Source organism: Acinetobacter sp. BHS4 (assembly GCF_018454425.1).
GTDB lineage: Bacteria > Pseudomonadota > Gammaproteobacteria > Pseudomonadales > Moraxellaceae > Acinetobacter > Acinetobacter pittii.
In genome coordinates this window covers 288,357-346,027 of sequence record NZ_CP075323.1, presented here as the reverse complement: position 1 = coordinate 346,027, position 57,671 = coordinate 288,357, and the positions used below count along the sequence as shown (strand labels likewise).

At 39.6% G+C, this 57,671-nt stretch carries 52 protein-coding genes and 6 tRNA genes (2 of these 58 cut by a window edge); 23 read left to right on the top strand and 35 right to left on the bottom strand.

The genetic code is table 11. The features are described 5' to 3' along the window. The 8 genes from KIP84_RS01625 to KIP84_RS01590 all read right to left on the bottom strand — a co-directional run. Positions 1 to 353, bottom strand: partial view of a hypothetical protein gene (locus KIP84_RS01625; RefSeq protein ID WP_060464990.1) — the 5' portion only. The gene continues 517 nt to the left of window position 1, outside the view; 353 of the gene's 870 nt are visible here — the first part of the coding sequence; its start codon is at positions 351 to 353; the stop codon falls past the left edge of the window. A gap of 16 nt (positions 354 to 369) precedes the next feature. Next, positions 370 to 1,452, bottom strand: coding sequence for a 3-dehydroquinate synthase (gene aroB / locus KIP84_RS01620; protein ID WP_005067096.1), 1,083 nt, complete (start codon positions 1,450 to 1,452; stop codon positions 370 to 372). A 28-nt stretch (positions 1,453 to 1,480) separates the two neighbouring features. Further along, a complete protein-coding gene (gene aroK, locus KIP84_RS01615; protein ID WP_002116987.1) occupies positions 1,481 to 2,050 on the bottom strand; it encodes a shikimate kinase AroK in 570 nt (189 codons plus the stop codon). 11 nt (positions 2,051 to 2,061) lie between these two features. Next, a complete protein-coding gene (pilQ, locus tag KIP84_RS01610; RefSeq protein ID WP_068563954.1) occupies positions 2,062 to 4,188 on the bottom strand; it encodes a type IV pilus secretin PilQ in 2,127 nt (708 codons plus the stop codon). Between the two features lie 62 nt (positions 4,189 to 4,250). Next, positions 4,251 to 4,778 (bottom strand): pilus assembly protein PilP, encoded by a 528-nt coding sequence (locus tag KIP84_RS01605; protein ID WP_068563956.1) that lies wholly within the window; start codon positions 4,776 to 4,778, stop codon positions 4,251 to 4,253. A 10-nt stretch (positions 4,779 to 4,788) separates the two neighbouring features. Then, on the bottom strand, positions 4,789 to 5,541 hold the full coding sequence (pilO, locus tag KIP84_RS01600; protein ID WP_213689205.1) for a type 4a pilus biogenesis protein PilO: 753 nt from the start codon (positions 5,539 to 5,541) through the stop codon (positions 4,789 to 4,791). Then, positions 5,538 to 6,179: a PilN domain-containing protein gene (locus KIP84_RS01595; RefSeq protein ID WP_199113502.1), complete on the bottom strand. Its 642-nt coding sequence runs from the start codon at positions 6,177 to 6,179 to the stop codon at positions 5,538 to 5,540. The genes pilO and KIP84_RS01595 overlap by 4 nt, the downstream gene beginning before the upstream one ends. After that, positions 6,179 to 7,237, bottom strand: a complete 1,059-nt coding sequence (locus tag KIP84_RS01590) for a pilus assembly protein PilM (RefSeq protein WP_199113500.1) — start codon at positions 7,235 to 7,237, stop codon at positions 6,179 to 6,181. Before KIP84_RS01590 ends, KIP84_RS01595 begins: the two co-directional genes overlap by 1 nt. A 161-nt stretch (positions 7,238 to 7,398) precedes the next feature. Here KIP84_RS01590 and ponA point away from each other — a divergent pair, with 161 nt between their 5' ends. Beyond that, positions 7,399 to 9,960 (top strand): penicillin-binding protein PBP1a, encoded by a 2,562-nt coding sequence (ponA, locus tag KIP84_RS01585; protein ID WP_213689204.1) that lies wholly within the window; start codon positions 7,399 to 7,401, stop codon positions 9,958 to 9,960. 54 nt (positions 9,961 to 10,014) lie between these two features. Here the strand turns inward: ponA and KIP84_RS01580 are convergent, their stop codons facing one another. From KIP84_RS01580 to KIP84_RS01540, 9 genes are all read right to left on the bottom strand, one after another. Next, positions 10,015 to 10,839 (bottom strand): putative RNA methyltransferase, encoded by an 825-nt coding sequence (locus tag KIP84_RS01580; protein ID WP_213689203.1) that lies wholly within the window; start codon positions 10,837 to 10,839, stop codon positions 10,015 to 10,017. 2 nt (positions 10,840 to 10,841) lie between these two features. After that, positions 10,842 to 11,174, bottom strand: coding sequence for a hypothetical protein (locus KIP84_RS01575; protein ID WP_002116981.1), 333 nt, complete (start codon positions 11,172 to 11,174; stop codon positions 10,842 to 10,844). A gap of 59 nt (positions 11,175 to 11,233) precedes the next feature. Continuing rightward, positions 11,234 to 12,352, bottom strand: coding sequence for a phospho-N-acetylmuramoyl-pentapeptide-transferase (gene mraY / locus KIP84_RS01570; RefSeq protein ID WP_002116751.1), 1,119 nt, complete (start codon positions 12,350 to 12,352; stop codon positions 11,234 to 11,236). Further along, positions 12,353 to 13,753: a UDP-N-acetylmuramoyl-tripeptide--D-alanyl-D-alanine ligase gene (gene murF, locus KIP84_RS01565; protein ID WP_213689202.1), complete on the bottom strand. Its 1,401-nt coding sequence runs from the start codon at positions 13,751 to 13,753 to the stop codon at positions 12,353 to 12,355. Between the two features lie 8 nt (positions 13,754 to 13,761). Further along, the gene (locus tag KIP84_RS01560) at positions 13,762 to 15,261 is read right to left on the bottom strand and encodes a UDP-N-acetylmuramoyl-L-alanyl-D-glutamate--2,6-diaminopimelate ligase (protein ID WP_213689201.1); all 1,500 of its coding nucleotides are present in this window, start codon (positions 15,259 to 15,261) and stop codon (positions 13,762 to 13,764) included. A gap of 3 nt (positions 15,262 to 15,264) precedes the next feature. Further along, a complete protein-coding gene (ftsI, locus tag KIP84_RS01555; RefSeq protein ID WP_130119891.1) occupies positions 15,265 to 17,097 on the bottom strand; it encodes a penicillin-binding protein PBP3 in 1,833 nt (610 codons plus the stop codon). Positions 17,098 to 17,108: 11 nt separating this feature from the next. Beyond that, entirely contained in the window at positions 17,109 to 17,441 is a 333-nt protein-coding gene (gene ftsL, locus KIP84_RS01550; protein WP_002116847.1) for a cell division protein FtsL, read from the bottom strand. Then, positions 17,441 to 18,364 carry a 16S rRNA (cytosine(1402)-N(4))-methyltransferase RsmH gene (gene rsmH / locus KIP84_RS01545; protein WP_002116998.1) on the bottom strand — a complete coding sequence of 308 codons (924 nt, stop codon included), beginning with the start codon at positions 18,362 to 18,364 and terminating at the stop codon, positions 17,441 to 17,443. The genes ftsL and rsmH overlap by 1 nt, the downstream gene beginning before the upstream one ends. 231 nt (positions 18,365 to 18,595) lie before the next feature. Continuing rightward, the gene (locus tag KIP84_RS01540; protein ID WP_213689200.1) at positions 18,596 to 19,597 is read right to left on the bottom strand and encodes a sulfate ABC transporter substrate-binding protein; all 1,002 of its coding nucleotides are present in this window, start codon (positions 19,595 to 19,597) and stop codon (positions 18,596 to 18,598) included. A 399-nt stretch (positions 19,598 to 19,996) separates the two neighbouring features. Between KIP84_RS01540 and KIP84_RS01535 the strand changes: the two genes are divergently transcribed. The 8 genes from KIP84_RS01535 to KIP84_RS01500 all read left to right on the top strand — a co-directional run bounded on the left by KIP84_RS01535 (position 19,997) and on the right by KIP84_RS01500 (position 25,026). Further along, positions 19,997 to 20,296: a hypothetical protein gene (locus KIP84_RS01535; protein ID WP_002116889.1), complete on the top strand. Its 300-nt coding sequence runs from the start codon at positions 19,997 to 19,999 to the stop codon at positions 20,294 to 20,296. Between the two features lie 116 nt (positions 20,297 to 20,412). After that, positions 20,413 to 21,921, top strand: a complete 1,509-nt coding sequence (gene gltX / locus KIP84_RS01530) for a glutamate--tRNA ligase (RefSeq protein ID WP_017387062.1) — start codon at positions 20,413 to 20,415, stop codon at positions 21,919 to 21,921. Positions 21,922 to 21,978: 57 nt separating this feature from the next. Further along, positions 21,979 to 22,054: transfer RNA gene (locus KIP84_RS01525), tRNA-Ala, on the top strand. 25 nt (positions 22,055 to 22,079) lie between these two features. Continuing rightward, positions 22,080 to 22,155 (top strand) — tRNA-Glu (locus tag KIP84_RS01520). A 128-nt stretch (positions 22,156 to 22,283) separates the two neighbouring features. After that, positions 22,284 to 23,705, top strand: coding sequence for an amino acid permease (locus KIP84_RS01515; RefSeq protein WP_213689199.1), 1,422 nt, complete (start codon positions 22,284 to 22,286; stop codon positions 23,703 to 23,705). A gap of 120 nt (positions 23,706 to 23,825) precedes the next feature. Next, complete coding sequence (locus KIP84_RS01510; protein WP_213689198.1) at positions 23,826 to 24,725, top strand: GPI inositol-deacylase; 900 nt, start codon at positions 23,826 to 23,828, stop codon at positions 24,723 to 24,725. A gap of 121 nt (positions 24,726 to 24,846) precedes the next feature. Continuing rightward, positions 24,847 to 24,922 (top strand) — tRNA-Glu (locus tag KIP84_RS01505). Positions 24,923 to 24,950: 28 nt separating this feature from the next. Further along, a tRNA-Glu gene (locus KIP84_RS01500) sits at positions 24,951 to 25,026 on the top strand. A gap of 91 nt (positions 25,027 to 25,117) precedes the next feature. On the opposite strand, the gene KIP84_RS01495 is transcribed toward KIP84_RS01500, so the two are convergent. Further along, on the bottom strand, positions 25,118 to 26,065 hold the full coding sequence (locus KIP84_RS01495; RefSeq protein ID WP_002116860.1) for a hypothetical protein: 948 nt from the start codon (positions 26,063 to 26,065) through the stop codon (positions 25,118 to 25,120). Between the two features lie 273 nt (positions 26,066 to 26,338). Here KIP84_RS01495 and KIP84_RS01490 point away from each other — a divergent pair, with 273 nt between their 5' ends. After that, complete coding sequence (locus tag KIP84_RS01490) at positions 26,339 to 26,677, top strand: hypothetical protein (protein WP_002117013.1); 339 nt, start codon at positions 26,339 to 26,341, stop codon at positions 26,675 to 26,677. 19 nt (positions 26,678 to 26,696) lie between these two features. On the opposite strand, the gene KIP84_RS01485 is transcribed toward KIP84_RS01490, so the two are convergent. The 9 genes from KIP84_RS01485 to KIP84_RS01450 all read right to left on the bottom strand — a co-directional run bounded on the left by KIP84_RS01485 (position 26,697) and on the right by KIP84_RS01450 (position 35,774). Then, entirely contained in the window at positions 26,697 to 27,653 is a 957-nt protein-coding gene (locus tag KIP84_RS01485) for a cation diffusion facilitator family transporter (protein ID WP_057085355.1), read from the bottom strand. A 131-nt stretch (positions 27,654 to 27,784) separates the two neighbouring features. Beyond that, positions 27,785 to 30,943: a CusA/CzcA family heavy metal efflux RND transporter gene (locus KIP84_RS01480; protein ID WP_213689197.1), complete on the bottom strand. Its 3,159-nt coding sequence runs from the start codon at positions 30,941 to 30,943 to the stop codon at positions 27,785 to 27,787. Beyond that, positions 30,933 to 32,138: an efflux RND transporter periplasmic adaptor subunit gene (locus tag KIP84_RS01475; RefSeq protein WP_086264782.1), complete on the bottom strand. Its 1,206-nt coding sequence runs from the start codon at positions 32,136 to 32,138 to the stop codon at positions 30,933 to 30,935. Before KIP84_RS01475 ends, KIP84_RS01480 begins: the two co-directional genes overlap by 11 nt. Next, positions 32,138 to 33,547: a TolC family protein gene (locus tag KIP84_RS01470; RefSeq protein WP_213689196.1), complete on the bottom strand. Its 1,410-nt coding sequence runs from the start codon at positions 33,545 to 33,547 to the stop codon at positions 32,138 to 32,140. The genes KIP84_RS01475 and KIP84_RS01470 overlap by 1 nt, the downstream gene beginning before the upstream one ends. Before the next feature lie 57 nt (positions 33,548 to 33,604). Beyond that, positions 33,605 to 34,000, bottom strand: a complete 396-nt coding sequence (locus KIP84_RS01465; RefSeq protein WP_328704248.1) for a cation efflux protein, CzcI-like — start codon at positions 33,998 to 34,000, stop codon at positions 33,605 to 33,607. A gap of 198 nt (positions 34,001 to 34,198) precedes the next feature. Continuing rightward, entirely contained in the window at positions 34,199 to 34,372 is a 174-nt protein-coding gene (locus tag KIP84_RS01460; RefSeq protein WP_213689195.1) for a hypothetical protein, read from the bottom strand. 144 nt (positions 34,373 to 34,516) lie between these two features. Further along, entirely contained in the window at positions 34,517 to 35,134 is a 618-nt protein-coding gene (locus tag KIP84_RS01455) for an isoprenylcysteine carboxylmethyltransferase family protein (RefSeq protein WP_213689194.1), read from the bottom strand. Then, positions 35,125 to 35,319, bottom strand: coding sequence for a hypothetical protein (locus KIP84_RS18725; RefSeq protein ID WP_228308301.1), 195 nt, complete (start codon positions 35,317 to 35,319; stop codon positions 35,125 to 35,127). Before KIP84_RS18725 ends, KIP84_RS01455 begins: the two co-directional genes overlap by 10 nt. 56 nt (positions 35,320 to 35,375) lie before the next feature. After that, entirely contained in the window at positions 35,376 to 35,774 is a 399-nt protein-coding gene (locus KIP84_RS01450) for a cation efflux protein, CzcI-like (RefSeq protein ID WP_032057229.1), read from the bottom strand. A gap of 147 nt (positions 35,775 to 35,921) precedes the next feature. Here KIP84_RS01450 and KIP84_RS01445 point away from each other — a divergent pair, with 147 nt between their 5' ends. Beyond that, a complete protein-coding gene (locus tag KIP84_RS01445) occupies positions 35,922 to 36,614 on the top strand; it encodes a hypothetical protein (protein WP_213689193.1) in 693 nt (230 codons plus the stop codon). 110 nt (positions 36,615 to 36,724) lie between these two features. Here KIP84_RS01445 and KIP84_RS01440 read toward each other — a convergent pair whose 3' ends face one another. Next, complete coding sequence (locus tag KIP84_RS01440; RefSeq protein WP_064785431.1) at positions 36,725 to 37,315, bottom strand: hypothetical protein; 591 nt, start codon at positions 37,313 to 37,315, stop codon at positions 36,725 to 36,727. 179 nt (positions 37,316 to 37,494) lie between these two features. After that, the gene (ettA, locus tag KIP84_RS01435; protein ID WP_005067029.1) at positions 37,495 to 39,156 is read right to left on the bottom strand and encodes an energy-dependent translational throttle protein EttA; all 1,662 of its coding nucleotides are present in this window, start codon (positions 39,154 to 39,156) and stop codon (positions 37,495 to 37,497) included. 295 nt (positions 39,157 to 39,451) lie between these two features. Between ettA and KIP84_RS01430 the strand changes: the two genes are divergently transcribed. Together KIP84_RS01430 and KIP84_RS01425 are read left to right on the top strand one after the other, a co-directional pair. Continuing rightward, positions 39,452 to 40,729: an aminotransferase class I/II-fold pyridoxal phosphate-dependent enzyme gene (locus KIP84_RS01430; RefSeq protein ID WP_017481748.1), complete on the top strand. Its 1,278-nt coding sequence runs from the start codon at positions 39,452 to 39,454 to the stop codon at positions 40,727 to 40,729. A gap of 273 nt (positions 40,730 to 41,002) precedes the next feature. Then, a complete protein-coding gene (locus KIP84_RS01425; protein WP_002116932.1) occupies positions 41,003 to 41,893 on the top strand; it encodes an SDR family NAD(P)-dependent oxidoreductase in 891 nt (296 codons plus the stop codon). Between the two features lie 67 nt (positions 41,894 to 41,960). Here the strand turns inward: KIP84_RS01425 and KIP84_RS01420 are convergent, their stop codons facing one another. Next, positions 41,961 to 44,147: a SulP family inorganic anion transporter gene (locus tag KIP84_RS01420; RefSeq protein WP_213689192.1), complete on the bottom strand. Its 2,187-nt coding sequence runs from the start codon at positions 44,145 to 44,147 to the stop codon at positions 41,961 to 41,963. 296 nt (positions 44,148 to 44,443) lie between these two features. Further along, positions 44,444 to 46,792 (bottom strand): Tex family protein, encoded by a 2,349-nt coding sequence (locus KIP84_RS01415; RefSeq protein WP_130173046.1) that lies wholly within the window; start codon positions 46,790 to 46,792, stop codon positions 44,444 to 44,446. Between the two features lie 657 nt (positions 46,793 to 47,449). Here KIP84_RS01415 and ompR point away from each other — a divergent pair. From ompR to KIP84_RS01390, 5 genes are all read left to right on the top strand, one after another. Next, complete coding sequence (gene ompR, locus KIP84_RS01410) at positions 47,450 to 48,214, top strand: two-component system response regulator OmpR (protein ID WP_000060753.1); 765 nt, start codon at positions 47,450 to 47,452, stop codon at positions 48,212 to 48,214. Between the two features lie 17 nt (positions 48,215 to 48,231). After that, complete coding sequence (locus KIP84_RS01405; RefSeq protein WP_060465016.1) at positions 48,232 to 49,689, top strand: ATP-binding protein; 1,458 nt, start codon at positions 48,232 to 48,234, stop codon at positions 49,687 to 49,689. Between the two features lie 33 nt (positions 49,690 to 49,722). After that, a complete protein-coding gene (locus KIP84_RS01400) occupies positions 49,723 to 49,845 on the top strand; it encodes a hypothetical protein (protein ID WP_081410534.1) in 123 nt (40 codons plus the stop codon). A 35-nt stretch (positions 49,846 to 49,880) separates the two neighbouring features. Next, complete coding sequence (locus KIP84_RS01395; RefSeq protein WP_002116671.1) at positions 49,881 to 51,395, top strand: acetyl-CoA hydrolase/transferase family protein; 1,515 nt, start codon at positions 49,881 to 49,883, stop codon at positions 51,393 to 51,395. A gap of 130 nt (positions 51,396 to 51,525) precedes the next feature. After that, a complete protein-coding gene (locus KIP84_RS01390) occupies positions 51,526 to 51,957 on the top strand; it encodes a GNAT family acetyltransferase (protein ID WP_199992314.1) in 432 nt (143 codons plus the stop codon). Between the two features lie 168 nt (positions 51,958 to 52,125). On the opposite strand, the gene KIP84_RS01385 is transcribed toward KIP84_RS01390, so the two are convergent. The 3 genes from KIP84_RS01385 to KIP84_RS01375 form a co-directional block, all read right to left on the bottom strand. Further along, positions 52,126 to 52,201, bottom strand: a tRNA-Phe gene (locus KIP84_RS01385). Positions 52,202 to 52,327: 126 nt separating this feature from the next. Further along, positions 52,328 to 52,403 (bottom strand) — tRNA-Phe (locus tag KIP84_RS01380). 106 nt (positions 52,404 to 52,509) lie between these two features. Continuing rightward, positions 52,510 to 52,893 carry a GNAT family N-acetyltransferase gene (locus KIP84_RS01375; RefSeq protein WP_002116928.1) on the bottom strand — a complete coding sequence of 128 codons (384 nt, stop codon included), beginning with the start codon at positions 52,891 to 52,893 and terminating at the stop codon, positions 52,510 to 52,512. A 102-nt stretch (positions 52,894 to 52,995) separates the two neighbouring features. On the opposite strand from KIP84_RS01375, the gene hisB reads away from it, so the two are divergent. The 5 genes from hisB (at position 52,996) to hisA (ending at position 56,459) form a co-directional block, all read left to right on the top strand. Beyond that, the gene (gene hisB, locus KIP84_RS01370) at positions 52,996 to 53,589 is read left to right on the top strand and encodes an imidazoleglycerol-phosphate dehydratase HisB (protein ID WP_002116767.1); all 594 of its coding nucleotides are present in this window, start codon (positions 52,996 to 52,998) and stop codon (positions 53,587 to 53,589) included. Then, on the top strand, positions 53,589 to 54,206 hold the full coding sequence (hisH, locus tag KIP84_RS01365; RefSeq protein ID WP_002116911.1) for an imidazole glycerol phosphate synthase subunit HisH: 618 nt from the start codon (positions 53,589 to 53,591) through the stop codon (positions 54,204 to 54,206). The genes hisB and hisH overlap by 1 nt, the downstream gene beginning before the upstream one ends. A 150-nt stretch (positions 54,207 to 54,356) precedes the next feature. Then, entirely contained in the window at positions 54,357 to 54,905 is a 549-nt protein-coding gene (locus KIP84_RS01360) for a DUF805 domain-containing protein (RefSeq protein WP_049837468.1), read from the top strand. An 86-nt stretch (positions 54,906 to 54,991) separates the two neighbouring features. Beyond that, the gene (locus tag KIP84_RS01355) at positions 54,992 to 55,633 is read left to right on the top strand and encodes a 3'-5' exonuclease (RefSeq protein ID WP_213689191.1); all 642 of its coding nucleotides are present in this window, start codon (positions 54,992 to 54,994) and stop codon (positions 55,631 to 55,633) included. A 94-nt stretch (positions 55,634 to 55,727) separates the two neighbouring features. Beyond that, positions 55,728 to 56,459, top strand: a complete 732-nt coding sequence (gene hisA / locus KIP84_RS01350) for a 1-(5-phosphoribosyl)-5-[(5-phosphoribosylamino)methylideneamino]imidazole-4-carboxamide isomerase (RefSeq protein ID WP_002052186.1) — start codon at positions 55,728 to 55,730, stop codon at positions 56,457 to 56,459. 56 nt (positions 56,460 to 56,515) lie between these two features. Here the strand turns inward: hisA and KIP84_RS01345 are convergent, their stop codons facing one another. Continuing rightward, positions 56,516 to 57,671: the 3' portion of an ABC transporter ATP-binding protein gene (locus tag KIP84_RS01345; RefSeq protein WP_213689190.1), read on the bottom strand. The gene runs 536 nt beyond the window's last position; only the last 1,156 of its 1,692 coding nucleotides appear in the window; the start codon falls outside the window, past its right edge; its stop codon occupies positions 56,516 to 56,518.

Genomic DNA, 57,671 nt, shown 5'->3' with positions numbered 1-57,671 from the left:
TTAATAATGTCTTCATCAGACGCACGGAAAAGCTCAAGCGTCCATTGTTTCTTGTTTTCATTAATAAATTTTGTACCGCGGAACTCTGCCTCATGCTGACCAGAAGCAACCGTACGGGTTGTTAAATCAAGAGGTCTAACTTCATCAGCTAAAGCCCCTAAATTAGCCGTTGTTGCTACCTTCTCTGGCTGAATTTGCACTGGGGCATCTGAATCAGCTGATTTTTCAACTTCAACCAGCTTTTTACTATCGGTCATTACCCAAAAAATAAAAGCGAGCAACAAGCAGACGATACCACCCACCAACCAGATATATTGTTGAACATTCTGCCAAAGTGTACGTGATACAGTCATGTGTTACCTTAATTTATTATCCGTGTTGATTTGCCAAAATAGCTTGTTTCATGAGTTCAACATCAAAGTCTTTAGTAATTACTGCTTGCCCAAGTTGCTTTAACAGCACTAAACGTAATTGACCATTGAGAACTTTTTTATCATGCGCCATATATCCAAGGAATTCATCCAATGGAATTTTTGGACATGATATCGGCAAATTAGCGCGTTGAATAATTTTTTTTGTACGCTCTACATCATCGCTTGAAATCCAACCTAAACGTTGTGATAAATCAGCCGCCATCACCATGCCTGTCGCTACTGCTTCACCATGCAACCAAGTGCCATAACCAAGGTAAGATTCAATCGCATGACCGAAAGTATGACCTAAGTTGAGTAAAGCTCGTTCGCCTTGCTCTTTTTCATCGTTAGCAACAATACGCGCTTTATGAGCACATGAACGATAGACAGCTTCTGCTAAAAGTTCAGCATCTCGCCCAATTAACCCATCCATATTCTGCTCTAACCAAACAAGAAAATCAGCGTCACCCAACAAGGCATATTTAATGACTTCTGATAATCCAGCAGATAACTCTCGATCCGGTAAAGTATCGAGTTGAGCCATATCAGCCAAAACAACTTGAGGTTGCTGAAATGCGCCCAACATGTTCTTACCAAGAGGATGATTAATCCCCGTTTTACCACCCACACTTGAGTCTACTTGTGAAAGAAGAGTAGTCGGAACCTGAATAAAATAAACACCACGTTGGAAACATGCTGACGCAAAACCAGCCATATCCCCAATAACACCACCACCCAAAGCTAAAACCGTACAATCGCGATTAAAACCAGCTTCAAGTAAAGCATCAAAAATTAAATTTAGATGTTGAATATCTTTATATTTCTCACCATCTGGCAAAATACAAGTCGCTACAGTTTTACCCAAACTTTTTAAAGCTTCTTGATAATGAGATAAATATAAAGGAGCGACCGTTTCATTACTCACGATCATGACCTGTTGACCATGAATATAAGGCTCAAGCAACTGCTTAGGATCAAGTTGACTGCCAATAAAAATAGGATAACGGCGTTCGCCTAATTCAACATGTAAAGTTTGCATGAGTTTATAAAACCACAAGTAAGTTTGGCTATTTTAGCGGGTTGGACAAAATAAGTTGCAAAATCTTTTGAGCAAGATCACGAGCAGCACCCTGATTGGTTTCAATCGTGTAATGCGCAACTTCACGATATAAAGGATCACGTATTTTCAACAAATCACGTAATTTTTGTTCAGGGTTTTCAACTTGTAATAGAGGTCTATTTTTATCGCGGTAAGTGCGTTGTAATTGTAGTTCTACAGGAGTGTAAAGATAAACAACAATACCACGTTGCTTTAGAAATTCGCGATTGGGTGCTTGAGTAATCGCACCTCCACCTGTCGCCAACACTAAGGCTTTACGAGAAGTCAACTCATTTAACACTACTGTTTCACGAGTACGAAATCCAAACTCCCCTTCTTTCTCAAAAATCCAGGGAATAGTGGCACCTGTTTTGCGTTCAATTTCATGATCACTATCTAAGAATTCACGCCCTAATAGTTCGGCTAAATGACGTCCAACGGTTGTTTTTCCTGCCCCCATGGGCCCTACCAAATAAATATTTGGCAGGGTTTCAAACGCTTTGCTTGGCAAGGCGCCACCTATTTCAATTGCTTTCATTAAAAAATATATTAATGATTTCTCACCAAAGTGTCATTAACAATTCGTGGCGTAACGAAAATCAGTAACTCTTGCTTATCATCAGATTTCACATCTTTTCTAAACAAACGCCCAACCACAGGAATGTCTCCAAAGAAAGGAACCTTGGTTTGTGAATTAGAAGTCGTCTGCTCAAACACCCCTCCTAAAATGACTGTCTCACCATTATTAACAAGTACATTGGTATTAATATTATTCTTATTTAAAATTAATTCACCATTAGGTGCTTCACCAGCTACAGAATCCTTTGAAATATCCAATTTCATTTGAATTTTACCATCAGGTGTAATGCTCGGAGTAACATCCAAGCTTAGGAGCGCATCTTTAAATGAAGTAGTTGCTGTGGAACCCGCACCAGAAGTAGTCGTCATCAGATAAGGAACTTGCTGACCAGTAGCGACTTTTGCAGATTGCTTATCTGCGGTCATGACTTTAGGTGTGGAAATAACTTCACCATAGCCATCGGCTTGCAATGCAGAAAGTTCGAGATCAAGCATAAAATCAGACATACTAATCAAGCCAAAGGCAATACTTCCAGCTGGATTAGAAACCCCTAAATCGACATTTAAATTATCTGGACGTTCAATCGTATATTTATAACCACCGGTAGTATCATCTTTTTTGGGCTCTCGTAAATTCCATAAGGTTGTTTCGCTACCACCAACTAATAAATTATTATTGTTGGTAATCCCTTGCGATAATATTCCCCATTTGACGCCAAGCTCTTTGGTAAAAGAAGTAGAGGCTCTTACAATACGCGCCTCAACCATAACCTGCTTCACTTGTACATCAAGTAAATCAATCATTTTACGGATTTTATCAATGTTTTGTGCTGTGTCATTAATAATTAAAGTATTAGTCCGTGTATCAGCCACAGCACTACCGCGTGAACTTAGCAAGCTCTCCAACGCAAGAGAATCCGAGTTTGCAGTACGATTCGCAACCGCCCCCTTCCCGTCACGAGAATCCTCAATTAACTTAAGTAAATCGATGGCTTTGGCATAACTCAAATGAATGTAATCGGTTTGGATCGGCGCTAACTTAATCGTTTGCGCTAAAGCTTTTGCTTCATCATCTTCAGCCTTGATCAGTTCAGCAACTGGAGCAATCCAAATTACATTTCCATTTCTACGTTTATCCAAATTTTTAGTTTTTAAAATAATATCAAGTGCCTGATCCCACGGAACATCTTTTAACCGCAACGTAATATTACCCTGAACACTATCGGCAGCCACCATATTAATACCAGTGAAATCTGCAAGTAACTGTAGAACCCTACGAACTTCAATATCCTGAAAATCAAGAGAAAGCTTATTACCAGAATAATTAGATGGTTTAGATGAAGTGTTTACACTTTTATCTTGAGGACGTTTTAGACTAATTGTTAATTTATTTTCCGCCTGATAAGCCATATATTCATAGCTACCAGTAGATTGAATCGTAATAATACCATTGCCTTTATCATTATATGATTCAATGGTCGAAACAGGCGTTGCAAAATCATTTACATTTAAGCGTTTAGCTAAATGAGTAGGAATTTTAGAACCTAAAGTTCTTACTACAACTTTGCTACCTTGTTGCTGCACATCAACAGGAGTGTTACTTCCCAATAGGTCAATAACGATAAGACCTTCCCCTTGACTACCGCGTTGGAAGCCGATATTTGAAACGCCTTGGGGTTGTGCCGCACTTATTGCTACAGGTTTAACTACAGCTTGCGCAGAATTAATCTTTAAAATAAAAGTGTTGCCTTCAATACGAGTTGTAAAAGCACCTGCCTCTTTCAAATTTACAGTTAAACGTGAACGCTGATCATCAGAGCTTACATCGACCGAACTCGCTTCATTCGTTCCAATCGCTACTTTTGATTGGGTTAAATTCAGCTGCGCTTTATTAAAATCTAAAACCAAACGTGAAGGATTTTCAAGTTGATATGCTTGCGGTTGTGGCGGCAAGCCATTAAATATCACTCGAATTTCTGTACCTTGGCCCGCTATTTGCGTCGGTACAATATTGGTCATGCTGACCTGTGCAGATGCAACTTGCGTAATTGCAATCGCTATAGCCCCCATCGAAAACTGACGGAATACGTGATTCATTGTCTAACCATCCCCAATAAATAATCTTTAAAAATAATTTTTTCTTTGTTATTCCCTAAATTTTAGGGCGCAGGTCCAATTAACACTAAGGTTCTTGGTCTCTCCACATAGCCTTCTCGCCCATCAGGGACAATCTCCACCAGATCAATCTGAGTAGGACCAATATGGGTAATTCGACCTTGATTCATCCCAATATAATTCCCTACCTGTACTCGCTCAATTTGATGATCAGGTGTTTGGATCAGAGCCATGACTTGCCCGCGGCTGTTACGCATACTTCCTTTCATATTTAAGGACTCTAATGCATAGCTTTCGAGTGGCTGTGGTGCACGTGAGAAATTCGGATATACTCGTTTCCCCGCCATAATTTTCAGCTCAGCAGCAAGTGAGCTTGGTAAAAATGGGCTCTTTAACTGATGGGCTGCATAATTAAATTGTGGCACAGGCGTAAAAACAGGCGCTGGTTCTATGGCTTGTGGTGGCTGATTACGTATATCGGCCATTTGCTGATTTACGGCGTCGATTCTAGAGTCGCATCCAGCTAAAGCTAAACATGCCAAAATAGAAAGAGAAAATTGTTTAAGTTTCATCGTAATTCTCCTATTTCGGCTGTGTGTTAGCAGTAGAAGAATCAGGTGCTACCGAGGAAGCCGAAGTATTTTTTTCCTGATGTTCAGGATTTTCTACAGCACCCATATAGCGATAAGTTTTTGCTTTGATAGAATAATTAAGCACAGGAATATCTGATTTACCATCCTTAACAGGAGCAGCTTCAACAATAAAATCATGCATCGTCACAATACGTGGTAATGCTGCAATACTGCTAACAAAAGCACCGAAAGCGTGATAATCCCCAGTTGCTTCGATAGTAATAGGCTGTTCAATAAAAATTTCCTGCTTCACTTCATCTTCTAAGCGGATATTTTTAAACTTCAGACCAGAATTCACCCCCGTTAAGTTAATATCTTCAACTAAACTTGGAATTTCGGTTTCTTTTGGCAATTGTTCTAACTGTTGATTGAAGTTGGCTTGCATCTCTTGAAGTTGAAGCTGGTATTGCTGCAAGTTGCGTAATTTTGAGTCTTTTTCTCGAAACTCATTTAATAAATTACTTTCTTGTGCTTGAGCATTATCAATTGCTTGTAGCTTTGGCTGAATAGCAACAAAATACCCCAAAGCCAATACAGCAAAGAAAATAAAAATCCAACACGTAATTTTCACAGATAATGGCCAGCTGCCATAACTGTTCATATCGAGCGTGTTAAATTGCTGAAGAAATTTTTCTAAGGAGATCTTTTTTTTCTTAGATGGAGCTTGTTCTAAAGATAGCTCATGAAGTTCATCAGGACTCATTTTACCACCTCCTTATCCGTACCAACAGAAGTATTGGCGGTATCATCTGTTGTAGTCACCCCCATTTCCCCTACATCAACAGTAACAACAAAACTGCCATAGCTATCTTCAACTCTAGGAAGCAAAGAACTGACAGCTTTATCTTTTTTCTCTTCGGTCGCCAAGAAAGAGCTCATAAAAGCGTTGCGATACCATGGTGATGCTTCGAGATTACGTAATAATTCTGCAACTGTATTTGGACTTTCCGCTTTACCTTCAATCGTAAATTTATCTCCGGTTCGGCTGAATTTAGTCAAATACATGGCTGCCGGAGTCACACGTACTAATTCATCCACCAAACGCACAACGACCGGACGTTGGCTTTGCAAACCTTGAATGAGCTTCATACGCTCAATAATTGCGTCCCGCTGTTCTTGCAAGCCATTTAAGGTTTTAAGTTGTTGATCTAGATTCTGGTTTGTACTGATGATGAGCTGATTTGCTTGTTCTTGATCATCTAATTTTTGATTCAAATAAAACCACCCTGCAAATACAGTGGTTATCCCAAAAACAACGACCCCAAAACATAAAATAATAAATTGTTTTTTACGCTGCTCCCTAAGCCCATCACGCCAAGGGAGTAAATTAATTGTTGCCATTAATCAAAACTCCTTAAAGCCAAGCCACATGCCACCATTAATGAAGAAGCATCATTTTCAATTTTTTGAACGTCGACTTGAGGAGAGAAACCCATTTGTAAAAATGGATTGGCAATAGTGACTCGGTAACCGAGTTTCTGCTGCAACAATTTAGCAAGCCCTGGAATGTTGGCATTGCCACCCGCTAGCAAAATATGGTCAATTTCATTGAATTGGGATGAAGAGAAGAAAAATTGTAGAGATCTAGCAGCTTGCTGAACCACAGCATCTAAAAATGGTTCCAAGATTTCGATGTCATAATCATCTGGCAAAGAACGTTCTTTTTTAGCGCGTCCCGCTTCTTCTAATGACAAACCATAACGGCTTTGAATTTCCAAAGTAAGCTGTTTACCGCCAAAGACTTGTTCACGGGTATAAATGATTTTGCCATTTTGCATAACCGACAATGTGGTCATGGTATGGCCAATATCTAAAATACCAATGGTATTTGCACCCATGGGCAAGCTATCAGCAAACACACTAAAAGCACGCTCAACAGCATAACTTTCAACATCGGCTAGCTTAGGCATTAAATCAACCAGTTCCAGTACTTCTACGCGTGTTTCAACATTTTCTGTTCGTGTTGCGACTAAAAGTACATTCACACGATTTGGATTTGGCAGTCGATCTGGTAAAACCTCAAAATCAAGGCTCACCTCATCTAAAGGGAACGGTATATATTGCTCCGCATCTAATCGAATCTGAACTTCACGTTCATCATCGTTCATATCTGCATCCATTTCGATGGTTTTATGAATAACCGTCGATGTTGGAACAGCAATTGCAGCGTTAGTGGTATGGGGATTTGCTAAATTCATCGCCCGTTCCAAAGCTTCTGCAACTGCTTCTGGATTCAAGATATTTTTTTCAACTACACTGTTCTCAGGTAAAGGCGTTAAAGCATAGCTTTCTACCCAATATTTACCGTTCTTAACAGAGAGCTCTAACAACTTAACAGAAGTCGAACTAATATCGACGCCCATTAACCCCTTATTTGGTTTACGATATAACCTGAGCACACTATTGTCCTATTATTTTTTTATCCCCAAAAAAAATTACAAACCAATAATCTAGGTCTTTATTTTTACACGGATACAATATCTCATCTAACAATCCGCATGTCTAAAGGCTATACTGACCACAATTAGTTTGTATTCGATCTTATTAAAGCTTACTTATCATGAAAAAGCTATCCAGTTTGGGCTTCGTGCGTCCAATTTTTTTGATCATTATTATTATCTTAGTCTCACTTCCGATGGGCTTTTATGGCATGTATCTCTATATCGCCCCATCGCTTCCAGAAATGAGTTCACTAAAAAAAGCTCCCCTTTTAAAACCATTACAGGTCTACACCTCAGACAATCAACTGATTGCTGAGTACGGTGGTAAGCTTTCTATTCCGGTTGAATACAAACAAATTCCCCCTGCTTTTATTCATGCATTTTTAGCAGCAGAAGACTCTTCTTTCTTTGAACATAGCGGGATCAGTTTTAAAGGTTTAGGTCGTGCTTTGAGCGAAAGTGTGACGGGTTCAGATGTGCAAACTGGTGGTTCAACGATCACCATGCAAGTTGCAAAGAACTATTATTTGAGTCCAGAAAGAACTCTAAAACGTAAAATAACCGAAATCTTTTTGGCTCGAAAAATTGAGCAAAATTTGTCTAAAGAAGAAATTCTCAGTCTCTATGTGAATAAAATCTTCTTAGGGAAAAATGCGTATGGTATCGCGGCAGCAGCTAAAATTTATTATAACAAAAGCATTAATGAGCTCAGCATTGCTCAAATGGCAATGATTGCAGGTTTGCCAAAAGCACCTTCTAAATATAACCCTGTAGTTAATCCTGAGCGCGCACTCGAACGACGCAACTGGATTTTAGGCCGTATGTTACAGCTGGGTTATATTTCTCAAGCAGAATATCAAAAAGCAGTTGCAGAGCCGATCAATTTAAATATGCCCAATCGGGATTTAAATAATATTCATCCCTATGCTGGGGAAATGGTTCGTTCAGAACTTGTAAAGCATTTTGGCGAACAAGCCATTGATTCTGGTTATAAAGTCTACACAACAATTAATGCTAAACGCCAAGCGATTGCAGAAAAAGCTGTGCAAGATGGCCTTGAAGCTTATGACCGTCGTCATGGCTGGCGTGGTGCTGAAGCACATGACGAACCATTAACTGAATTTAGAGCATATGCCAACACTTATCCTGCACAAGTCACTAAGGTAAATAGCAGCTCTTTTGAAGCATTAATGCAAGATGGCTCAACCGTTACGGTTCAATGGTCAGGCATGTCATGGGCACGCCCCTATCGCAATGCAAATAGTGTAGGCGGTGCTCCTTCACGTGCGTCCCAAATTGTTAAAGTTAAAGATATTGTTCGTTTACGCCCAAATGATAATAAAACAGCATGGTCTTTAGTTCAGGTTCCAAAAGTTCAAGGTCAACTCATTGCAATTAACCCGAATGATGGTTCAATTGAAGCAATTGTAGGTGGCTACAACTTCTACCAATCAAAATTTAACCGTGCCTTACAAGGGTGGCGTCAACCGGGTTCTACAATCAAGCCATTCCTCTATGCTTTAGCATTAGAAAGAGGTATGACACCTTATAGTATGGTGAATGATAGCCCAATTACGATTGGCAAATGGACACCGCGAAACTCTGATGGGCGTTACTTAGGTATGATCCCATTACGTCGTGCTTTATATTTGTCTCGTAATACCGTATCAGTAAGACTTCTACAAACAGTAGGGATTGAACGTACTCGCCAATTATTTATGGATTTCGGTTTACAAGAAGATCAAATTCCTCGCAACTACACCATTGCTTTAGGTACTCCTCAAGTATTACCAATTCAAATGGCAACTGGTTATGCAACGTTTGCAAACGGCGGTTACCGTGTTCAACCACATTTCATTCAACGTATTGAAGATGCTTACGGCAAAGTCATTTATGAAGCTAAACCAGAATACGCATGTATTCCATGTATTAACGCGCCTGACACAACAGATGATGAGCAAAAGGCTAAAACAACTGATGATGAAGTCATCGAAGTTACAAATAAAGACGTAGAGCAGAACGAAAAGGCCGCTAAGCAGCTTAATCTTAAACAGACTGATAAAAACAACAGTCAATATCGCCAAGCTCAACGTATTTTAAAATCAAGCTCTGCTTACGATATGGCGAACATCTTACGTGATGTAATTGAGCATGGTACAGGTCGTGCTGCGCTTAAAATTGGCCGTAGTGATTTAGGTGGTAAAACAGGTACTACGAATGATGCAAAAGATGCATGGTTTGCAGGTTTCAACGGCAAGTTAGTGACCGTAGCATGGGTTGGATTTGACCAACCGACTACGCTTGGTCGCCGTGAATATGGTGGTATTGCTGCATTACCAATCTGGATTAACTTTATGGGGCAAGCATTGCAAGGTACGCCAGCAGCTTGGGTTCGCTTAGATAAAGATGCTCAAGGCCCTATTTCCCGTGATAAACAACAAACCGTTACTGAAGTAGGCGATAAGAAAACTTATCGTGCGGCTCCACCACTTGCGCGCCCGCTCTATCGTCCAGCACCGCCACAACCAAAATTAAGCAATGACAATGACTTTTCCGATTTACCAGGTGAAGAAATTGTTATTCCATCTAAAGCTGCACCTCCTGCCATGAGACCTTCACAGGAGTCCGCTCCTAAGCGAGAAAAAGATGAATTAGAAAATCTGATTAATCAGATTGAATAGCAAAAAAGAAGCCATCATCAGATGGCTTCTTTTTTGCGCTCTTAAAATAGATCGTTAGATGGCTTTTTTATTGCGCTTCTGAAAGACATAAATTTGAAAAGATGCAGTTATTTCTAATTGTGACTGCTGCTCTAACTGCGAACGACGCTCGGGAGAAGCCTTATAGGCATAAGGCGTCATAGCAATCAGATTTTTTAAGGCCTGTTGATCAAGCACAAAAGGCGCATCAATAATTTGCTCTTGCTTTAGCTCAAACAAATCTTGCAGCTGCTCTACGAACTTTTCTGGTGTATGTGGGTTCACTTGCTCAAATAAAGCTTCACGCATTGCATACAAATGTTCAGAAGCAGGCGTGACAACAATTAAATAACCCTCATCTTTTAAAACACGCGCAATTTCTGCTTGCGGAATTGGGCTAAATAAACTGGTGCAAGCATCCATACTCTGATCTAACACAGGTAAAGTTGCTCCTGTTCCCACCACCCAAGTTACTTCAGTGTTGAGTTTTGCCGCACGTTGTACCGCGTTTTTTGCAATATCAACTCCAACACACTGCTCAACAACTTGCTGCATAGCACTTGTATAGTAGCCCTCACCACATCCGATATCGAGTATTGCTTTTACATCTAGTTGCTTTAATAAAGCGACTACAGCCTGTTGTAAAGGCTGATAATAACCACTTTGCAGAAAAGCTCGTCGCGCATCTACTGACTCGGGTGTATCCCCTGGGTTTTTACTATGTTTATGTTGTACCACATGTAAATTGACATAGCCTTGTTTAGCTACATCATAACTATGTCCTTGCTCACATCGCCAAGTTCGTTCAGTTAAATTCAGGGACTGACGACACACAGGACACATTAAAACTTGCTTAGCCACTTTTAATTATTCTCTTGTTCTTTTTGTTGTAAATAAGTCTTTGCGTGTAGTCCAACAAAGGTGCGACCTGCATTTGTACCATTAATCCATTCATCTACCTGAAACAAATCAAACAGACCTACTTTGACTAACGTTGGAATTGCGATCTTTAGCTCTTCCTCAATTTGTCCTCTTTGCCCTGCATTATATAATTCAATATTGTGCAGCATTGTCGCTACAGTTCCTGTTTGAACCTGACTTCCATCTTTAAGTACAACTTGAGGTAATACTTCGCCCTCTCCAACTACTTTTTGATTAATCACAGATAATTGGTCTAGACCAGCAACTTTTGTCATTCACCTCTCCAATAAAAAAAGCCAGTAGAACTGGCTTTATATTGACACTAAAATAAGATCTATCGCAATTTTAAAGTCATTAGACCTAAAACTACTAATATAATTGTAATAATCCAAAAACGGATCACAACTTGCGTTTCTTTCCAGCCCTGCTTTTCATAGTGATGATGCAGCGGTGCCATTAAGAACACACGTTTATTACGCATACGCAAAGAGCCAATTTGTAAGAATACAGATACCGCCTCCATTACAAATACACCGCCCATAATTGCAAATACGATTTCTTGACGAACCATAACTGCAATTGTTCCAAGCATCGCACCTAAAGCTAAAGCACCGACATCACCCATAAATACTTGAGCAGGATGCGCGTTATACCAAAGGAATGCTAAACCGGCACCAATCATGGCAGAACAGATTACTACGAGTTCAGATGTATATTTCACATATGGAATATGTAAATAGTTAGCGAAACGGATGTCACCAGATAAGTAAGCAAATACGCCTAAGCCTGTAGCTACCATGACAACCGGCATGATTGCCAAGCCATCTAAACCATCTGTTAAGTTAACAGCGTTAGAAGCACCATTAATCACCAGATAGGTAAATACAATAAATGCCAAACCTAACGGAACAATTGAGAGTGGAATTGAAAGATTCTTAAAGAATGGAATCAATAAATCCAGCATGTTTGCCGTATGTTCTGCATTGGACTGTTGAGTTGCAATTAAATATAACGCAATACCAGCACCCAGCGATGCAACAGAAGTCCAGAAAAACTTCTTACGTGCGGGTAAACCTGCATTGTCTTTATAGCGAATTTTAATCCAGTCATCTGCCCAGCCTACGGCACCGAACACAACCATTACACCAAGCACAATCCAGACATAAGGGTTAGACAAATCAGCCCATAGCAAAGTACTAATACCAATTGAGAGCAGAATTAAAATCCCACCCATCGTCGGTGTACCCATTTTCTTAGCATGATTTTCAGGAGCAAACGAACTTACTGCCTGACCGTATTTTAACGCTTGTAATTTACGAATCATGATCGGGCCGAGGACCAGACCAATGGTCAGTGAAGTTAATACACTGAGTAAAGAACGTAATGTTAAATAACGAACGACCTGAAACGAGCTGTGATAGCCCGCAAGTTGTTCAAACAACCATAACAGCATTTAAAGTTTCTCCATCAAATCAGCCATCAACGTTTCCATATGAGTAAAGCGAGAACCTTTAAACAGGAAACTCATGGACTGGGGTTGATGTGTTTGGATTAGATTGATTAAAAATGGAAGCGCCTCAGCTTGTGTCTGAAATGCTTTCACTTTATTAGAATGAGAGTCTGCACCCTCGAGAGCCGCTGAAGCAAATTGCCCAACCGCAATAATATGATCTAAAGGAAGCTCAGCAAGATCACGACCTAAATCATGATGCTCTTGCCAACTACTATCACCTAACTCACCAATATCCCCCATGACCATCACTTTTACGCCTTGTTGCTGTAACAATACTTGTGCAGCAGCGCGCATAGAGTTCGGATTGGCATTGTAGGTATCATCAATAAATAAGTAAGGTGACTTTTGAATAAAGTTAAGACGACCTTTGGCTCCCTGAGCTTGCTCTAAACCTTGGACAATATCTTCTAGTCCAATACCAATTGCTAAAGCAAAAGCTACAGCTGCGGTCGCATTTTGAACATTATGCTCACCCGCAAAAGGAAGCTTAACTGCACTACTACCTTGCGGTGTATGAAGGTTAAAATTCGTTGATTGAGGCAACAATTCCACATCTGTTGCATAGACATCACCTCCTATACCAAATGTAGAAATACGATGAGCTTTTGCAGCATCAACAATCTCAGCAGTGAAGTCATCTTGTTTTGGCACGATTGCAACGCCATTTGGTAAAATATGACGATAAATTTCCGATTTAGCGCGGCAAATACCTTCACGGCCACCAAATTCGCCTAAATGAGCTGTACCAATATTTAATATGCCCGCAACATGAGGCTGAACGAGTTTTGATGTGTAATCAATCTCGCCTTGATGGCTTGCACCCAACTCCATCACCGCATATTGATGTTCTTTGCGAAGCTCTAGCAACATCATTGGTACACCAAGGTCATTATTTAAATTGCCTCGGGTGATTAGTGTCGGTGCTAAGCGCGACAATATACTTCCCAGCATTTCTTTGGTTGTAGTTTTACCACTACTTCCCGTTAAAGCAATCACCTTTAATTGTGAGTTTTGCTCACGGCGATAAGCGCCGAGTTGCCCTAAAGCCAATCGGGTATCGGCAACAACGAGTTGTGCAATATCTACATCTAGCGGGCGTTCAACAATAGCTATTTGACAACCATTTGCAGCAACTTGCACAACGAAATCATGCGCATCGAAACGCTCACCTTTTAGTGCTAAAAAGGCATCCCCAGTTTCCGCATGACGCGAGTCCGTCAAAATACGTTTAATTTCAGTTTGAGGGATCTGGTCTTTATGCCAGTAGCCCTGTGTTGCCTGTTGTAATTGTTGAGCTGTCCACGGTTCCAAAGGCACGGTACTGGTGGTTGAAGTATGCATAATTCGTCCTATTGTGCAGGGTAAGCAGCGTCTACAGTGTGATGTTGTGCATCAATCGCAGAACGCACTTCAACAACATCATCAAACCAGTGACGCACACCATTAATTTCTTGATAATTTTCATGTCCTTTACCGGCAATCACAACAATATCACCAGCCTGAGCCTGCTGTGCAACAAATTTAATTGCTTCACGGCGGTCATGAATTTCATGCATACGGTGCCCTGAAAAGTCGATTCCTTGCTTCATGTCAGCAAAAATTTGTTCAGGGTCTTCTGTTCTTGGGTTATCCGACGTCAAAATAACTGGATTTGCGCCGTCTAAAGCTGCTTGAGTCATTAATGGGCGCTTACCGCGATCGCGGTCCCCGCCACACCCAAATACAGCCCAAAGTTGATTAGACACATGACGTTTTAAGGTTTTAAGCACTTGAATTAATGCATCTGGTGTATGCGCATAATCAACAACAAATAAACGCTCACCATCACGAATAACCTGCATTCGACCTGGGGCACCAATTAGTTTAGGAACGAAAGCTACTAACGCTTTTAAATCAAAACCTGCTTGCTCAGCAGCAATAAGAGCTGCAACCAAGTTTTCGACATTAAAATGCCCTAACAATGGACTTTGCACAGCAAAAGAACCTTGTGGGTTCACTAAATTAAATGTCGCTCCTGCTAAACTGTAACTCAGGTCAGTAATATAATAATCAGCAGTATTTTGAGTAAGTGAATACGTTAAAATTTTCGGTTGAGCAGGATTTTGCTTTGCTGCATTGATCATGAGAGCAGCATGCTCATCATCTAAATTAATAACAGCTACTTTTAAAGAGCTAAAACGGAATAAAAGAGCCTTAGCCTCTGCATAAGCCTCTAAAGTGCCGTGGTAATCCAGATGATCACGACTCAAATTGCTATAAACAGCAATCTCAATCGCACAACCATTTAAACGACCTTGTTCCAAACCATGTGAACTTGCCTCTAAAGAAGCAAAAGTCGCACCTTGTTTTGCATAATCATGCAATGCATTTTGCAGTTGTAAAGCATCAAGCGTAGTGTGAGTTGATGGTGTTAAGTCTGGTAAAATACCATTGCCTGTAGTGCCCATCACAGCACAGCGCTGTTGTTGAGAGCTAATTAATTCAGCCACTAGACGCGAAATTGTGGTTTTACCATTTGTACCAGTCACTGCAATAATACGCACTGGTACTACGGGATCTATATGCTGTAAATAACGTTCTTGCCATTCACCCATACGTTGACGCACATCAGAACACACCCACTCATTTGCTACGCCCAACTCAGTCTCGCTAATAATGGCAAGTGCACCATTAGCTAAAGCTGACTCAGCAAAAGCGCGTGTTTTTTCAGGTTGGCTATAACTGGTCAAAGCGACAAAGATCTGGCCTGACGCAACCTTACGACTGTCTAAACTAAAGCCTTGAAAAGGCTGTTTAGACCACTGTGCATCGATCTCAACTGGATTAATTTCTTGGAAAGAAACAGACATAGCTTACCTGCGAATAGGATTTTCTGGAGTATCAAGGGGCTTATCAAGCGGCACATTCATTAAGCGCAATGATTCTTGCATAATTCGTGCGAAAACAGGGGCCGCAACCAAACCACCGTAATAACGGCCTTGTGGATTTTCAACAACTACAATAACCGCTAAACGAGGATCACTAATCGGAGCTACGCCTGCAAATAAAGCACGGTATTCATTATTTGAATAACCTTTACGATCTGCACGAAGTTTATGAGCTGTACCTGTTTTACCACCAACGCGATAACCCGGAATATTAGCTTGCTTTGCAGTACCGCCCGGCATCGTCACCTGCTCAAGCATAAGCAAAACCTGATCAGCAATTTTTGGAGCAAGAACTTGCTCACCTTTAGGTGCTTGATCAAGCTTATGCAAACTTAGAGGCATTTTTACCCCATGGTTTGCAAGCATTGCATAGCCTTGCGCCAACTGAAGAATAGTTGCATTTAGACCATAACCGTAAGCCATGGTACCAATTTGGGAAGAGTTTAACTTGCTTACAGGAAGTACTAAACCAGAGCTTTCACCAGGGAACTTCACAGCAGAACGCTTACCAAAGCCAGCACGGTTAAAGAAGCTTGGTAATGTTTCCTTAGGAAGTGACAACGCAATTTTTGCCGAACCCACGTTTGATGACTTAATAATTACGCCACTTACAGTCAAAGCACCATAGTTATGCGTATCGCGAATGGTATGCCAACCTAAACGCATTGAACCTGGCGAAGTGTTGACAATCGTATTTGGCGTATATTGTCCAGTTTCGAGTGCAGCAGAAACTGTAAAAGGCTTCATAGTAGAACCCGGCTCGAACATATCAATCGCACCGCGGTTACGCATGGCATCTTTATTAGATAAACCGTTTTTATCATTCGGGTTATAAGATGGCCAACTGGTCATAGCCAGAATTTCGCCTGTTTTAACATCTACAGCAATTGCTGTCGCCGAACGGGCGTTATTTGCAACACCAGCAGCAGTCAACTCACGATACATAATATATTGCAAACGAGAGTCGATACTTAAAGTGATGTTTTCGCCTGGCTCACCTTCACGAATAACCTCAGAAACTTTTAAGCGGTTACCACGTTTATCACGAATAATTTTTTGTTCGCCATCTATCCCAGACAGTTGTTTATTCAACTGCATTTCCAAGCCTTCAATCCCTTGGCCCTCACTATTGGTTAAACCAATAATCTGAGCATTTGGCTGCGGTTGAGGATAATAACGTTTATATGTTTTCTCAGCATAAACGCCTTGGAAGTTACCCTTTGTAATGAGATCTGCCTGCTGTGGCGGCACTTCTTTTTTCAAAACCAAATAACGAGAACGTGGGCGCGCATTCATCTGTTTTTTTAGATCTGCACGATCTAAACCAACCACATCCGCCAACTCATCAAGGTTTAAGTTTTTATCTGGTAATTGTCGTTTTAACTTACGATTATTTGGATCTTTTTTTAATTCGGCTGTAATTTCGTCATATAAATGCTTGGTATCAAAGTAATCACGTGGATCAATGACAATTTTCATAATAGGCGTACTAATGGCCAAAGGCACACCATGACGGTCGCTAATAACCCCACGCATTGCCTCAATACGTTCCGTACGCAAAATATTGGCATTGGCCTTGTTTTGTAAAAAGTCTTTATTAATCACTTGCACATAAAATGCACGTGCAATTAATACAACAAAACAGAGCAGTACTGTTGCCCAGAGCAGATAAAACCGCCACATATCGAAGGCAAGAGTTGGTTTTTCCGAAATAGACTGCTGTTTTTTCCGTGTTTGCTTTATTCGCTTATCTACCATACAGCAAGGCCTTACTTATTTTGCTCTGAGGTCATCGGTAAAGAAATTACCACCGTTTCTGCAGCAGGTGGCGAAAACATGCGTAGTTGAGTTACAGCACGCGTACCAATCTGTGCTGTTGCACCGAAGGTTTGTTGCTCAATAAGCAAACGCCCCCATTCAGCATTGAGATCATCACGTTCACGCATATACGAGCTAAGCTCTCTATAATCATGACGATATTCAAATACTTGAAATACCACCATCATGGCACTGATAAAAACAAGCGCCACTAATACGGTGTATGCCACAACTTTTTTCACCACTTTATTTTCGGTGGTTTCAATTTCATCACTGCTTTTCATTACGCGCCTTTTTGTTCCAAGCGTTCAGCAACCCGAAGCCATGCACTACGTGAACGTGGGTTCGCTTTTACTTCTTCTTCACTCGCACGAACCCGTGAAATTTTCTTTAACCTTCTTGTATCCACCTGTTGCTGAGGCATTCCCCAGCCAATATCTTCTGCCAAAGTCGATTCTTTTTGAATAAATTGTTTGATCAAGCGATCTTCAAGAGAATGAAAGCTAATCACAGACAAACGCCCTTTTGGTTTTAGTAAGTCTACAGCTTGAGGTAAAAATACTTCAATATCATCCAGTTCTTTATTAATAGCAATACGAATTGCCTGAAATGTGCGTGTTGCTGGATGCTTATGTTTTTCCCACTTTGGATGAGCTGTTTTAACAAGTTCTGCCAATTGGGCTGTTGTATCTAGTTTTCCAGCTTGTTTAATCGCTTTTGCAATACGTCGACTATAACGTTCTTCGCCATATTGATAAATAATATTTGCTAATTGTTCTTCTTCAATTTCAAGTAACCACTCAGCTGCGGTTAATCCCTTAGAATTATCCATTCGCATGTCTAGAGGACCATCCTGCATAAAACTGAAACCACGTTCAGCTTGGTCGAGTTGAGGAGATGACACCCCTAAGTCAGCCATAATGCCATCAACACTCATCACACCAATTTCCTGCATTTTTTCTTTAATATCAGCAAAACTGGCATGAATAATGGTAAATCTCGGGTCTTCTTGTGCCAAAGCAGCCGCAACTTCCAAAGCTTGAGGGTCTTTATCAAATGCATATACTCGTGCATTTTCATCAAGTTTTGAGAGCAATAAACGTGTATGCCCACCTCGTCCGAAGGTTGCATCGATATACACCCCTGTTGTGCGATCTGCCAATAAGCTCTCAACGGTCTCAAAAAGTAAGACAGAAATATGCGACATAGGTGTTAAATCATTGCGTAAAAATGTAACTGCACATTATCACCTTGTTTATGACCAACGCCAAACGGCTTTTTGTAGGAAAATATTAATTTTTCATAGATAAAACCGTTTTGTTAGCATTTTTTAAGCAAAAAAAGAAAGCAAGCTTACTTTTTTAAGTTTGCTTGCTTTCTTTATGAATATTTAACTTCTAAGTTTTCTTTTTGGACTATTGTTTTTAGATCATTTTATTTACTGCTTGCCGTCATAAATTTGATCAAAAATAGCACCGTTTGCAAAGTGAGTTTTCTGAGCTTTAGCCCAGCCACCGAACACATCATTAATGGTAAATAATTTAATTTTTGGGAATTGCGCTGCATATTTTGCAGCCACTTGAGCATTACGCGGTCGGAAATAATATTTAGCAGCCAATTCTTGGCCTAAAGGTGAATATAAAAAGTTCAGATAACCTTTTGCCAAGGTCCGGTTTCCATCTTTATCTACAGTTTTATCTACAATCGCTACAGATGGTTCTGCCAAAATTGAAATTGATGGATAAACAATTTGATATTTATCCTTATCAGGTCCTTTCGTCGCCAACAAAGCTTCATTTTCCCAAGACAACAAAACATCACCAATGCCACGTTCAGCAAATGTCGTAAGTGAACCACGAGCTCCCGAATCTAGAACTTTTACATTGTGATAAAGCTTTTTCACCAACTCTCGAGCCTTAGCATCATTTCCACCTAGCTGTTTTAATGCATATCCCCATGCAGAGAGATAAATCCAACGCGGTGCACCACCCGTTTTAGGGTTAGGGGTGATAATTTCCACACCTGGTTTTGTCAAATCATTCCAGTCGCGTATATTTTTCGGGTTACCTTTTCGTACTAGAAACACGACAGTTGACGTATAGGGGGCAGAATTATTTGGGAATTCTTTTTGCCAGTTCGGCTGAATAAACCCAGCTTTCACAATCTCATCAATATCATTCGCTAATGCTAACGTTACTACATCAGCTTCAAGTCCTGTAGCTACCGCGCGGGCTTGTTTGCCAGATCCACCATGTGACTGTTTGAATTCAACGTCTTGCCCTGTTCGCTGTTTCCAAAATTTACCAAATGCTTGGTTATATTCTTGATAGAACTCTCGAGTCGGATCATAAGAAACATTTAAAAAAGAGGTCGCTGCTTGAGCCACTGTTGTTGCTATTCCCACATATAAAGCGACAGCTATTATTGATATTTTTTTCATTTACAAAATCCATCATTCGTTTTAGTTTAACTATATTTTTAATTTTATTTTTTACAATCAATTACTTATATTTATATCTTTTTTATTAATCTTTTTTAGATATATAGCTTAGGATGTCTAAGTTATTTCATTTTTGAAAAATTTTGTAATTATTCTTACAACTTATTTAGGACCTTCACTTTATCTACACATTAATTTGTTAAATAATGAAGCGTAAAGGATACATATGGTCTACATTTGAGTCGACCAGTTTAAAATATAGGTAAATTTTGTAAAAAGTGTGACGCAGTTCCACTTTTTTATTAATATTTATGTTTAAATCGTAGCATTACCGTAATTTTACATTTTGTTAAACTCAAAAAATAGATGAAATGTAATGAACAGAGGGGATGATTAACAATGAAAATTCATTATGGAAAAGCTTTAAGCTTAAGTTTGGTGCTGAGTTTGGCATCACAGTTTTCTGCAGCAGCAGTACTTAAAGATACTCCAAGCAAAACTGGTTCAGAGAAACAGACTTCGCTTATTGAAAAAGCTTTAGATCAGCAGAAACGTAACCCTATTGTGTTACCTTCTACAAATGATGAGCTTAAAGTTCTAAATACGATTCGCGTTACACCAACTCAAAATTTTCTTGCTGCACAACACGAACGTTTTTCACGTTTTGTTCAGGCAATCTTTCAGCCCCATGCTTCTTAAAATCTGAAACACCCCCTCTTCGTTTCAGTTTTAGCCCAGCCTGACGTTAAATAAAACGTCAGAATACTGGGCTTTTTCGTTATAATAGTTTCAATTTTTATTCTGACCCATTATCTATGAAAGTTCGTACTCGTATTGCACCTTCCCCTACCGGTTTTCCTCATGTTGGCACAGCCTACATTGCTTTATTTAACATGTGTTTTGCGAAACAACATGGCGGAGAATTTATTTTAAGGATTGAAGATACAGACCAACTTCGTTCTACACCAGAGTCTGAAAAAATGATTTTGGATTCATTACGTTGGTTAGGTTTGAATTGGTCTGAAGGTCCAGATGTGGGTGGCCCACATGCACCATATCGCCAATCTGAACGTATGGGAATTTATAAGCAATACGCATTAGAACTTGTTGAAAAAGGTCATGCTTTTTACTGTTTCGCAACAGCAGAAGAACTTGACCAAATGCGTGCTGAACAACAAGCACGTGGCGAAACACCAAAATATGACGGCCGCGGTTTAAAACTTTCTCAAGAAGAAGTGACTCGACGTCTTGAAGCGGGTGAACCTCATGTCATTCGTATGAAAGTGCCTGAAGAAGGTGTTTGTAAATTTAATGACTTGCTACGTGGTGAGGTTGAAATTCCTTGGGCACAAGTCGATATGCAAGTCCTTCTTAAAACAGATGGTTTACCAACTTACCACTTAGCTAACGTTGTTGATGACCATTTAATGGAAATCACTCATGTATTGCGTGGTGAAGAATGGCTTCCATCTGCACCGAAGCATCAGTTGCTTTACCAATATTTTGGTTGGGAAATGCCAACTCTTTGCCACATGCCATTGTTGCGTAACCCAGATAAATCAAAACTATCTAAACGCAAAAACCCGACATCAATTAACTACTACCGCGATATCGGTGTATTACCAGAAGCCTTACTCAACTATTTAGGCCGTATGGGTTGGTCAATGCCAGATGAAAGAGAAGTTTTCACATTACAAGACATGATGGATAACTTTGACATTCAACGTGTATCACTAGGCGGACCAATTTTTGACGTTGAAAAATTGAACTGGCTTAACGGTCAGTGGATCAAAGGGTTAACTCCAGGTCAATTATTAGACCGTTTATTAACATGGAAGAGTGATCGCAACACTTTAGAAGACATTGCTGCCGCTATTCAACCACGTATTAATTTACTTTCAGAAGCTGTGAATTGGGCTGGTTTCTATTTTAACCATATGCCACAAATTACTGCTGAAATGTTCGAAAGTAAAAAATTGACTCAAGAGCAAGTTCGTCAAAGTTTACAATTTGCAATTTGGCGTCTTGAAGGTCAGTTTACTTGGAATAATGACACCGTTAGCCAAACCCTAATGGATCTTGCGAATCAGATGGGCATTAAATTACGTGATTTCATGCCAGCGTTCTTTATCGCAATTGCCGGTTCAACGAGTTCAACACCAGTGATGCAATCAATGGTTACGCTTGGACCTGATTTAACTTTCGCTCGCTTACGTCATGCCTTAGAAATTGTGGGCGGACCGAGCAAGAAAGAAGTTAAAAATTGGGAAAAACTCAATGAGAGCTTAAAATTGCCGAAAAATGACGCAACTAGCGAAGTTTAATTCATTTTTTTGTTGACGTGTGAGCGCATTCACCCTAAGATTGCGCTCACACAAACTGGGGTCATAGCTCAGTTGGTAGAGCGCTACAATGGCATTGTAGAGGTCAGCGGTTCGATCCCGCTTGACTCCACCACGCTCCTTTATGTTTGCCTCATCAAGTCCCTATCGTCTAGAGGCCTAGGACATCGCCCTTTCACGGCGGTAACCGGGGTTCGAATCCCCGTAGGGACGCCATATTCTGCTTTAAAAATTATAAAAAGACTCTATCGTCACCTTACTGTTTATTCTTTATCTCTTTCTAGATTGCACATTTGTCTATTTTATCTAAAATAGCGTCTTTCTTAATTCTCTCAATGTGTAATATGCAGCCATCTGACAATCAACTAGATGCTCATCAGCATCAGAACAGTACTGCACCTTTAAAAAGAGCCATGAGCACTCGCCATCTTGTGATGTTATCACTGGGCGGAGCGATCGGAACTGGTCTATTTTTAGGTTCAGGGGAAGTCATTTCACAAACTGGAGCTATTGGCGCAATTATTGCCTATATTCTTGGTGGCGCGATCGCTTACATGGTCATGCTCTGCCTAGGAGAACTCGCTGTACACATGCCTGTTTCAGGTTCTTTTGGTGCCTATGCCAAAAAATATATCAGTCCAAGTACTGGCTATATGATTTCTTGGATGTACTGGCTCACATGGACTGCAACGCTTGGAACCGAATTCACTGCCGCAGCCCTACTCATGCAAGAATGGTTTCCACAGATTTCTATGTGGATTTGGACAATTATTTTTGCAGTTACTATCTTTAGCTTAAATATTAGTTCAACGCGTATTTTTGCTGAATCTGAGTTTTGGCTGGCTCTTGTTAAAGTCGTTACTGTCATTGCCTTTATTGTGCTCGGCCTATTAGCAATTTTTGGTTTAATTCCATTCCATGGTGCCCAGACTGCTCCACTATTTAGCAATCTTACGGCTCAAGGCTGGTTCCCTCATGGTTTAATTCCTATTTTTACGACCATGTTAATTGTTAACTTTGCTTTCTCAGGAACCGAATTAATTGGTGTAGCAGCTGGCGAAACAAAAGATCCGGCTCAAAATGTACCAAAAGCGATTAATGCCGCGATCTGGCGCCTCCTTATTTTCTTTGTGGGTACCATCATTGTCATTAGCGCCTTACTTCCTTTCCAACTTGCAGGTTTAGGCGGTGACGGTGTAAGTAGCAGTCCTTTTGTGACGGTATTTAATTATATTGGCATTCCATATGCGGATGACATTATTAGGTTTGTAATCATAACAGCTCTGCTTTCAGCAGCCAATTCTGGCCTATATGCAGCTTCACGTATGATGTGGTCTCTGTCAGAACAAAAATTACTACCTAGTGTGTTTGCGACTTTATCAAAAAGTGGAACGCCAATCGTAGCTCTAGTTGTAACTATGTTCGGTGCAATTCCAGGTTTATTATCAGAGCAATTTGCACCTGAGACTATTTTTAAGAATCTGCTGGGTGTAGCTGCTTTTACCATGGTCATCGTATGGATGAGCATTTGTTTAAGTCAGTTCAATTTCCGCCGCCAATGGTATAGATCAGGTCATACAGTTAAAGACTTACAATATGCTGCGCCTTTATTCCCTATTGTGCCAATTTTAGGTTTTGTTTTCTGTTTCATTACTTGCTTGAGTATGGCAGCAGACCCTGAAATGCGCGCTGGTTTTGTAGGCTGTCTTATTTTTACAGCTTTATGTTATGTCAGTTATTTTATTTTTTATCGTAATAAAGACTAAACCAGTCGTTATTCAATTAAAGTGTAGCAAAAAGCTACACTTTTTTTTGCCTATATAGTGGTTTTAAACAACATACCGTTGTAGATTAAAATTTATATTAAAAACAAAATCTTGTATAGAATGAAAATTATATTTATCCACGGGATGAATCAACAAAACTACACAGCACATCGCTTGAAAGAGCATTGGTTAAAAGTATTCAAGCTCGGCCTGAAACAAATGCCTTGCAAAGTTAATGTCCGCGATCTTCATATTCACATGCCATTTTATGGCGACTTAATGACCAAATACCAATTAAGTAACCAATTAGACCTTAACACGTTATTACCTAAATCATTTTTTAATAATTATTTCCCTATTAACGTACACCCAAGTAATCCTCCTACTAGAGAGCACACTCCATTTGTTCCGTTGTTACGTCCCTCAACCGATCAAACTGATAAAAGCTTCTCAGAACGGCTTTATCTCACTTCTCAATTAGTTAAAGATCGTGTACTGAAAGAACTAGTTGTTTTATTAAATAACTTTCCTAAACTGCATGAAAGTTTGATTCAACAATTCCTCATCGAAACCTATATGTATCTATCTAATCCAGAGTTTATGGAGGAAGTACATCAAAGAATTTTAAAGAAAATGCGAGAAGAAGAAGATTATATTGTGGTGGGACACTCTCTTGGTTCAGTTATCGCTTTCCAATTATTATCAGATCCATCTTATCAATTCTCAGTTAAGCGTTTTATTACCCTAGCTTCGCCTTTAGCTTTTCGCGTGATTCAAAGTAAGCTCCCGAATCCAATTTCCAGACCGCCATGTATTTACGGTGATTGGTTTAATTTTTACTCTCAGGACGATTTTTTGACCGCTTTTCCCTTATGCGAGGCCCCATTTAATTTTGATCCTGCCATTATCAATCAGAAAATTTATACCTTTGCCAACCAGCCGCATGAAATTTTAGGATATTTACAACATCCGTCGGTCATAAAGGCAATTATTGAACCTTTTCAGAAAAATGAGGGCTAAATGTATATATTTTCTACAATTTGAGTTATTTTTAATCGCTTGATTGTTTTTTTTAATATTTCTTCAGAAAACTATTTGACACTTTTATTAAATCGACCTAATATACGCCCACCTCTGAAACGTCCCTATCGTCTAGAGGCCTAGGACATCGCCCTTTCACGGCGGTAACCGGGGTTCGAATCCCCGTAGGGACGCCAATATTTTTCAGATGTATGCCTCATATAAGTCCCTATCGTCTAGAGGCCTAGGACATCGCCCTTTCACGGCGGTAACCGGGGTTCGAATCCCCGTAGGGACGCCAAATTCTAAAAAGCCACTGCATAATGTCAGTGGCTTTTTTCTTGCCTAAAAAATAAAAAAGCCAATCAATGATTAACTTTTTATATGCTCTATCAACCCGCAATTCCTACTTGTACTTCAAGACGACCAGACTGCACTCGTAGTCCTCTAATTTCAAACTGATCTACGAGCTGCTGCACAAGCTCACGACTTTCTCTCAAAATATTCAAGCCCGGTAAAATACTAAAATCAGTCAAACTTAAAAGCTTTTCAACCATCCATGAACGGTTGTTAATAAAGTCAATAAATCCTGCTTGCTCTAGATCAATAAACCACATCCGGTGACCATCGCGTTGGATTCCAGGAATATCGCCAATCAAGTGATTAATGAGTGATGGAATAGGTAACATATTTACCACTTCGAAACCAACTCGACCAATACGGCGTACAGCCCAATTTGACAAGGTGCCGCCATGTCGAATCTGGACATCAAGACTTTCATCCATTTGACGCAGGCGTAAGAATTTTTCCTGCCCAATACGGCATTCCAGTACTTTAAAATCTAAACTCAAACGATACATGAAGCGATGATAATGCCCATCAATCTCCACTTGGAAACTGTCATTGCCGCACTTAATTTTAATATCATCAATTTCTGAGCGATCTATGCGCTTACGAATCTGATTATTTAATAACATTTCAGGTAAGTACAACGTTAAGGTACTTTTGCCTAAAAAAGTTCGCGCCATAATCAACGCGACTTGGCGTGCTGTTTCACTGGTTTCAGACACCATATCTCTTACCGTGCCTGCTGCCAGATTTGTCATTCCGACAACTCCACGTCGTGTATGAGTAGTTACTTGATCGAGCGCGTCCAAAGCAGCATCAGCAACCTCTGCAATATTACGTGTCGTGTCGCTAGCAAACCCAACTGCATCTTGGGCATGTTGCAATGTCTTATGCAGTAATCGACGAGATAATGACGGTTTAGCGGTATCTGGGGTAGCTAAAACCGATGCTGTCGTTGTAGGCTGCGACTTATTGTCATCTTGTTGACCCAAGTCCCTCTCTCCTTTTTATATTTATCCCACATCCTATTCGAGTATTTAAGCTCATTTATTGTGCTAATCACACTTCATTTTTCTGTAGATTAGCATGCTCTACAATATTATTTTAATTTTTATGTGTACGGATAAATCATCTGTTTTTTATATTTCTTTGTTTATTCATAAGTAATTTTTCTGCTAACTCAACGCATTTCATCGATATCTTACAAATTTTTTTCTTTCTGCACATTTCCGTTAGAATAGATTCAAACTAAATGTGGAGTTCTCATGCAATATCGTTGCCCTAAATGTCAAAGTGTTAAAATTATGCCTGTGAGCCAAGGCGTTAACAGCGCAAAACCTGTCGTTCCTAAAAGTCTGGTTATCTTGATTCCTGCAATTTTTGTGCTTTTACTGTTAGTAGTCATTAGCATCTTTATGTGGATTTTTGGCAATGGTGCAGGTAGTTCTCTTCAAATCGCAACAGTAGTTGCATTTGTGGTTACTGTAGGGGCAGGTTTTATGTTCTGGCGTGATTTGCCTGATTTCAAATTGTCTATGCAAGCATTTATGCAGTCACAAAAACACTGGAAATGCCGTGACTGCAATAACGAATGGGAAATTTAAAAAAACTGTTCACATCAGCTCAATGCTGATGTGAATGTGCATTATCTGCATCATCATGTTTATGCGAAGCATGTTGAGCAATATGCTGACAATTGATCTCGGCATCGTCCTCAATTTGCAATGTCACTTCACCAATACCATGTTCATGGGAAAGCATTTCAACAGCATCTTGATACAACTTGGTACGATCAGCTTCAGGCGCAAATAAGTGCACTGTTAAATGGATGTTTTTAGAAGTGATCGCCCATACTTTGAGTTGGTGAATACTTTCCACACCATTTAAAGAAAGTAAATCTGCACGTAGCTTCTCAATATCGACCTCTTCTGGCACACCTTCGAGCAAAATGTTAATACTTTGCTTAAGTAAAACCCATGTTCTTGGTAATACCCAAAATCCAATCAGTACTGCAATAAGCGTGTCAATCCAGTACCAATTAGTGAAGTAAATAATAATTGCACCAATAATAACGCCTACCGAACCTAGTGCATCACTCAATACTTCTAGATAAGCACCTTTCACATTTAGGCTGTTATTGGCACTCGACATCAGGATTTTCATTGAGATGAGGTTAATCAACAAACCAATGGTTGCCACGATCAACATGCCCACACTTTGAATTTCGGGTGGCTTAGAGAAACGGATATAGGCTTCATATAAAATATAAATTGCTACAACGAACAGCATGAGTGCATTAAATAAAGCGGCCAGAATTTCAAAGCGCTGATAACCAAAAGTACGTTTATTATCAGCAGGGCGTTTTGAAATCTGAATTGCGACCAGAGCAATTGCCAAAGCAGCTGCATCTGTAAACATATGCGCAGCGTCAGAGAGCAATGCCAGACTTTGTGTGATTAAACCTGCAATGACCTCAACAATTAAAAATGTCGTAGTAAGCGCCAAGGCAATCGTTAGTTTCTTGGCATTACCTTCAGTCACTACAGCATGACTATGGTCATGACCATGTTGTCCACCCATTTTGCGGACTCCTTATTATTTATCTTTATGGTGAGGTAAAAGTAACCATGAATTCATGTTTACCTTTACCTGTTTCAAATACTTTTCTGACTCAAACTTTTTCATCAAAAAGATATCTCAAATCGATGACATTATGAATGCCCAACTTTATTCGTCTTGCTTTCATTCATCCATCGATAAATGACTGGCAATAAAACCAGCGTTAGTATCGTAGATGAAATAATGCCACCGATTACTACCGTTGCCAAAGGTCGTTGTACCTCTGCACCAGTTCCAGTTGCCAAAGCCATTGGAATAAAACCGAGGGAAGCAACGAATGCCGTCATTAATACAGGGCGTAATCGCAGTACAGCACCTTTCCAAGTTGCAGCATGAACATCTAGAGTTGCTCTTAGCTCTTTAATGAATGTGAGCATTACCAAACCATTCAATACCGCAACACCTGATAGAGCGATAAACCCGACGCCAGCAGACATAGAAAGCGGAATATCTCTCAGCCATAAAGCCACTAATCCACCAGATAAAGCGAAAGGAACCCCGCTAAATACAAGTAAACTGTCTTTAAAGTTACTAAATACCGCCATCAGCAATACAAAGATCATGATGAGCGCCATCGGTACGACGATTTGCATTCTTGCAGTGGCAGAAGCAAGGTTCTCAAATTGTCCTCCATAACCCAACCAATAACCGCTAGGTAGCTTTTGCTGCGCCAGTTTACTTTGCACCTCTTGTACAAAAGACCCAAGGTCACGATCACGCACATTTGCCGTCACAATCACTCGGCGTTTGCCATTTTCACGGCTGACTTGAGCAAGACCCAGAATATTCTCAACCTTAGCAACGTCTTGTAACTGGATCAGACCGCCGTTTGGTAAGCGAATCGGTAATTGTGCTAGCTGCTGAGGCGTACGCATGTTTTCCTGTAAGCGAATCACGAAATCGAAACGTCTATCACCCTGTAAAATTTGCCCTACGCTTTGTCCTCCAATACTCGCAGCGACAATATCCTGAATAGACTTGACTGATAATCCATATTGAGCAGCTAGTGCATGATCAACATCTACATTCAGTAGTGGTAAACCATCAGTCTGTTCAACTTTGACTTCACTGGCACCTGGAATACTACGTAACTGTTGGGCTATTTTTTCCGCTTCCTGATTGAGGACTTGCATATCATCCCCAAAAACTTTCACCCCGATATCACTACGTACACCTGAAATGAGTTCATTAAAACGTAGTTCAATCGGTTGCGAGAATTCACTGTTATTACCAGGAATCTGATTCACGAATTGCAGCATTCTGGTACGCAATTCATCTATCGTTTCTTTAGGGTTTGGCCATTGATCGTGTGGTTTTAATAGAACAATACCATCGGAAATATTAGGAGGCATGACATCGGTAGCAACCTCGGCTGTTCCTGTTCTTGCAAAAATGGCTTTAATTTCGGGAAAAGCTTTCAGTAACTGCTTTTCCACATTCTCCTGAATCTTAAGTGACTCTTCTATGCCTGTGCTCGGTGCACGCATGAGTTGTAGTGCAAAATCACCCTCACTGAGTTGAGGTGCGAACTCACTCCCCACTCTTGTTGCAATAGCACTTGTCAAAATTAAGATGCTGACCGCTGCTGTGACAACAACATATCGAAAGGCATATGCTTTATCGAGTAAGTCTGCATAACCTTTTTTCAGTGACATCATCCAGCGGCTTTCTTTTTCCTTCACCTCACCTGTAACAAACAATGCGACAGCTGCCGGTACAAAGGTCACGGATAAAATAATCGCTCCCAATAAAGCTAAAACAACGGTCATTGCCATAGGGTGGAACATTTTTGCTTCTACGCCTGCCAAAGCAAAAATTGGCAAGTACACGACCATAATGATGATCTGACCAAATATTAATGGTCGTCGCGCTTGTTTAGCAGCTAGAAAGACCTCAGTGAAACGTTCTGAACGTGTTAATAAACGACCTTTTAAATGCTGCGCTTCAGCCAAACGCCGAATACAGTTTTCAACAATAACAACAGCCCCATCAACAATGATCCCGAAGTCCAAAGCGCCCAGACTCATCAGGTTGGCACTGATTTTTTGTTCTGCCATACCTGTTAAGGTAAAAAGCATTGCCAATGGGATAATACAAGCAGTGATTAAAGCAGCACGAAAGTTTCCTAAAAAAATAAAAAGGATAACGATGACTAAAATCGCCCCTTCAATTAAATTTTTAGCTACTGTTTTAATTGCTTTATCTACGAGACTACTACGATCATAGACTGTTTCAATCACAACGCCCTGAGGGAGCGATCTTTGAATTTCCTGAACTTTGTCATCAATCGCCTTGGCAATGGTTTTACTGTTTTCACCCATCATCATCATGGCGATACCTAAAACAGTTTCCTGTCCATTATAGGTAGCCCCACCAGTACGCAAGTCATGACCAATCGATACTGATGCAACATCTGCAACACGTATAGGTAAACCGTTTTTAGTGGCAACCGTAACGTTCTGGATATCTTGTATTGACGTCAGCATACCGGGAACACGAACTGTGAGTTGCTGGCCATTTTCTTCAATAAATCCAGCACCACGGTTTTCATTATTATTTTGAAGCGCATCCTGTAAATCAGTAAGTGGAATTTGCAACTGTTGTAACCGTGTCAGATCTGGAGAGACCACATAGGTTTTGTTATATCCACCAATGCTATTAACTTCTGCCACCCCTTGTACGCGTTGTAACTGGGGCCGAATAATCCAGTCCTGAATTTCGCGCAAGTCCATCGCGCTATAGGCTGAACCATCTGCCTTTTTAGCATTTGGCTCTGCTTTTACAACCCATTGATAAATCTCACCGAGTCCAGTTGAAATTGGAGACATTTGCGGATCAATGCTATCTGGTAAAGCACTCTTTGCTTCTTGTAAACGCTGGTTAATCAGCTGTCTTGCCCAGTAAATGTCTGTGCCATCTTTAAAGATAATCGTGACCTGAGAAAGGCCATATCTGGAAATTGAACGAGTCTGTTCCAGATTTGGAATACCAGACATGGCATTTTCAATCGGATAAGTAATCCTTTGCTCAACTTCCGGCGCAGTAAAGCCATTAGCCTGACTATTGATTTGTACCTGTACATTGGTGATATCAGGCACGGCATCAATTGAAAGTTTTTGGTAGCTATAAATTCCGACACCAATCCAAGCCACGACAAACATCATGACCCAAATGGCGTTGTTAATTGAAAACTGAATGATTCGATCAAACAAACCTTCAGCCTTTGGCAAATCAGGTTTATTAATGTCCATGCTCAGCCTCCCCTTTTTCAAGTTCGGACTTGAGCAAGAAACTACCTTGAGTCACATATTGCTGCTTTTCAGTAATTCCGGATTTAACTTCGACCCATTGTGCATCTGAAGAATAATTACCTAACTCAACTGCAACAGGAGCAAAATGAATTTTGTCCTTCTCTTGTTTTGCAATAAAGACGACATTCTTGCCATCAATCTGTTGTATCGCTGTCTTGTTAACTCGTAATACAGTCGCTGCATTATTTTGTTTCAGTAACACATTGACCATTAAGTTAGGACGTAATTCTTTTGAAGGTGTGAGTACCTTGGCACGAACCTGTAGACGACCTGTTTGAGTATCTGCTTCTGAAGTTAAACTTTGTACCTGTGCTTTAAAAATATTATTCGTTTGCAGTGATTTAAATTCAATTTCCTGATTAGGCTGAATATTGGTATTTGCACTTGGTAGCACAAATTCAACCCATAACTGATCTAGGCGATCAATAACAAATAACTGTTTTTCAGGACCAATTTGCTCACCAATGACAATATCTTTACTACTGATTACACCGCTTAAAGGTGCAGTTAAAACATATCGGCCTTTACTTGAGCGATTTGCTCCCAATGCAGATAAACGGCTATTTGCAGCCTGCACCTGGATCTGCGCCTGACGATAAGCATTGTAAGCACGCTGATAATCTTGACGTGCTGAAACACCTTGTTCCCACAATTGTTTTTCACGCTGATAATCTTGCTGCGCTAATGTCAACGCTTCTTGCGCCATGCTTAAGTTAGCTTGTTGATCGACTAAATCCGGCACAAATAAAGTCGCAAGTGCCTGACCCTTTTCAACTTGTTGTCCCAGCGCAACATTTACGCTGTCTACTCGTGCAGAAAAAGTTGAAGAGACATGTGCTTGCTGGTCTGTGTTTACGACCAGTTTGGCAGGATACGAGAGATTCTGTTCAACTTCTCCACGTCCTACTTGCTCTAACTTCACTCCATATTCAACCAGTTGCTTAGACGTGAGGTTTAAACTGCCTTCCTCTTTTTCAGATTCTTCATGACCAGCTTCACCCTCTGCATGCTCTTCTTCACCTTCAGTATTAGGCTGTTTTTTTCCAGAGAAAAATAACCAAGCACTTAAAGCAAGGCAGACAATCAGCAGCAAAATAGCAATAAACCATTGGTTTTTCATTTTTTTAACTGACATTACTCTGCCCCTCCAACTGTCGGCAACTTATAGGTGTCTTGCCATAAATTTTGATTAATTTGATTTAATGCATCTCCAGACATCACCATATTTGGATCGATCCCGAGAGCTAAACTTTCTGCCTCAATTGCTTTTTGCCAAGCAGATTTAAGGAGTTGAACTTTTTTCAAGCGTTGTTCTTGTAATTGCAAGGTAGATTGCTGGACATCAGTAATTGCAAATTTACCGACCTTAAAGCCAAGCAACATTTTCTCTTGTACCGTCTCTGATAAAGGGATTTGCTGCTCATTCATTAAATTATACTGCTGCTTTAAACCCGCTAACTCGTACTGTAGAGTACGGATAGAATTCTGGCTTTGCTTTTTATAAAAGCTTTGCTGCTGGTCAATTAAATCGAGTTTGCTTTGAGCAACTTTGAGGGCATATTGCTGGCGATTAAAAATGTTTAAAGGAACTGCTATACCTACTCGAATCTGATTTTCGGTACTGCTCGTTTCTGCGGTTTTACTACGAACCACGCCCATATTTACAGTAGGCGTAGGCCGATTTTTTGCCTTTAAATAATTAATTTCAGAATTTTGTTGTATTGCTTGAAGCTGTAGGGACTGTTCTAACAAATTCTGTTTTAGATATTGGTCGATATCACTTTCATTTTTTAAAGGCCACGCACTTTTTATATCCGGGCGTAAGGTGAAGTTATCTTCTGCCTCACCCCATAAGTTAGCCAATTTTCTTTTAGCACTACTCAGTGATAATTCAACTTCCTGATATAAACGCTGATTTTCAACATGCGTCATAAGAGTTCGATCTAAATCAACCTGAGCAATACTGCCGGCCTGAAAGCGTAAGCGGGTAGCATCAAGAAGATTTTTACTCGTTCTTAACTGGGCTTTAGCAACTTCATGTTCAAGCTCTAAAATAGATACTTGTGACCATAAATATTTTACTGCCAGCTTCAGTTGAGCCTCATATAAAACCTGATTTAACTCAACTTGATTTTGCTGAACACTTGCTAGTTTTTTTGCTGCGGAACGTACACCAAAAATATCTAGTTTTTGCGAGATTCCGAGTTCTAGTTCCTGATCTTTTCCAGATTTAAAACCCGTTTGCTGTACAGAAACCGTCGGGTTTTCCCATAGCTGGCTCTGTTTGATATTGCTCTCGGCAATATCTTGTTGAGTTTGCCAAATTCCTGTTTGAGTCTGAAATTGCTTAACCTGATCAAGCACCTGCTCAAACGTTAAAACATTCTGTACCTGCTGCGATTGAGTATTCTGCGTGAGGTTCTGATTTGCACTAGCAACAGTTGTTACAACGCTAGTTGAAAGCGCAACTGCAACAACTAATGATTTCAGTACCCAAGATGTGTTCAGACTAACGAAACGCTTTTCGTATAAAAAAATAGACATAAAATAACCCTATGAAATAAATAATATTTCTGGTGGGCTAATTTTCGGCTACCCCACCTATAGCAGGGTTAAAACAGGAGGCGGGTCTTGTTTAGAAATATGAGGGGACTTATAAGAATTGGACCAATAATATTGTTGTTTTGGCTCAGATGACAGTATTAACGGTGAAACAAGTTTTTCTTGTGCTTCTACAATCACAACATGAAAACATGAAGGTAAATGGTCATGATGATCAGACAAAGTTAAAGGAGCTTTATGAGTAGTTCCTACGATATCTGTCTTTTCCGTATGGCTATGCTGTGAAGCTTCATAACTCAACGCTGCATGATGACCAAAATGATGTAATGCCTTTTCCTGATTTTCATGGGCGCAAAATGCTGCTGCCACATTCCATAAACTTTGGAATATAAGCAAACAGAATAAGACGGACATGAAAAGTGCAGAACGTGGCAACAGCACACCATTAAACTAAGAAGTTGAACAAAGCCACTATAGCAGGCTATCGGCATGTAATAAAATTACATCTATAAATAGCAGTATAGAAGCGATCCTAATCTCGCCTGAGTAAAAATAAGAATAAATCATTAAGAATTTTTATCTTTACTCATAGGAAACTAATTATTAAGTAATTAGTTTCCTAAAAAATAAAAATTATTTACGCTTACAAGTTAAATGAGGATTCTTACTTTTTTCAGCTTTAGCTTTTGTTTCTTGCTGAGACTTAATATTCTTTTCGAGGAGTATTAACCCTCCATCAGCATGAGCCAAACTTGTTGAAAGAAGTAAAATCAGCAAAACTGATTTTTTATTTAGTTTAATAGACATAATAATCACCTGATCTAAATATTCCGAATTTATTTAAGGACTTAACCCAGAAATAAAATTAATTTTTCGCATGCTTTAGTTAATCAACTCAGGACAAATCTTCTGAGTCTCTAAGAAACATGCGGATATACTTTCATTTCATTTTTAGAACCAACTAAACAATGAAGGGAGAACACCGTGGAGACGCAACTCATCAAAAAGTTGGACTAACGCCGCAACCCAGATAAACCACACCACCTGCGTTAAAAAAATACGGAAATGCTTCGGTGAAACCTGATAGAACTCAGGCTCTTTAAAATTTTTGAAACTTGGTAAAAAGCGTGGAATTGTCTTTATATAATCTGAATATGCAGTTCCATATTTTTCACTCAGGAATGCTTCTTCTTGACGTATAACAAAATGGTAGTAACAGAGAAAATAAAGTGTGAATAATATTGGGAAGATAAACGTCTCTGTAATCAACATAATCCCGATTCCACCCAGATAACTAAATAGATAGAGTGGATTTCTACATAAAGAATAGGGACCGTCGGTGACTAACTTGGCATTCTTAAATCCGGAAATGTAAAGACTGCACCATATTCTTCCCATTACTCCTATGCCCACAAAAAACCATCCGAAGAACCATAAAATATGTTCCACGAATGCCGCTTGAAAATGCCATTTACTAAAACTTAAAGCAAGAATAATAGCTAAAACAAGCCCAATCACGCGGGAGCTCACAGTCCTAACACGGGGAGAAAATAAAATATTCATTTCCATAAATCTCCATCACTGTGAATCATCAGAGATGAGATAACCGATTCATTAAAATGATATTTTTGTTTTCCAGAAAGATTTGACAGAATCTTATATCCCGCCTTGTCATTAACATAAAGACGTGAATGTTTAAGCGAGTAATCTACATAGAAGATTGCTGCGCTTTGTTTGCACATATAATTAAGCATAAAATAACCCTTTGAAATAAATAAATTTCTGGTGGGTTATTTTTCGGCTACCCCACCTATAGCAGGGTTAAGACAGGAGGGGGATTTAAAGAGCCAAGATACGGAGACTGATAAGAATTAGACCAGTAATAGATTTGTGAGAGCTCATGTACACGCACAAAAGGTTCTTGAGCTTGTTGTGCATTTTCAGTCATCACTACATGAAAACATGACGGTAAATGATCGTGATGATCTTGCCAGCTTAATGGAGCATTATCAGAATTTTCTACAATACCAACATGTTCAGTCTGCATATGGTCTGAAGATTGATATACATTTAAATCTGCATGATGACCAAAATGTTGTAATGCCTTTTCCTGATTTTTATGCACGCAAAATGCCGCTGCCACATTCCATAAGCTTTGGAATATAAGCAAACTAAACAAGACGGACATAAAAACTGTAGAACGTGACAACGGTACACCATGACAGTAAATTGCACAAAGTCACTATAGCAAGCGATACCAATGTAATAAAATTACAAAATGATTTTTGGTTAATTTATCGCTGTTTTAAAAAAGTTTTTTCTTTAGAAAAATTAATTTCCTGTTTGAGTTCCTGCAATGTATAAACTATTTTCTACCCTACTCGTTGTCGTCTGTTTAAATTTGAGTGCTTGTGCCACGACATTACTTTCAGAAGCTTTACCTAACGAAACCACAAAAACCGAGAAGATCATTTTAGCAAAAGATCAAATCATTGCCTTAGGTCAAACAGTTGAAAATGACCAAGAACAAGGGATCATTTTTGTAGGCCAAGATTTTAGTTATTTAATGACCGAGGGAAGCGCTGAGCTATCAAAACTTCTTCATGCAATCCCAGCAGATCAGCGAAGTCTGACCAATCCGTCCCCACTGGTACTGACCATGGATGACCCAAATCATTTTCATGGTGTTTTACAAATACGCTATAACACGCGTATGGTTGATTTAAATGACTCGCAAAAAGACTTATTAAAATCCCTCGGCTTTAGACAAAATTTCGATATCATTCAAAATCAACAAACGGCACCTTATCCTTATATCAATATTTTCTTTAAAGGCCAGCTCTATCAGTCACAGGAAGCTAAAAAGATCCAAAAAACTTTAGTGGAACCTTATCCAATTCTCCTGCAACAGGAAAATAAAATTAGTAAAAGACATCCTTTGAAAAAGGCGACCCGTATGGTGCTCTATCCATTTGCTATGACCTTCGACGTGATTACGGTCGTTCCGTCACTGATGTGGGCTGATTTACGAGGCGAATTTAATAATTAATATTTCCAAATTCTTAAATAAAAAAACCAGCCCTTAGGCTGGTTTTTTTAAATAAAAATCAACTAGCAATATATTATTCCAAATGGCTTATTTAACTAACCTAGGATTTATTACTGTTTTTGCAGATCAGAAGAGAAACGAATTACAACATCATCAACAACTTTATTAAATGCTTGATTGATCGACATTGGCTGCACATTCTCAATAGGCGCTTTTTTATTTCCAACGGTTGTTAAAATCATATGTGGGTAACGTTGAGAAGTTTCTTTACCTTGAGCATCAACATAATTAAATTTAAACTCATATTTATCAGCAATCGCATTACCAACAGCGCCAAAAGTCAAACCAGTTAAAACTCCTTTACCTGCAGCTTCACCCAAATCGGCCACATTATTCGCAGTTAAATGTAATTGTGCCTGCTTCTCGCCATTCGACTGAGCTGTTGGAGAAAATACGCCGGTTGCTCTTAAACTACGCTCAACAGCAGATTGTAGTTCTTTACCTGCTTTTGGAATAACCTCTCCATTCCTCTGAAACTCAGTAGTTAAAACCACTGGAATAGGTTGAGCTGGTCTTTTAATTTCCGAATAAGTGACAGACTTATAAGCAGGATCAACATACGATTTTACTGAAAGACATCCAGTAAGTTGTGTAGCTACAGCTACCCCTAAAGCAATAGTATAAAGTTTAATTTTTTTCATGATTTTCCAAAGAGGTATATTTACCTTTTAATAAATTGAGACGTAATATTAATCTTAATAAATTAAAAATATAAGTATAAATTCAATCACTTTAGAGATTTTTAATTTCTCATTTCTTAATATTTTTGAATAGGAAATAAAAAACCAGCCCTTAGGCTGGTTTTTTAAATTAACAGAGATTATCCGCTAATTTTTTTGTATTTAGTACGTTTTTGAACAGCGTCTTCACCTAAACGTGACTGACGGTATGCTTCATATTCTGCATAGTTACCTGTGTAGAATTCTGGCTGTTCATTTTCGAATGACAAGATGTGTGTCGCGATACGGTCAAGGAACCAACGGTCATGCGATACCACCATTACCGTACCTGGGAATACAAGAATTGCATCCTCAAGCGCACGTAAAGTTTCAATATCCAAGTCGTTTGATGGCTCATCCAGTAAGATAACGTTTGCACCTTGCTGTAAAATTTTCGCAAGTTGTAAACGGTTACGCTCACCACCAGACAATTCGCCTACGCGTTTTTGCTGGTCTTGGCCTTTAAAGTTAAAGCGGCCGATATAAGCACGTGAAGCAATTTCATAATCGCCCACTTTCAAGATATCTAAACCACCAGACACTTCTTCCCAAACAGTTTTGTTATTGTCTAGAGTGTCGCGAATCTGCCCCACGTAAGCCACTTTAACTGACTCACCTAAAGTCACAGTACCTGTATCAGGTTGCTGTTCGCCAGTCATCATACGGAATAAAGTCGTTTTACCCGCACCGTTTGGACCAACGATACCTACAATTGCTGTTGGAGGTACAGTAAACGATAAGTTTTCGTACAATACGCGGCCGTCAAATGATTTGCTGATACCTTCCACTTCCACAACTTTATTACCCAAACGAGGGCCAGGTGGAATGTAGATTTCAGACGTTTCATTACGTTGCTGGAATTCTTTAGAGTTAAGCTCTTCAAAACGTTCCATACGCGCTTTGTTTTTCTTTTGCTGCCCTTTCGCATTTGAACGAACCCATTCAAGTTCTTTTTTCAATGCTTTAGCAAAAGATTCTTCTTGTTTCTGCTCTTGTTCTAAACGAGCATTTTTTTGCTCTAACCAAGAAGAATAGTTACCTTGGTAAGGAATACCATGTCCACGGTCAAGCTCCAAGATCCACTCGGCAACGTTATCTAAGAAATAACGGTCGTGCGTAATCGCAACGATTGTGCCAGGGAAATCTTTCAAGAAGCGCTCTAACCAAGAAACAGATTCTGCATCTAAATGGTTCGTCGGTTCGTCAAGAAGCAACATGTCTGGCTTCGAAAGCAATAAACGGCAAAGTGCTACACGACGGCGTTCACCACCTGAAAGCTTAGTTACATCCGCATCCCAAGCTGGAAGGTTCAAGGCATCTGCCGCGATTTCAAGCTGGTTATTTAAGTTATGTGCATCCCAAGCATGGATAATTGATTCTAATTTTTCCTGCTCTTTTGCAAGTGCATCAAAATCAGCATCTGGGTCTGCATACTCTGCAAATACCTGATCAAGACGTTCTAAAGCATCTAAAGCTTCACGCACGCCATCTTCAACGTTACCACGAACGTCTTTAGTCGGATCAAGAGGTGGCTCTTGCTCTAAATAGCCGATTTTAATTCCAGGTTGTGCACGAGCTTCACCAGAGAAATCTTTATCTACGCCAGCCATAATACGAAGCAAGGTAGATTTACCTGCACCGTTCAAACCGAGCACACCAATTTTGGCACCCGGGAAAAATGATAAAGAGATGTCTTTTAAGATTTCGCGCTTTGGCGGAACCATCTTAGACACTCGGTTCATCGTATAAATATATTGGGCCACGCAGGACTCCTCAATTGAAAAACCAATACATCGCATAAGCGATAAATAATCGCGCGTATTATACGCTGAAAACCCCAACAACTTGAAGTTATGATTTCCATCGTACGGATTTATCAAACAATTTTCTTTTTCAATAAGTTGCAAAATGTTTATGGATAAGATTTGTACAGCGTTTCAGCGTATATTTTTCTATCTATATTCCTAAAATTAGAAAACAAACCAGAATTTCTGCAATTTTCTATTTAACTTTTAAGCTAGACTCGCTCAATATTTAACTCACGAAGATGAAGTAATCATGACTTATAAAGATGAAACCTTAGCAATTCATGCTGGCTATTCACCCGAAGCTACAACAAAAGCCGTTGCGGTCCCTATTTATCAAACAACTTCGTATGCATTTGATAATACACAACACGGTGCTGACCTTTTCGATTTAAAAGTTCAGGGCAATATTTATACCCGGATTATGAACCCGACCACTGCTGTGCTTGAGCAACGCCTTGCTGCACTCGAAGGCGGAATTGGTGCTTTAGCCTTGGCTTCTGGAATGGCAGCGATTACCTATGCTGTCCAAACGATTACAGAAGCGGGAGACAACATTGCCTCCGTCTCAACTTTATATGGCGGAACTTATAATTTATTTGCCCACACCTTACCAAAACAAGGCATTGAAGTTCGTTTTTTTGATTATCAACAGCCAGAAAGCTTACGCAATTTAATTGATGATAAAACTAAACTTGTTTTTGTTGAATCAATTGGTAATCCACTCGGAAATATTATCGATTTAGAAGCAATTTCAAAAATTGCACATGAATATGGCGTACCTGTCATCGTCGATAATACGGTTGCCACCCCTGCCTTATTAAAACCATTTCAATATGGCGCCGACATCGTCATCCATTCGCTTACTAAATATATTGGTGGTCATGGCAATAGTATTGGTGGTGCAATTATCGATAGCGGTAAATTCCCTTGGGGTAAATATCCAGAGCGTTTTAAAGTTTTGAACACGCCAGACCCAAGTTATCACGGCGTTAATTATGTTGAGGCATTAGGCGAGGCTGCCTATATAGCACGAGCTCGCGTTGTACCATTGCGTAATACAGGCGCGGCAATTAGCCCGCTCAGTGTCTTCTTGATTTTACAAGGCCTCGAAACTCTAAATCTCCGCATGGAGCGTCATACTGAAAATGCGCAAAAAATTGCAGAGTATTTACAGACCCATCCAAAAGTAAAATGGGTGAATTACGCAGGTTTAAAAGATCATCCGCAGCACCAGCTTGCTCAAAAATATGTAAAAGGTAAACCTTCTGCAATTTTATCTTTCGGGGTGCAAGATGGGCGTGAAGGAGGTACTCGATTCATCGATGCACTTCAGCTATTTACTCGTCTTGTGAATATTGGTGATGCGAAAAGTTTGGCTTGCCACCCTGCAACTACAACTCACCGTCAGCTCAATGAACAAGAGCTTAAATCTGCTGGTGTAAGTGAAGATATGGTTCGTCTTTCCATTGGAATTGAGCATATTGATGACTTAATTGCCGATTTAGAACAAGCACTTTCAGCTGTATAACTTTTAAACTATTCATCAAGCCTCTGGAAATAGAGGCTTTTTTCATTTTTCTGTTCACTATATAACTAAAATAATTAATGGATTAAGATACTATTTTAGAGTTTTTACTCTAAATAAATTGTTAAATTTCATATATTTACAGACTAGACAATTTTTAAACATCTATTAAGATAAAGACAATATTTATGAGTTCATCTGGATGAATCTACGGTTGTAAAAATAAAAATTACATACCGGAATAAATAGTCCCTGCCCCTACTTAGGTAAAATGCTGTGAATAAAAAATTAGAAGCTCTGTTCCAGGAAAAGGTACAAGATAAAGTCATTTTAGTGACAGGCGCCTCGAGTGGAATCGGATTAACGATTTCAAACAAACTTGCTGATGCTGGTGCCCATGTTTTACTGGTTGCCCGTACTCAAGAAACTTTGGAAGAAGTAAAAGCAGATATCGAAAAACGTGGCGGTAAGGCATCAATTTTCCCATGTGATCTTAACGATATGGAAATGATTGACCAAGTCTCTAAAGAAATTTTAGCGACTGTTGATCACATTGATATTTTAATTAATAACGCAGGTCGCTCTATTCGCCGTGCTGTACATGAGTCTTATGATCGTTTTCATGACTTTGAACGCACGATGCAATTAAATTATTTTGGCGCGGTTCGCCTAGTTCTCAATATCTTGCCGCATATGATTCAGCGTAAAGATGGACAAATCATTAACATTAGCTCGATTGGTGTGTTAGCAAACGCTACTCGCTTCTCTGCATATGTCGCCTCTAAAGCAGCGCTTGATGCATTTAGCCGCTGTCTATCGGCCGAAGTTCATGCACACAAAATCGCAATTACTTCAATTTATATGCCATTGGTTCGTACCCCAATGATTGCACCAACTAAAATTTATAAATATGTCCCAACCCTTTCACCTGAGCAGGCTGCTGACTTAATTGCTTATGCAATTGTGAAACGTCCGAAACGTATGGCAACCAACTTAGGCCGCTTAGCTTCAATGACTTATTCTGTAGCGCCAGGCATCAATAATATGTTTATGTCGATTGGTTTCCGTTTATTCCCAAGTTCAGATGCAGCGAAGGGACAAAAAACCGAGAAATTAAACTGGGCACAAAAAGCTTATGCGCGTATTTTCCCAGGTGAACACTGGTAATTTTGAGTTAAACGCATAACGAATAAAAAGCGCCTTAACTAAGGCGCTTTTTTAACTAAAGGACTGATCAATCAAGAAACTGAACGTGCCCTGTTTTTACATCGTAAATTGCACCCACAACTACGATCTCACCTCGATCAACCATATCTTTAAGCACGGTGCTATTATTAATAATGTACTGAATGTTGTAATGAACATTCATTGCTGTGACTTGACTAATAAAAGCATTACCTAATTCACGTGGCTGCATAATGTCATATACGCTATCAACCGAGTGCATTAATGGTCCAAGCACATATTGAATGTGTGGCATTTCCTTCACATCAGACACTTGCTTTTGCTCTAAACGTAATTGACATGCACTTGTTACTGCACCGCAATCGGTATGTCCTAAAACAACGATTACTTTAGAACCTTTAGCCTGACACGCAAATTCAAGTGAACCCAATACTTTTTGCCCAGCAATATTACCTGCAATTCGCAAGCTGAACAGATCACCAATACCCACATCAAAAATCATTTCGGTAGGAGCACGTGAGTCCATACACCCAAGGACTGCTGCGATCGGATGTTGCCCTTCATCTGCAGTCACACGAATTTGTCGGTAAATATCACGTTGAAGGCGTTCATTTTTTACAAACCGTTCGTTCCCCTCTTTAAGTAAGTTGACGACCTGTTGAGGACTTAGCTTTTGCTGCAAATCATGTGTACTAATATCAATATCAAGTACCGCATCATCAACGTCTTGATAGTGCTGTTTGAACCCAACCAATTTAAGGTTTACTTGACGTTTAATAGCTGTTTCACTTTGATAATCTTGAATAACTTGATAGATATCTGGATCGATCGAATCACATTGGGTTGCATCAATAATGAGTTGTTGATGTTTATGTACATGTTCTAATGCCGAAATAAGCGCAGAACGATTAAGAAAGGTAACTTGTGATGGGAGTTCAATACGAGTCACTACGCCATGTAAACGCTTCTCTCTATAAACACGAATACCTTTATTAAAATTGCCATAGAGAATAAAAGCACTACTGGTGAACAGACCAATTAAAATTCCCATTAAAAGATCGGTCAATAAAATTGCAACTAAAGTAATAATAAAAGGTAAAAACTGTTTCCAACCTTTTTGATAAAGCTGTTTGAATAGTTTTGGATGAGTAAGCTTAAAGCCTGTCACAATAAGGATCGCAGCCAATGCAGACAGAGGAATCATGTTCATTAATGGCACAAAGAACAAAACCGCCAACAGCAACAATACCCCATGAATAATGGTAGAGCACTTACTACGCGCGCCTGTATTTGCATTCACCGAACTTCGCACAATCACTGAAGTGACGGGCATGCCACCTATTAAGCCCGAAACGATGTTCCCTGTGCCTTGTGCCCAGAGCTCGCGATTAGGAGGAGAAGAACGTTTTTGAGGATCGATTTTATCTGCTGCCTCTAAATTCAATAACGTTTCTAAAGATGCAACGACAGCCAGAGTAATTGCCCCTGTGTAAATCATAGGCTCAGCTAAATAGCTAAAATCAGGGAAAATTAATACTTCTTCTGGAGCTTTTAATATATTCGGCAATTGAATGAGGTTATCAATTTGCACTGCCCATGCAGAGCCGATACTCACTAAAATAAAATTTAAAACTGCTGCGAGCACAACCGCAATCAAAGCAGAAGGTAAAGCTAGTTTTTTAAGCGGACTGCTATCCCACGCTAAAATTAAAAATAAACTGAGTAAGCCAATAAGAGCAGCGCCTCCATCAAAACGTTGAAGGAATGCATCTGGTGTTGAAGTCCAAACTTGTTTCCATGCAAAATCAGAAAGTCCAAACAGATAAGGCAATTGCGTGGCAATCAGGATGACACCAATAGCAGCTAATAACCCTAAAATGACATTATTTGGAATAAAGTTCGCAAAAAAACCTAACTTAAATAATCCAAATAGAATTTGTAGGACACCGGCAAAAATAATACATAATAAAAAGGCGGCATAATTGCCGCCTAATTGTTCTAACTGTACAAGGATGACAGCAGTCAGCCCTGCCGCTGGGCCTGCAACGCTAATGTGAGAACCACTCAGTAAACCCACAATAATGCCGCCCACAATACCTGCAATAATACCAGAGATGATGGGAGCACCTGAGGCTAAAGCAATACCCAAACACAGCGGTAATGCCACGAGGAATACGACAACTCCGGACAAGAGGTCTTTCAAATGAAATCTATTTTTTAGGTTTAAAACCGACATAAAACAACCATTTATAATATAAAGAAATAAGCAAAGTTGTACTATTACAGCCTGAAAGTGAGTAAATGCTTCAAGGCTGGGTTGATGATGTCGAACAACTGAATATCATTAAAGTTTAGTTATGCTATAACGTTGTGTATTTAATTGTGTATTTAACAACGATTTGTTGATCTTAAGATTCACCTCATCTTTACGACTGTTTTTTTCTTATTTCGCTTTTATATAATTATTTAAAACATAATATTTAATCCATAAAAAAGCCTCCAATTGGAGGCCTTTTTATCAATTAAAGACTCTTATTTAGAACCTTTAATTCCCGCTTGTAATAACAATGCACCTAAACCACCAATCTTTTGTTCTTGTGGTTTCTCTTGCTTGCTACGCTGAGGGCGTTCAGCTTGATCTTTACGCGGTTGAGGACGTTTACCTTGAGGCTTACGCTCAAAACGCTGTTCTGTATTTTGTTCACGGCGTGGTGGACGCTGTGCTTTTACAGGTGCAGAACCTTCAGCACGCATACTTAAGTTCACGCGGTTACGTTCAACATCAACCTGCATGACACGCACTTGTACGATCTGACCTGGTTTTACAACTTTATGCGGATCAGAAACGAACTCATTCGCTAACTCAGAAATATGAACTAAACCATCCTGATGTACACCAATATCAACGAAAGCACCAAAGTTTGTGACATTAGTGATCACACCCTCAAGTTGCATACCTTCAGTTAATTGGCCCACTTCAGTAATATCTTCGCGGAATTTAGCAGTACGGAACTCTGGACGCGGGTCACGACCCGGTTTTTCAAGTTCAGCTAATACGTCTTGAACAGTTGGCAAACCAAATTTGTCATCAACAAATTCATCAGCTTTTACTTGGCGAATGATTTCGGTATTACCAATGATGTCTTTAACAGTTGTCGCTTTTGCTGCAACAATTTTCTCAACAAGACCATAACTCTCAGGGTGAACAGCAGAAGCATCTAAAGGTTCAGAACCATTTTGGATACGTAAGAAACCAGCCGCTTGCTCAAAAGTACGCTCGCCTAAACGTGGTACGCTTTTCAAAGCTTGACGGTTATCAAAACGACCATGCTCTTTGCGATATTCAACAATTTGCTGAGCAATTGCTTTGTTTAAACCCGCAATGTAAGCCAAGATTGCTGGTGACGCCGTATTTACATCAACACCAACAGCGTTCACACAGTCTTCAACTACCGCGTCAAGAGTTTTTGCTAAACCAGTTTGATTTACGTCGTGTTGATATTGACCTACACCAATTGATTTCGGATCAATCTTAACAAGTTCAGCAAGTGGATCTTGTAAACGGCGAGCAATCGACACTGCTCCACGAATTGAAACATCAAGCTCTGGAAGTTCTGCCGCAGCAAGTTCACTTGCAGAGTAAACAGATGCACCCGCTTCACTTACAGTCACACGTGTTAATTTGAGGTCGGTGTTTGCAGCCATCATTTCAGCCACTACAGCTTCTGTTTCACGGCTAGCTGTACCATTACCAATAGCAATAAGCTCTACATTATATTCACGGCATAGACGTGCAAGCTCAGCAATAGAACCTTCTTTATCTTCTTTAGGCGCGAATGGATAAATCGTGCTATGGGCAAGTACATCACCTGCATCGCTTACTACCGCAAGTTTCACACCAGTACGAATACCAGGGTCAACACCTAAAGTAGTACGACCACCTGCTGGCGCTGATAATAATAAATGACGAAGATTTTCAGCAAATACCTGCATTGCTTCTGCTTCGGCAGTAAGTCGTTTCTCTGTTAGCAATGAATGCTCGATTTGAGGACGAACTTTACCTAACCAGAATAATTTTGCAGTTTGTTTTAAGAAATCTTGACGTGCTTGAGGTTGAATTTGCTCAAGGTTGTATTCAGTTTCAATACGCGCTAATGGCGCATCATCTTCACCATCAACTTTTAAACCTAATACATTTTCTTGACGACCACGCAACATCGCCAATAAACGGTGTGAAGGTAATTTGTTTAAACCTTCAGAAAATTCAAAGTAATCACGGAATTTTTTACCGACTTCTTTCTTTTCTTCAGAAGCAACAGTACTTTTTAAAACCGCAGTTTTTGCAAAAGTTGCTTTTAATTCTGTAGTAAGCGCAATATTTTGTGCCCAGTCATCAATCAGAATATGCTGGATCGCATCTAACTGACTTTCAACATCTGGATAGTCTTCATGACTAAACCCAGCCACTGCTTCTGTCGGGTCAACTTGTTCTGCAATAATTTTTTCAGCAATTGGTCCTAAACCTGCTTCTTTTGCTTTAAAAGACTTACTTGTACGCTTAGGACGATACGGTGCATAAATTTCTTCTAAAGCATTTTTTGTTTCGGCTGCATTCACCCGCGCCAACAAGTCATCATTCAATTTATTCTGTTCTTGCAAAGACTGAATGACCTTTTCACGGCGCTCATATAAATCACGTAAATACGCTAAACGAGTATCTAATTGGCGTAACTGCGTATCATCTAAACCTTGTGTTACTTCTTTACGGTAACGGGCAATGAATGGAACACTGGCACCTTCGTCAATTAAGCGGATGGCAGCTTCTACTTGGTTTGGACGTACGGCAAGCTCACTTGCCAACTGCTGAACTAAGTCAGTCATCGTGTTTGATCCCACAAGGATAAAGTTTAAAAGCACTGATTATAAAGACCAAGCCCATAAAATCCACACTTGTTTGCGTATTCAAAACGTTTTTTTGTATTGACTCTGAATATTTATACTTTTTACGACTACTAGAGCACATAAAAACAGTGATTTAAGTATGAAAAATTTGAGAGCGAACCCTCCCTTTTAATCTTTAAAAAATATAAACGTATGACTTGTGTCATGGACGTGACAAAAAATTAATATAATTTATGAGAAATTGATCATATTGATACATAGCCCAAAAGATAAAAATATTAAGGTTGAGCACTACTTTATTCTTCTAATTTGTTATTTACTCAGTTTTTTTATCTTATTCAACAATCAAAAGCCTATTATATTTATTTCAAATAACTGATTTGAAACAATTAGTTATTACTATTGAGTGATTGGAAATTTATTGAAAATTTAACTATTTGTTGTTTTAGATCTATCTTTGCTAAATTATGGGCTTAAGATGTTGTTTTTTGGTTTCAAACCACCTTGAAAATTGTAATTTTGAGCAAATTGATACATAGTCTAAACAAGAACATCGGCATTATACTGAGGGCTTGTTGGCAATAAGCCTATCCGACCCAATAATATATAAATTATGACTTTAAAAGGGAGTACATCATGAGTTTAGTTGTACCTGCTGAACATCCTGAAACCGTACACAACGAAACGGATCGTGTCGAACGTATTTTAGTGGTCGATGACGATGTGCGTTTACGTACCCTCTTGCAACGTTTTTTGGAAGATAAAGGCTTTGTTGTAAAAACTGCCCATGATGCGTCACAAATGGATCGTTTATTACAACGTGAGTTATTTTCACTTATCGTACTCGACTTTATGTTACCGGTTGAAGATGGTTTAAGTATTTGCCGTCGTTTGCGCCAATCAAATATTGATACGCCAATCATCATGTTAACAGCACGTGGTAGCGATTCAGACCGTATTGCAGGTCTTGAAGCTGGTGCAGATGACTACTTGCCAAAACCATTTAACCCAAATGAACTTTTAGCACGTATCCGTGCAGTATTACGTCGCCAAGTTCGTGAAGTTCCGGGCGCACCAAGCCAACAAGTTGAAGTTGTAAGCTTTGGTCCATGGTCTCTAGACTTGTCTACTCGTACGCTGACACGTGAAGGACAAATCGTTACCTTAACAACTGGCGAATTTGCAGTATTAAAAGCATTGGTACAACACCCACGTGAACCCTTAACACGCGATAAACTGATGAACTTAGCGCGTGGCCGTGAATGGGGTGCGATGGAACGTTCAATTGACGTTCAAGTTTCTCGTTTACGTCGTTTAATTGAAGATAACCCTGCACGTGCACGTTACATCCAAACTGTATGGGGTGTCGGCTATGTGTTCGTTCCAGATGGTGCTGAATAAGCTTGAGATAAGATAGAGTGAGTTTAGAACCAATCGCCCCACAGAACTTTACCGATTACGTGACCTACTCAGAGCGTAAACGGACTCGGTGGGAACGTTTTCTCGACAAAATAAAGCCACGTTCTGCTGCCATGCGTACCACTATTCTGGTACTGCTGGTGGTGTTCTTTAGCTTATTTATGTCGTTATGGTTCTTTTGGCGCACTCTTTATTTACCTGAAATTCAACAGCACGCCCGTTATCTTGCGGTTGAGCTTGAGCTCGTCAATAATCCTGATATACGAATTTTTCATCGTGAAAATGAAGTAGATATTGATGCGTGGTTGCGTAATCGAGTCGGTATTGAATACGTTACCAACCCCAAAGAATATCCAAGTGTCCGAGAAAAGGTCATTGCCGAGTTTTTTACCAATCACGTTGAAAATAAGCTGGCAAATGAGATTGGGACTAAAGACGTTACCGTTTACTTCCAGTTTAAACCGAGCCCACGCATTTGGATTCAAACACCTGAAATGCATGGGAACTGGGTTCGAGAGCCTTTAAAAACCTATGCCAACTATAGTCCTGAACTTTTAGTGGGTTGGGTCGTGGGTGTTCCATTACTGTCGGCTATCATTATTTTAATTTTGGTTCGACAGATGAACCGCCCTCTGCGTCGTTTGCAAAATGCAGCCAATGAATACAGTAAATCAGGAACAGCGCCGTACCTTGATACCAATCACGGTCCACTAGAAATTCGTCAAGTAAACCAAGCGTTTAATCGTATGGTCTACACACTCGATCAGACTGAGCGTGAGCGACGTATTATGTTGGCAGGTATTTCACATGATTTACGTACTCCACTTACACGCATACGTTTAACAGCAGAGATGCTGCCTGATGAGTTTTTACGTGAAGGCTTGGTCTACGATGTAGATGATATGGATGCAATTCTTAATCAGTTCATTTCCTACATGCGCGATGGCTCAGATGAGGAGTTGAAAGACACCAATATCAACATGCTTTTGCAAGAACTTGTTGTGCAATTTAAACCTCTCGATATTCAATTCGAGATGCAGGATGTACCCATTATTCCGGCACGTAGTCTTTCTTTAAAAAGATTGATTGCCAACTTGATTAATAATGCGAAACGCTATGGTGCTGAACCGATAGAGCTCAGTGCAAAAGTAGAAAATGAATCTATTTTAATTACTGTTGCCGATCATGGTGAAGGCATTCCGGCAGATCAAATTGAAGAGTTAATGCAACCTTTTGTTCGCGGAGACTCAGCAAGAACCATTCAAGGTAGTGGTCTTGGGCTGGCTATTGTTAAACGTATTGTCGATATTCATCATGGCGAGATTCAAATTCATAACCGTGAACAAGGTGGTTTAGAGGTTATTATTTCTTTACCAATCCCAAAACCGAGTACCGAAGAAAATACCTCAACCAATCCATTGGAAAAAATAAAACAAACTTTAAGTGAGCGCTTTTAATTTGATCAATCAGCAATTAAAAGCCTTGTTTTAATGATAAATAAAAGCAATAAAAATCAATTAAATAAAAACTATAAATATAATTTATACCGCCATTTATTTACAAAATTAGACCTTAGCCTAACACCTATGCACTTTTCAATTTTTCATAGCTAAAATCCCGTATGTTTTGACAATATTGAGGATGTCCAATGTCTTTAAGTCGTATTCGCCTAGCTTCTCTTCATGACAAGGTCATCAGTGCTGAACAAGCTGCGCAATTCATCGAAAATGGAATGACCGTTGGTATGAGTGGTTTTACTCGTGCCGGTGAAGCTAAAGCTGTTCCACAAGCACTTGTAGAGCATGCAAAGAAAAATCCGTTAAAAATCACGTTAATTACGGGTGCTAGCTTAGGTAATGACTTAGACAAACAACTCACGGAAGCAGGTGTTTTATCTCGTCGTATGCCATTTCAGGTAGACAACACTTTACGTCGTGCGATTAACAACGGCGAAGTTATGTTTATTGATCAACATTTATCAGAAACTGTTGAGCAAATGCGTAACCAACAACTTAAACGACCAGACGTTGCGGTAATTGAAGCAATTGCGATTACTGAAGATGGCGGCATTATTCCAACAACTTCTGTAGGTAACTCTGCAAGCTTTGCTATTTTTGCCGAAAAAGTTATTGTTGAAATCAACACATCTTTAAGCGAAAGCTTTGAAGGTTTACACGACATCTATATTCCGACTTACCGTCCAACACGTACTCCAATTCCATTAACAAAAGTGGATGAGCGTATTGGTACAACGGCAATCCAAATCGATCCTGCAAAAATTGTAGGTATTGTATTTAACGATACACATGACTCACCATCAACAGTAACTCCTCCAGATGATGAGACTCAAGGCATTGCAAACCACTTAATTGCTTTCTTTAATAAAGAAGTTGCAGAAGGTCGTTTACCGAAAAACCTTGGTCCATTACAAGCAGGAATTGGCTCTATTGCCAACGCTGTACTAACAGGTTTAAAAGATTCTGATTTTGAAGACCTCATCATGTACTCAGAAGTACTACAAGACTGTACTTTTGAACTCATTGATGCAGGCAAAATGAAATTTGCTTCTGGTAGCTCAATTACCCTTTCTGCAAAATGTGGCGAAAAAGTTTTTGGTAATATCGAAGCTTACAAAGATAAATTAGTGCTCCGTCCACAAGAAATTTCTAACCATCCTGAATTGGTTCGTCGTTTAGGTATTATCGGCATTAACACTGCGCTTGAGTTTGATATTTACGGTAACGTGAACTCAACTCACGTATGCGGTACTAAAATGATGAACGGTATTGGTGGTTCAGGTGATTTCGCTCGTAACGCCCACTTGGCGATCTTTGTAACCAAATCAATTGCTAAAGGCGGCGATATCTCTTCTATCGTGCCTATGGTGAGCCACGTTGATCACAGTGAACACGACGTTGATATTTTAGTGACAGAGCAAGGTTTAGCTGACTTACGCGGTTTAGCGCCTCGTGAACGCGCTCGTGCAATTATCGATAACTGTGTACACCCACTTTATCGTGATGCATTAAATGACTACTTTGACCGTGCATGTGCTAAAGGTGGACATACCCCTCACTTACTTCGTGAAGCATTGTCTTGGCATGCGAACTTCGAAGAAACAGGTCAAATGCTTCAAGCAGCACCAGTTGCAAAATCAGCTTAAATCACTGGTTAAATCCAAGCACTCCTTCGGGGGTGCTTTTTTATTTGTTTAAATTATTAATAAAACACTGCTCAAGCCCGAATTTTTATTTTATCTTTTGAGCACATCAAAACAAAAAGTAGAAATCCATATGTTTATTATTCGTCAATTTACAAATGCAGATCTGGATGATGTCGTTATTTTATGGGAAAGCTGTGGACTGACCCGCCCTTGGAATAATCCGGAAACCGATATTTTCAGGAAAGTCTCACAACAGGATGATTTGTTTTTAGTTGCTATTAAAGATGAGCAACTGATTGGTACGCTTATGGGCGGCTACGACGGCCATAGAGGCTGGATCAACTATTTGGCTGTTCACCCCCACCAACAACGCTTAGGAATCGCTACAGCGCTCGTTCAGCAGCTTGAGAAGCGCCTCATCGCTCGTGGTTGCCCAAAGCTTCAATTATTAGTCCGTAAAGACAATTTGAATGTATTGAATTTTTACGAACAACTTGGCTATGACGAGGTAGAAGCCGTGTGTTTAGGAAAACGACTTATTCGTGATAGTTCTTATGATTAGAACCACGTTTCAGTTGAGCCATTTTTAAAAACTTAAGGCAATAATGGGGATAATCCTCTTTGCTTGTGGATAAAATGAGATTTATACACAGGTAAAGTCTTAATCTTGTTATTAAATAAACAGGCATGAAAAAAGCCCCATACATTATGAATGGGGCTTTCTTGAATATGGTGGCGAGACCCAGGATCGAACTGGGGACACACGGATTTTCAATCCGTTGCTCTACCTACTGAGCTATCACGCCGATGGCCTGTATTAAGCCGTATCTCAGAAAAATAGTCAACAATTATCCTGAGTTTCTGATTTAAATGAGTATTTTTTATACTTAAAAAAAATCCCTGATGGGATCAGGGATTGAAAACACAAATAATGGTGGCGAGACCCAGGATCGAACTGGGGACACACGGATTTTCAATCCGTTGCTCTACCTACTGAGCTATCACGCCGAAGTGGGCGTATTAAACAATGTTTATAAGAAGACGTCAAGCAACTTCCGCGTTTTTTGTAACAAGTGATTATTTTTAAATCACAACTACAAAATAATAGAAATTTTTAGTGATGTAGTTTACCAATGTGAGCCAAACAGCGATGAATCGCGCCACAGCCTGGCTCAAAAGTTTTAACACCTTTTGACTCTTCTATGCGGCAAGCTTCTTCAACTAAGCGCTCAGCTACCCCACGACCACGGTTAGCAGGGTGCACAACAATATATTCAAGGACCTTGCTTTCGCCTTGTCCTGAAGACCAAATTGCACCTATAATTTTGGTGTTAAATTCGGCAGTGTATAGCGTGGTATACTGTTGTAAATCTTGTTCAAGTTGTTCAATCGCATCGTGCCCGTCACCAAACTCCGGACTTGTATCATACAGTCGCTCAAGCTGATCGCGGATCTCTGAATTATCTAGAGAACTATAAGCATGTACGGTAATAGGCATTGATTAACCCTCCTGAGCAAACTATGATGCTGTCACGAATTCGTCACAGCGAAATTGTCGTTAACATCCAATCATTTTTGACGTTTTTTGAGGAACGTGTCCATGACGCAACGTATCAGTGAAGTGGTTAGAAATACCAATGAAACCAAAATTCGAGTTCGTTTAAATCTCGACGGTACTGGTCAAGGCACACTAAACACTGGAGTTCCATTTTTAGACCATATGATTGATCAAATCAAGCGACATGGCTTATTTGATATCGATATTCATTGTGACGGAGACCTCGAGATTGATGATCACCACACCGTAGAAGACTGTGGTATCACCCTTGGACAAGCTTTTGCCCAAGCTTTAGGCGATAAAAAAGGTTTAAAACGCTATGGTCATTTTTATGCACCATTAGATGAAGCTTTATCTCGCGTTGTTGTGGATTTATCTGGTCGTCCGGGATTATTTATGGATATTCCATTTACCCGTGCGCGCATCGGTACCTTTGATGTCGATTTATTTTCTGAGTTTTTCCAAGGTTTCGTAAACCACGCGCTTATGACCTTACACATCGATAATTTGAAAGGTAAAAATAGCCACCATCAAATTGAAAGTGTGTTCAAAGCGCTAGCTCGTGCTTTACGTATGGCATGTGAAGTTGATCCACGTGCAGAAAACACGATTGCATCGACAAAAGGTAGCCTCTAATGACACGTATCGCGTTACTTGATTATGGCATGGGCAATCTACACTCAGCAGCTAAAGCACTTGAGCATGTGGGCGCTACAGTCGATGTGACCAATGATCCAAAATTAATTGCACAAGCCGACAAAATTGTTTTTCCGGGCGTTGGTGCAATGCGTGACTGCATGCAAGGCATGCGTGAAGCAGGTATTGATGAAGTCGTACGTAAAGCTGCTTTTAATAAGCCAGTTCTTGCGATTTGCGTAGGCATGCAGGCATTACTACAAAGTTCTGAAGAAAATGGCGGTGTAGACGCACTCGGTATTTTTGACGGTGTAGTAAAGCACTTCCCTCAAATGGAAGGTTTAAAAGTACCACACATGGGCTGGAACCAAGTTCACCAAATGGACCCAAGCCATCCAATGTGGAACAACATCGAACAAGATGCGCGCTTCTACTTTGTACATAGTTACTATGTCGAACCAAAAGATGAAAGCGTTGTGGCTGCGACTTGTGAGTATGGTGTGAACTTCTGCACAGCAATTCACAAAGATAATTTATTCGCGACTCAATTCCACCCAGAGAAAAGTCATACTGCTGGTTTGCAGTTACTTAAAAACTTTGTGGAATGGAATATTTAATCTGATTTAAAACTGAAAAAGATCAGGTCTAGATGGCCTGATCTTTTTTTTATTTACAATAATAACTAATCATTTATAGAATGATGTTTTATTCAACAAAATATTGAATATTTATACTTTTAAATAAAACCAAATGATCAGGAAAACAAAATGAATTCACCTTTCGAAAATCAGCCACTTCAACAAGATTCCCCCTTTAAAGCTAATGGTCGTTTTGGACGACTCTCTTATGCTGCTTGGACATTCTTATTTTCACTCGTCATCGGCATCATTGTTGTTGCCATCGCATTCACTTTTGGATTTACATCTAGTCAGGAACTAACAGGCCTTTCTACAGCAGGCATGATTGTTATCGCCATTCTTTATATTGTCTGCCTCTATGTAAGCTTTGTATTTACAATTCGTCGCTTACATGACCGCAATAATACAGGATGGCTATCATTGCTAATGCTCATACCTGTCGTAAACCTCATTTTCATGATTTATCTCTTTGCGGCAAAAGGTACAGAAGGCAATAATGATTACGGCCCACAACGCCCTACCCCTGGTTGGGAACGCGTTTTAGGCTGGATTTATATTATTCTGATTCCGCTTGCTTTTGTTTTTGCTATTGTTGCCACAATCATGGCTCCCACCTATGAAGGTTATGTTGAAAAAAGTGAAAGTGTGGTCATTGGTACCCCTTCTCAGTCTCAATAATTTTTAAAGACATTCATAAAGCCTAGTTCTCTAGGCTTTATTCATATATAAAGCTAATAGCTCAATTCATTTGTATGCTGTTAAATATGTCCGAAGCCTCTCCCCTCCTTGATAAAACCTCTATTCAGCAACTTCCTCCTTTTGAAAATCTTAACTATCAAAATATTGTCGTGATTGAAAATATTGAGCAATGCAAAACTATTGAAGAAGAATTAAAAAAAGCTGTCATTTTGGGATTTGATTCTGAATCTAAACCGACTTTTCGAGTGGGTGAAGTGTCAACAGGTCCACATTTGATTCAGCTGGCCACAGCAAAAAAAGCCTATTTATTTCATGTAAATTCATCGACTTTAAAATTTTTACAGCCCATTTTGTCTAACAAAAAGCAAATTAAAGTCGGCTTTGGCCTTAAAAATGATAAACACATTTTTCATAAAAAAGGCATTGAACTAGAAAGTTGTGTCGACCTAGCCAAAGGCTTTAGTCACTTTGGTTTTAAACAGCAAATAGGCTTACAAAAAGCGGTAGCACTGTTATTTGGACAATATCTGGCAAAGTCGAAAAAAGTCGGGACTTCAAACTGGGCACGAAAGCCTCTTACATCTCAGCAAATAAATTATGCCGCCGCTGATGCTTATGCTGCATTACTCGTATTTGAAGAGCTCAGAAACCAAAAACTATTACCTGTCCACATTTCACAAACGATTCAAACCGTGCTTCAGGCGTAAAGTAATAAAAGTCTTTTCTAAGGCTTAGCGATTGATCAATACTTTGCTAAGATGTGCACAATTTCATAATCATGATGAAGCAAGGAGCGGAAGCATGCTAATCATTCCAGCAATTGACCTGAAAGATGGTAAATGTGTGCGTTTAAAACAAGGGCGTATGGAAGACGATACCGTTTTCTCTGACGATCCGGTTGCAACTGCCCAGCATTGGGTAAATGAAGGTGCGCGCCGTTTGCATTTGGTTGATTTGAATGGTGCTTTCGCAGGTACTCCAATTCATAAGCCTGTTGTTGAAGCAATTGCTAAAGCTCAGCCAGAATTACCAATTCAAATTGGTGGTGGTATTCGCTCATTAGAAACTATCGAGCACTACTTAGAAGCTGGTGTGACTTTTGTCATTATTGGTACTAAAGCAGTTCAAGAGCCTGAATTTGTAGAAGAAGCTTGTAAACGCTTTGCTGGCCACATCATTGTTGGTATTGATGCCATGAATGGTATGGTTGCAACTGACGGCTGGGCAAACGTTACTGACGTTAAAGCAACTGATTTAGCAAAACGTTTTGCAGATGCAGGCGTGTCTAGCATTGTTTATACAGATATTGCACGTGATGGCATGATGCAAGGGGTAAACGTTGAGCAGACTGTAAACTTGGCTCAATACTCAGGTTTACCAGTGATTGCTTCAGGTGGCGTAACTAACCTTGATGACGTTCGTAACTTAAAAGGCAAACCGGGCATTTTAGGTGCGATTACAGGCCGCGCAATTTATGAAGGTACTTTAAATCTTCGTGAAGCTCAGCTTTTGTTGGATGAAAACCGTCTTTAATTTTTAAGATGTAAAAAAAGAGCCGCTTTAGGCTCTTTTTTATTTTTTGATTATCTTTAGTTTAATAACTTTTCTAAATCGATTACCTCATCCGCAATTTCCATCGCATACGGTGAATGCGTAATCATAATTACGGATGGAACGACCTGCTGAATATATTTAAGGATATTTTTTGCAGTATCTACATCCAAGGCGGCAGTCGGTTCGTCTAGGATGATGAGCTGCGGGCGAGCTAAAAGACCTCGAAGAATGCAAATTCTTTGCTTTTCTCCTCCTGAAAAATTCTTATAAATTTCAGTTAAATCATCATCGAGCGTTAGTTGATGCTTTTTCAAAATATGTAATAGATTAAATTGATCAAGCATCTGAAGTAAGTAAGAATCCTCATATATGTGCGAGGAGTTATAAACTAAATTATCTCTAAGGGAATAAGGAAAAATAACTGGTTGCTGTGCAACGTAAACAACCTCATCAAAAATATGCTTAGAGAAATTTTGGCTAATATCAATATTCTTATAGCAAAGCTGCCCTGACTGAATCTGATATACCCCCATTAAATAATTCATCAGAGAAGTTTTACCTAGCCCTGTTTGACCAATCACGACATATGTTTTATTGGCTAAGATTGTTAAATTAAAATGATTTACTGCTCTTTTTCCTAATAAAAATTGAGCATTTACAAATTGGAAGAGGACTTCAGAATGCTGAATGGCAGAAGAAGTATATTGTTCGTTCTTGAGATTAAAATACTGTCGATATTTTGCTAAGGCCACAAAGTTTCCATTTAAGCGCATCAAACTTTGGGAAACAGCCAAAAATGGATTGGTGAGTTGAATAATATAAGTACTTATCAATACGAAAGCACCTGGAGTTAATTGCTTTTCAGTTGAAAGAAATACGGTAAATAACATAAAAATAAGTAAGAATAAAAAAATCATGAATAATTGAGAAATCATCAATAGTCCTATTTTCTTATTCCTATCTTTAGCTGTTGTAATGGATAAATTGAGCGTTTCATTAAATTTTGATAATTGAAACGGTACTGCATTTTTCACTTTAATTTCATAGGAGTTGGATATCTGATGTATCAAATGACTATTCACCTGATTATCTTTTTGGTACATCGCATCGAATAGTGAACTACTTGTTTTATTTATATGAAAGGAAACTAGGAAAATAATGATAGCTATTAATAAAAAGCTAATACTAAAG

Coding starts and splice junctions, on each gene's coding strand:
- KIP84_RS01475 (WP_086264782.1), bottom strand. CDS start 32,138: ATGTCAGTTAAAAAAATGAAAAACCAATGGTTTATTGCTATTTTGCTG.
- KIP84_RS01595 (WP_199113502.1), bottom strand. CDS start 6,179: ATGGCAACAATTAATTTACTCCCTTGGCGTGATGGGCTTAGGGAGCAG.
- KIP84_RS01455 (WP_213689194.1), bottom strand. CDS start 35,134: ATGGAAATGAATATTTTATTTTCTCCCCGTGTTAGGACTGTGAGCTCC.
- KIP84_RS01440 (WP_064785431.1), bottom strand. CDS start 37,315: ATGAAAAAAATTAAACTTTATACTATTGCTTTAGGGGTAGCTGTAGCT.
- KIP84_RS01515 (WP_213689199.1), top strand. CDS start 22,284: ATGCAGCCATCTGACAATCAACTAGATGCTCATCAGCATCAGAACAGT.
- ftsI (WP_130119891.1), bottom strand. CDS start 17,097: ATGGTAGATAAGCGAATAAAGCAAACACGGAAAAAACAGCAGTCTATT.
- KIP84_RS01535 (WP_002116889.1), top strand. CDS start 19,997: ATGAAAATTCATTATGGAAAAGCTTTAAGCTTAAGTTTGGTGCTGAGT.
- KIP84_RS01510 (WP_213689198.1), top strand. CDS start 23,826: ATGAAAATTATATTTATCCACGGGATGAATCAACAAAACTACACAGCA.
- KIP84_RS01420 (WP_213689192.1), bottom strand. CDS start 44,147: ATGTCGGTTTTAAACCTAAAAAATAGATTTCATTTGAAAGACCTCTTG.
- KIP84_RS01375 (WP_002116928.1), bottom strand. CDS start 52,893: ATGCCTATTACCGTACATGCTTATAGTTCTCTAGATAATTCAGAGATC.
- pilO (WP_213689205.1), bottom strand. CDS start 5,541: ATGAGTCCTGATGAACTTCATGAGCTATCTTTAGAACAAGCTCCATCT.
- mraY (WP_002116751.1), bottom strand. CDS start 12,352: ATGCTGTTATGGTTGTTTGAACAACTTGCGGGCTATCACAGCTCGTTT.
- gltX (WP_017387062.1), top strand. CDS start 20,413: ATGAAAGTTCGTACTCGTATTGCACCTTCCCCTACCGGTTTTCCTCAT.
- KIP84_RS01485 (WP_057085355.1), bottom strand. CDS start 27,653: ATGGGTGGACAACATGGTCATGACCATAGTCATGCTGTAGTGACTGAA.
- KIP84_RS01430 (WP_017481748.1), top strand. CDS start 39,452: ATGACTTATAAAGATGAAACCTTAGCAATTCATGCTGGCTATTCACCC.
- aroK (WP_002116987.1), bottom strand. CDS start 2,050: ATGAAAGCAATTGAAATAGGTGGCGCCTTGCCAAGCAAAGCGTTTGAA.
- KIP84_RS18725 (WP_228308301.1), bottom strand. CDS start 35,319: ATGCTTAATTATATGTGCAAACAAAGCGCAGCAATCTTCTATGTAGAT.
- ompR (WP_000060753.1), top strand. CDS start 47,450: ATGAGTTTAGTTGTACCTGCTGAACATCCTGAAACCGTACACAACGAA.
- KIP84_RS01400 (WP_081410534.1), top strand. CDS start 49,723: ATGATAAATAAAAGCAATAAAAATCAATTAAATAAAAACTATAAATAT.
- hisA (WP_002052186.1), top strand. CDS start 55,728: ATGCTAATCATTCCAGCAATTGACCTGAAAGATGGTAAATGTGTGCGT.
- ftsL (WP_002116847.1), bottom strand. CDS start 17,441: ATGAAAAGCAGTGATGAAATTGAAACCACCGAAAATAAAGTGGTGAAA.
- ponA (WP_213689204.1), top strand. CDS start 7,399: ATGAAAAAGCTATCCAGTTTGGGCTTCGTGCGTCCAATTTTTTTGATC.
- KIP84_RS01540 (WP_213689200.1), bottom strand. CDS start 19,597: ATGAAAAAAATATCAATAATAGCTGTCGCTTTATATGTGGGAATAGCA.
- pilQ (WP_068563954.1), bottom strand. CDS start 4,188: ATGAATCACGTATTCCGTCAGTTTTCGATGGGGGCTATAGCGATTGCA.
- KIP84_RS01445 (WP_213689193.1), top strand. CDS start 35,922: ATGTATAAACTATTTTCTACCCTACTCGTTGTCGTCTGTTTAAATTTG.
- KIP84_RS01390 (WP_199992314.1), top strand. CDS start 51,526: ATGTTTATTATTCGTCAATTTACAAATGCAGATCTGGATGATGTCGTT.
- hisH (WP_002116911.1), top strand. CDS start 53,589: ATGACACGTATCGCGTTACTTGATTATGGCATGGGCAATCTACACTCA.
- KIP84_RS01415 (WP_130173046.1), bottom strand. CDS start 46,792: ATGACTGACTTAGTTCAGCAGTTGGCAAGTGAGCTTGCCGTACGTCCA.
- KIP84_RS01575 (WP_002116981.1), bottom strand. CDS start 11,174: ATGACAAAAGTTGCTGGTCTAGACCAATTATCTGTGATTAATCAAAAA.
- KIP84_RS01470 (WP_213689196.1), bottom strand. CDS start 33,547: ATGTCTATTTTTTTATACGAAAAGCGTTTCGTTAGTCTGAACACATCT.
- KIP84_RS01480 (WP_213689197.1), bottom strand. CDS start 30,943: ATGGACATTAATAAACCTGATTTGCCAAAGGCTGAAGGTTTGTTTGAT.
- KIP84_RS01460 (WP_213689195.1), bottom strand. CDS start 34,372: ATGTCTATTAAACTAAATAAAAAATCAGTTTTGCTGATTTTACTTCTT.
- KIP84_RS01355 (WP_213689191.1), top strand. CDS start 54,992: ATGTCCGAAGCCTCTCCCCTCCTTGATAAAACCTCTATTCAGCAACTT.
- KIP84_RS01395 (WP_002116671.1), top strand. CDS start 49,881: ATGTCTTTAAGTCGTATTCGCCTAGCTTCTCTTCATGACAAGGTCATC.
- hisB (WP_002116767.1), top strand. CDS start 52,996: ATGACGCAACGTATCAGTGAAGTGGTTAGAAATACCAATGAAACCAAA.
- murF (WP_213689202.1), bottom strand. CDS start 13,753: ATGCATACTTCAACCACCAGTACCGTGCCTTTGGAACCGTGGACAGCT.
- rsmH (WP_002116998.1), bottom strand. CDS start 18,364: ATGTCGCATATTTCTGTCTTACTTTTTGAGACCGTTGAGAGCTTATTG.
- aroB (WP_005067096.1), bottom strand. CDS start 1,452: ATGCAAACTTTACATGTTGAATTAGGCGAACGCCGTTATCCTATTTTT.
- KIP84_RS01360 (WP_049837468.1), top strand. CDS start 54,357: ATGAATTCACCTTTCGAAAATCAGCCACTTCAACAAGATTCCCCCTTT.
- KIP84_RS01605 (WP_068563956.1), bottom strand. CDS start 4,778: ATGAAACTTAAACAATTTTCTCTTTCTATTTTGGCATGTTTAGCTTTA.
- KIP84_RS01490 (WP_002117013.1), top strand. CDS start 26,339: ATGCAATATCGTTGCCCTAAATGTCAAAGTGTTAAAATTATGCCTGTG.
- KIP84_RS01560 (WP_213689201.1), bottom strand. CDS start 15,261: ATGTCTGTTTCTTTCCAAGAAATTAATCCAGTTGAGATCGATGCACAG.